Here is a 43,182-nt window from a genome sequence, read left to right as displayed (position 1 = left end):
CCTAAGCCAGCATCATCTTTGCTTGCTTGAGACGGTTAGCAACGCTACCGTCAATAACTTCTCCAGCTACTTGAACCTTGATGCCACCGAGAATTGCTGGGTCTATCTCGATGTTAAGACGAAGATCATTTCCGTAGTCACGAGCAAGAGACTTCTCGAGTGCTGCTTCCTGGGAATCGCTCAAGGCTTGGGCAACAGTAACTGTTGCAACCAGTCTTTCCGCGTAAGCGGCCAGCAACTTGCCAAACTGCTCCAAAACAACCGACAGGCGAACTTTGGCTGAACCGATGACTGCAAAGCGAATCAGCAAGCTAGCTTCCTTGCCAAACTTGCCTGAAATCAAAGCGTTCACCATGGTGAGTTTTTGCTCATCGCTTGCCTGCCTAGAAGCCAACGCAATTTGAAGCTGCTGGTCCGAGTCGACTACCTTGCGGAATTCAAACAACTCGGCTTCCAGGGCTTCAAGGGACTTGGATCTAGCGGCAATTGCAGCAACCGAGTGAACGGCTAACTGCTCCATGGCGTCTACTAAGTCAGATCCTTTAGACCAGCGCAGCGCGACGATCTTTCCCGCCAACTCAACTGCCTTGGCAGAAACGGAAGCTCCAAAAACCGCGCTCAGGGCATTTTTCTTACCCGCGATCTCAGCGGAAGGGTCCGAGAGAATGTTGCGCAGTTGTTTGGATCCAGACATGGCTGAACTGATCACGAAAATCTCTTCCGCGAATCGAAGGTCAGCGTCCACTAGTAACGGCGTAAGGATTTCCTTAGCCGCTTTTAGTGCTTGCCTGGTAGAACTCGACATGATGCTTACTTGCCTGCCTTTTCGGAATTTTCAAGATCTTGCAAGAAATCGTCAACAACCTTGGAGGCGGTTGCGCTGTCTTTCAAGCTCTGGCTTACAACCTTGGATGCCAAATCGATTGCCATTGTTCCCACTTCGGAGCGCAAGCTAATCAGGGCAGCTTGACGCTCTGCCTCGATTTGGGCCTTGGCGGTTTGAGTGATTCTGGCCGCCTCGGCTTGAGCTTGCTCTTTCAACTCGGCCAGAATCGCAGCGCCTTCGGCACGCGCTTCTTCGCGAATTGCGCTGGCTTCAGCGCGAGTGTTCTCTTGAGCCTTCGATAGTTCGTCGGTTTTTGCAGCAGCCTCAGATTGAGCCTTCTCTGCAGCAGCCAAACGTCCTTCGATAGCTTCAGTTCTTTCATTGAGTACCTTCTTGAAGCTAGGAAGAACCCTTAGCCAGAAGAAAGTAAGCATGATGGCAAAAACGACCGAAGACCAAAGAATGTCGTAGTCGGCAGGCAGAAGAGGGTTTTTAGTCTCTTCTTCCGCCGCTAAGACGATAATCCTTGAAATCATGGTTTAGTCCTTAACTTTTGCTTAAGCGAAGATGAATGGAGTTGCAAGACCGATAAGCGCTAGCGCTTCGGTAAATGCAATACCCAGCCACATTGTGACCTGTAGTTTTGACGCTAGTTCTGGCTGGCGTGCGGTTGCTTCGATGGTCTTAGATACAACTAGACCTACACCGATACCTGGGCCAATCGCTGCGAGGCCGTAGCCAACTACTGCAATGTTGCCGGATAGCTCGGCGATGTTTGTGATGTCCACTTGTTTTTCCCTTCCGTGGTTTATCCCTGACGGTTGTCAGATCCTTTAGTGCTCATCCGCCAGTGCCAACTGAATGTAAACAGTTGTTAGCAGGGTGAACACATAAGCCTGTAAGAAACTCACCAAAATCTCAAAAAGAGTAAAGGCGAATCCAAATATGAACGTTCCTACCCCGAAGAAGCCAAATAGGCCATCGGCGTAGAAAACAAAGAACTGGGTTGCGCTAAAGCAGAGAACCAACAAGAGGTGCCCTGCGAGCATGTTCATGGTTAGTCGAAGCGCCAGAGTAACCGGGCGAAGAATAAAGGTCGAAAGGATCTCAATTGGAACAACCATCACGTAAAGAGCTGGTGGCACACCCGCCGGAGCAACCGCACTCTTGAAATAACCAATTCCGTGCTTTTTGACTCCCGCATAGATAAAGGTCACATATGCAGCAACAGCAAGAACAATTGGGTAGCCAATTAGCGCATTGGAGGAAATGTTGAGCCCGGGGATAATTCCGGTGATATTCAAACCAAGAACCGTGAAGAAGATAGTTGTTAGAAGAGGTAAGAACCTGTCGCCGTCCACTTTTCCTAGCTGACCGTGAGCGATGCTGGTTCTAACAAAGTTCAGTGAGATTTCGCCCATTAGCTGAAACTTGGTTGGGACAAAAGACTGGTTTTTAGTGGCTTTATTGAACTGTCTAACCCAAAGCGAAAACAGAACGATTAGAAGCAAAACCACCAAAAGTCGAACCAAAATGATTCGGTTTATCGCAAATGGGGTGCCTTCGAAAAGAAGAATCTCAGGGTAGAACTCCATGATGGAGGGTCCCTTGTAATTGCCCGAGTCGTCGGTGACCGCAGCCTTGATAATCAGGCTCAGAGCGTTATCTAGCAGTGCGGTCTCCTGTTTCGGGGTGAACGAATTCACGGCGATTTACAGTGTCTCAGCGTCTAACACCGAGCCATTTATAAAAATTCTAGCAAGAAAAAAACTAGCCCTCGACCACGGGAATCCGGGCAGAAAGCACGGCAACAGTGTCAATTGCCAGCGATCCGAGGATGGCTGCTACCAGGGTAAAAAACAGCACTGGGCCGTTTATAAAATCGGCCCTAGCCAAAAAACCCACCACAAAAGCGAAGCCAATTAGCTTCACCAGCCAGCCGCCCATGACCGCCCCAAAAAAGCCTGCCAGAGAAAGCCTTCGACCGATAAGGATGCTAACCAGCGTCAAGCTAGTAAACACCAGCGCAAGGGATGCACCAATTAATGCACTTGGAACACCCTTCTGGGAGTCAACAAAATATCCGGCTACTGAACCCACCGTTGCGATCAAACCAATCAAAAGGGAGCCCTGGGCCAGGACCTTTACAAATAGTTGGTCAGCTGCTGTCATTTAGTTGCTCTCTTTCTAAGGGAATTTAGTACTGGCCAAATTGTGTACAGAAGGATAGGTATCGCAACTACCAATCCAATCAAGATTGCTTCCCGAGAAGGAATAAACAGTAGCGACAGTCCTCCAAAGGAAATGACCGCTGTCCAAAGGTAGAACACCAAGACAGAACCCACGTGGCTGTGACCTAGATCCTGCAGCTTGTGATGGATGTGACTCTTGTCGGCCTTGAAAAGAGACTCCCCCGCTCTAATCCTTCGAAGCACAGCGAGTACAAGATCAAGCAACGGAAGAATCAAAATGGCAAGCGGCAAGATAAGGGGTAAGAAAGCTGGTGCCAAGACTCTGTTTGAAACTGTCGCTGGGTCGATCTGGCCCGTGACAGCAAGAGCCGAGGTTGCCATCAGCAAGCCAAGTAGCATCGATCCGCTGTCACCCATGAAGATTTTGGCCCTATGCCAGTTAAGCGGCAAGAAGCCTAGAGAAACGCCCACCACAATAGCTGAGATTAGCGAAGCCAGGTTGAAGTAATTGGTTGGCGATGTTTGCTGGGTAATTAGGTATGTGTAAAGAAAGAATGCACTAGTTCCAATAAGCACAACACCCGCAACTAGGCCATCCAAACCGTCGATGAAGTTCACTGCGTTCATAATCAAGACTGTTATAAAAATAGTGATCACCATCGAAGCGCCATAGCTACCAATAACCAGACCGCCAATTGGCAGTGAGACGATTTGGACCCCCTGCCAAGCTAGGATTCCAGCTGCTATCACCTGGCCCGCTAATTTAAGGGTCCAGTCCAGGTCAAAAAAGTCATCTAAGACTCCAACAATCACAATTACGGTAGCGGCAGCAACAATGGCAATCAACCGCCCTGGCTCACTAAAAACTGAAGTGAACCAGGTCAACGAACCAGCTGCTAGCAGAGCAACAAGTAATCCTGCCAGCATTGCAATTCCACCGATTCGAGGAGTTGGGATGGTGTGTACATCGCGGTCTCGGATCTCAGGCATCGTCAAATGCTTACGACTCATCCGGATGGTGAAATAGGTTGCCGCAAAGGTAGTTATTGCCGCGATGGCAATAATGAATAAGTAAGCTCTCACTTGCTAAGCCTCAAGATGCTCCCCGAGAACTAGTTTTAGCTTGTCGACGCTAAGGGCACCTCGTCTAACTATCCGAGCTTTGCCTGTGGTTTTTAGCTCCCCGGAATCGTCCAGCGAATCCACGAGGTCAGTCATGTCCACGATTGTGGATGCCTCAGCTTTAGGGCTCGAACCACCATCCAAATAAACTTTCACCTTGGAACCAAGGTAGTTCTCAGCTTGCTGGCAAGTAATCGCAGCTGGTTCACCAGTTAGATTCGCGCTTGAAACAGCCAGTGGACCAGTTTCTTGAAGCAGTGCAAGAGCAATCTTGTGATCTGGCATTCGAAGTGCGACGGTCCCCTTGGTTTCACCAAGGTCCCAGGTAAGTGAAGGTTGCGCTTTCAAAATCATAGTTAGCGCTCCTGGCCAAAAAGTCTCTGCAAGTTTGTGGGCAAGAGATGGGATGTCTTGAGCCAGGCCATCTAGTGCGGCAGCATTTCCAATTAGAACCGGTGGTGGCGATTGTCTGTCGCGACCTTTAGCGGCGAGGAGGCTCTTTACACCTTCGTGGGAAAATGCGTCACAAGCCAAACCGTAAACGGTATCGGTTGGAACAACTACCAATTCTTTGCGGCCGATGGCAACTTTGGCCAATCTCATTCCAGTAAGAAGATCGGTGTCCAAGGAGCAGTCATAGATTCTCTCCATCACGATCCCTCCTTGAGCCCCCTAGGGCTTTAGCGCTGCAATCATTCGGTCTTTACCGGCTAGGTCAGCTCTGGTGATAATTTCTATCCAGCCCTCAGCCAATAATAGTTTACTGATCGCTCTGGACTGGCTGTCTGCGTGTTCCATAACCAGTAGGCCTCCTGGTTTCAATAGCTTCATGGCGCGGCCCAATATCTGCCTGACTACATCCAATCCATCCAATCCCCCGTACAGAGACATGCTTGGTTCATGAAGCTGAACTTCTAAGTCAATTGGAATTGCGTCATCTGGTATGTAGGGCGGATTCGAAATTACTAAATCGACCTGTCCATCTAAGTCTTGGAGTGAATCTACAAGATCTTCATTTCTTAGATTGCTCTCGGCCAGGCCATAGCTTGCGGCGTTATCGCGCAAATAAGAAAATGCCTCTCGTGACTTTTCAACTGCAAACACTGTTGACCCTGAAATTTCGGTAGCCAAGCTGATTGCGATAGCACCACTACCGGCGCAAAGATCAACAATTAGCGGGCTTGCTGAATTTGAAATCCTCTCCAGAGCAAATCCAACAACCTGTTCGGTCTCTGGACGCGGAGTGAAAACCCCTGGGCCAACTTTTAGCTCTAGGTGACGAAATGGCGCTGTGCCTGTGATGTGCTGCAGTGGCTGCCTGGCAACACGTCTGGCAAGTGCAGACTCAAAGTGCTCAATTGACTCTGCCGGGAATGGCTGACTTGTGGCAACCATAATCGCAAGCTCGGATCGGGAAATTCCAAGGCAGTAACAGGCGAGTAGTTCTGTATCAACTATTGCTGAAGTGACTCCAGCTTCTTTGAGCTTGCTGGAAGATTCGGATAGAAGTTCCGAAACTAGCAATTACTTCTCGCCTAGCGCTGCCAGCCTGGCTTCTTCATCAGTTTGGATTGCTGACTGCACAACCGGCTCCAGTGCTCCATCCATAACCTGGTCAAGGTTGTAGGACTTATATCCAGTCCTGTGATCTGCAATTCGGTTTTCTGGGAAGTTATATGTTCTGATTCTCTCGGAACGGTCAACTGTTCTAACCTGAGATTTCCTGGCAGCGGACTGTTCGGCGTCGATGGCTTCTTGCTGTGCGGCCAAAATTCTGGCTCGCAAAACTCGCATTGCAGCTTCACGGTTTTGTAGCTGAGACTTTTCGTTCTGCATCGAAACAACGATCCCGGTTGGAATGTGGGTTATTCGAACCGCAGAGTCTGTGGTGTTTACCGATTGCCCACCTGGACCTGAGGAGCGGAAAACATCCACTCGTATTTCGTTTTGACTGATTTCGACTTCTTCTGGCTCATCAACTTCTGGAAAAACCAGCACTCCCGCTGCTGAAGTATGAATTCGGCCTTGAGTTTCGGTTACCGGCACACGCTGCACTCGGTGCACGCCACCTTCGTATTTAAGGTGTGCCCAGACTCCCTCCGCGGGATCGTTCGAGTTTCCTTTGATGGCGATCTGAACATCCTTGTAGCCACCAAGATCTGACTCGGTCTTGTCCAAAATCTCTGTCTTCCAACCCTTGGCGTTGGAGTACTGGATGTACATGCGAAGTAGGTCTGCTGCGAATAGAGCTGATTCGGCTCCACCTTCGCCAGCCTTGATTTCCATGATCACATCGCGCCCATCGTCTGGATCTCGCGGAATTAGTAATCTACGCAGCTTCTCGTTAGCCTCAGTAACCTTAGCCTCAATAGCTGGAAGCTCGGCTGCGAAGGCTTCGTCTTCTTTAGCTAGGTCTTTTGTGGCAACCAAGTCCTCAGTTAGAGAAATCACCTGGTTGTAGGCGCTAACAATTGCGCTCACAACCGCGTAACGACGGTTGAGTTTTTTCGCCAAGGCAGGATTCTGATGCACAGACGCATCTGATAACTGTTCCTGCAGCGAGGCATGCTCAGCCAGCAGGGGCTGGACTGAATCGAGCATTATTCTCCGTCAGAACCTGTTGGAACTGGCATGGACTTTTGAACCTGCATTAGAAACTCCACGTTGCTCGAAGTTTCCTTCAGTCTGTTCAGAACAAGCTCAAGTGCCTGCTGCTGCTCTAGACCTGCAAGTGCACGACGAAGCTTCCAAATGATCTTGGTTTCGTCTGGGTTCATCAGCATCTCTTCGCGTCTGGTTCCAGAAGCGTTTAGATCTACCGCAGGGAAGATTCGCTTGTCGGCAAGTGCACGAGATAGACGAAGCTCCATGTTTCCAGTTCCCTTGAACTCTTCGAAGATAACCTCGTCCATCTTGGATCCGGTTTCAACCAGTGCTGTTGCAAGGATGGTTAGCGATCCGCCATCTTCAATGTTTCTAGCTGCACCAAAGAAACGCTTTGGTGGGTAAAGCGCTGACGAGTCAACACCACCAGAAAGGATTCGTCCAGATGCCGGAGCACTTAGGTTGTAAGCGCGACCCAAACGAGTAATTGAGTCAAGCAAAACTACAACATCGTGACCTAGCTCGACCAGTCTCTTGGCGCGCTCAATAGCAAGCTCTGCAACAGTGGTGTGATCTTCAGCAGGGCGATCGAAGGTCGAGGCGATAACCTCACCCTTTACTGTGCGCTGCATGTCGGTAACTTCTTCCGGTCTTTCATCAACCAAAACAACCATGAGGTGAACCTCTGGATTGTTGGTTGCGATCGCGTTAGCGATTGCCTGAAGGACCAAAGTCTTTCCAGCCTTTGGAGGAGAAACGATCAATCCACGCTGACCTTTACCAATTGGTGCAACTAGGTCAATGATTCGAGTCGAAAGCTTGTTGGCTTCTGTCTCAAGTCGCAATCTGGTCTGCGGGTAAAGCGGGGTTAGCTTGCCAAATTCAACTCGATCAGCAGAGGCGGCTTGGTCAAGTCCATTTACAGTGTCGATGCGAACTAAGGCATTGAACTTCTGACGACCCTGGCCTTCACCTTCGCGCGGCTGACGAATGGCGCCAACTACGGCGTCACCCTTGCGAAGTCCATACTTCTTCACTTGACCCAAAGACACGTAAACATCGTTTGGGCCGGGAAGGTAACCACTGGTTCTTACGAATGCGTAGTTATCCAAAACATCTAGGATTCCAGCAACGCTGATTAGAACGTCGTCTGGAGAGATTTCTGGTTCTGCCTCTTCGCGGTCGTTGTTGCCGCCGCGTCTTCCGCGATCGCGATCGCGGTACCGGTTGCGGTTTCTAGAGTTGCGTCCGCTGCCACGACGGTCATCGTCGAAGTCGCGGTTTCTTCTGCGGTCACCGGAGTCGGAACTTGATTCTTGGCTTGGGGTGTCGCTCGAAGCGGAAGAATCCCTTGCGGATCTTGACTCGCCTGAGTCTTGGTTGCCATCGGCTGGCTTTTCTGCCTTAGCCTTGGACTTTCTTGGTGCGCTATCGCTTCCTTCGGGTGCTGATGCTTCAGCCACTGCTCGACGGGATTTGCGTACCGGTTTAGCTTCTTGGATTTCATCCATTTATTGATTGCTCTTTCTTGAGTGTTTAGATAATCGGTTGTTATCTCGATTTATCTATCAACGCGATTTGATTGCGTTTTAGTGCAGTATTTTCTGCGGGGATTTCACCTAGCAATTTACCCTTAGAGGGTCCAATTACTTCTGGTGTATCTCCATGGTAGCACCTTTATTGTCGACGGCCAACAACAAAGCCTGCCATTGTGGGTGGGTTTTTTCGGCCAACTCTTTAGCCTTTAGCCTTTGAGCCGGGTCACTTGCCAGTACTAGAACAGAAGGTCCTGCTCCAGAAACCACAGCGGCGTGACCACCAGCTCGGAGGGTTTGAATTAGAGCATCGGTTTCAGGCATTGCGGTAGCCCTATAGCTTTGGTGCAACCTGTCTTCGGTAGCCGCAAAAAGTAGCTCTGGGGACTGCACCATGGCAGCTACCAGCAAAGCAGATCTGGAAACGTTGAAGACGGCGTCCCCGTGTGGCACCGACTCGGGCTGCAAGGATCTAGCCAAAGCGGTTGACATCTTGTTTGCCGAAACCAATACCAAAGGTGAAACTCCGCGGTGCACCGAGAGCTTCTTGGTGTGTGGTCCATTCTCGTCTTCCCAGGCAATACTTAGACCTCCAAATAAAGCGGGGGCAACGTTGTCTGGATGATTCTCAAATTCAGTTGCGATATCCAGCATGGTCTTATCGCTAATTGTTGCCACACCATCTAAAAGACCCTTGGCGGCCATGATTCCTGAAACTACCGCAGCACCACTGGAGCCCATGCCGGCACTGTGAGGAATGCGATTGACTGCCTTCAAAACTAGGCCAGGGGCTTTGTGACCTGCGCGCTTGAAGGTTTCTAGAATCGCCCGCACCACTAGGTGTGTGGCATCCATGGGTACCTGACCCTTGCCCTCTCCCTCGACTTCAATTGTGAGAGTTCCGGCTTTAGCGGCCGTTACCTCAAGGTGGTCGTAGTAGGCAAGCGCAATCCCAAGGGTGTCAAAGCCTGGACCTAAGTTGGCCGAAGTTGCCGGAACCCTAACTACAACGCGTTTTCCCTCAAAGTTGGTCATTGTTATGCCAGCCCCAATCTTTCTGCAACTTCAGCGGCATTGGTAGAAACTGCCTCCGGGGTGATTTCATTTCCGGCCTCATCTTTAAGCGCCCACATTGGATCTTTCAACCCATGGCCCGTCACCGTAACAACAATCAGGGCACCGGCAAAGCTTTCACCCTGTTGGGATGCCTTGTAGATTCCCGCAGCACCAGTGGCCGAAGAAGGTTCAACAAAAACTCCGGCTTCTTGAGATAAGAATCTGTGCATCCATAAAATCTCCGCATCGGACACCGCTCCAAACTTTCCGACCGAGCACTCCATCGCACTTAGAGCTAGATCCCAAGAAGCAGGATTGCCAATTCGGATTGCGGTAGCGATGGTGTCGGGGTTTTTGACAGGCCCACCGTGCACAAACGGTGCAGAACCTTCCGCCTGGTAGCCATACATTTTTGGAACCTGCTTGATGCGCCCGTCGTTAAACTCTTCCAAGTAACCCTTGAAATAAGCGGAGTAATTACCGGCGTTACCAACTGGCATGACGTGGTAATCGGGAGCTCTTCCCAGGGAATCAAACACCTCAAAGGCACCAGTCTTCTGACCTTCAATGCGATCCGGGTTCACCGAGTTGACCAAGTGCACAGGGTAGTTGTCTGACAAATCGCGCGCCAAAGTTAGGCAGTCATCAAAGTTTCCCTGCACCTGCAAGATCTGTGCCTTGTGCGCTACCGCCTGACTTAGCTTTCCAAGAGAGATCTTTCCTTGAGGAACCAGCACAACAGAAGAAATGCCGGCCGCTGCCGCATAGGCTGCAGCCGAGGCGGAGGTGTTACCAGTTGATGCACAAATAACGGCCTTGGCACCATGCCCTACAGCTTTGGAAACTGCCATGGTCATACCGCGGTCTTTGAAAGATCCGGTCGGGTTCATGCCTTCGTACTTGAGATAAACCTGATCAGCGCCAACTAGTTTCGCAAGTGCAGGAGTCTCGATTAGCGGAGTGCCGCCTTCGCCCAAGGTAATAATCGGAGTGGAGCTATCAACATCTAGCCTGTCGAAATACTCTATTATGACCCCGCGCCACTGATGAGCCATTACAAGCCTTCCATTCGAATCACAGATGCAACTTTCTGAACCGCATCGCTAGCTTTCAAATCTAAAACAACTGCAGCCAAAGCAGCCTCGCTAGCTAGGTGAGTTCCGATTTCTAGATGCGCAACGACACCGTCACCACTTTGTACCGACTGCTCAACTGCCTCAATAGAAACCCCATGCTTAGAAAAAGTGGTTGCGATTGTGGCTAGGACACCTGGCTGGTCAGATACTTCAAGCTGAAAAGAGTAACGAGTTTGAATTCTGCTGATTGGAAGAATTTCTAAATTAGCGTGGCTGGAGTTTCCTAATCCTGGACCTCCGGCTACGTGGCGCTTGGCGGCGGAAACAACATCACCCAACACGGCAGATGCAGTTTGTGTCCCGCCAGCACCAGATCCATAGAACATTAAGCTTCCGGCCGCTTCTGCTTCGACGAACACGGCGTTGTATGCACCGTTTACCGCGGCTAGCGGATGAGTCCTTGGGACAAGTGCTGGGTAAACCCGAACCGATATTCCTTCCGGACCCGTTGCATCAGCATCGATGAATTCGCAAATCGCCAGCAACTTGATGACAAAACCATCTCGCTTGGCAGCTTTCATCTGAGAAGAAGTAACTGCAAGAATTCCTTCGCGGTGAACTTGATCAAGAGGCACCTCGGTATGGAAAGCTAGGGTGGCCAAAATTGCTGCCTTCTGAGCTGCGTCAAAACCTTCAACATCGAGCGCTGGGTCGGCTTCTAAGTAACCAAGTTTGGTTGCCTCTGCCATCGCTTCTTCTAGAGAGATGCCGGTCTTATCCATGCGGTCGAGAATGTAGTTTGTTGAACCGTTAACAATTCCCATGATGCGCTTAACACGGTCACCGCCGAGGGACTCCCGAAGCGGACGAATAATCGGAATAGCGCCGGCCACAGCGGCTTCAAAGTAGAGCTGTGCACCAACTTGCTCAGCTAAGTTGAAAAGTTCTGTCCCGTGAGTCGCTAGCAACGACTTATTGGCCGTTACTACATCCGCACCAGAATTCAGCGCCAGCTTGATGTAAGCCTTCGCGGGGTCGATGCCGCCCATTACCTCGATGACAATATCCGCACCTAGTATCAAGCTCTCGGCATCGGTAGTAAGTAGATCTTTGGGAAAGCCTGCGCGCTTGGTGTTTAGGTCACGAACGGCAACACCGACTAGTTCCAGTTCTGCTCCCACCCTAGATTGAAGTTCATCTTTTTGCTCCAGTAATAGCCTGGCGACCTCGGCACCGACAGATCCGGCACCGAGTAAGGCGACTCGTATGGGGCGGTATTCGCTCACTGTGTTTTCCTAACCAAATACAAAACTACCCTGTCTATTGGGTTTGATACCCGGGGTCTCTAGAAAGCATGTCAGCTTCGGTCTCTGCTCGCATCAATAACTTAACTTTGCCTTCCGATACAGCAATCATTGCCGGCCGCGGTAGATAGTTGTAATTACTTGCCAACGAGTGGCAATAGGCGCCGGTTGCGGCAACAGCCAGCAAGTCGTTGGGGTTGATGTCCGCCGGAAGATAGCAATCTCTAACCACGATGTCGCCGCTCTCGCAGTGCTTTCCTACCACTCTCGATATAACCGGTTCAACTGCAGAAGATCGAGAAGCCAGCACTGCACTGTAATCAGCGCTGTAAAGACTGGGTCTTGCGTTATCGCTCATACCGCCGTCTATGCTGACGTACTTTCTATATCCACTTGACAGCTGAACGTCCTTGATGGTCCCAACGTTGTAAATAGTCACGCCTGCCGGGCCTGATATCACTCGCCCGGGCTCGAAACAAAGCACCGGTACCGCCACGCCTAACTCTTGACACTGCTTGGCTACCTCTGTAGATATCGAAGCAGCAAAAACTTCTATCTCTGGCGCCTGATCTGCTGAGGTGTAGTTGATCCCAAAGCCACCACCTAGATTTAGCTCCGGAACGCTTCCAGATTCCAGAAGCTGTTTATGCAGGGGCATTAGGCGTCTGACAGACTCGATGAAACCGTCGACGCTAAAAATCTGCGAACCGATGTGTGAATGAAGTCCAAGGAAATTCAAGTGCGAATGTGATCTAATCTTCGCCACCAGTTCGGGCACATCAGAAATAGCGATACCAAACTTTTGATCTTCTCTTGAGGTGGCTAGATACTCGTGCGTGTAAGCGTGAACACCAGAGTTGACCCGGATACGCACATTCTGGACTTTGTCTTGCGCGCCGGCAATTGATGCAATTCTTTCAATCTCGATCTCTGAGTCAATTACGATAGCTCCAACCTCAGCGGTCACGGCTTTACCTATTTCATAAAGAGATTTATTGTTTCCGTGCAATCCAATTCGGCTTGGATCAATTCCTCCAGCTAGCGCGAGAGCAAGCTCTCCCCCAGAGCAAACATCGATGTTTAAACCACTTGCTGCTACCCACCGAACTACCTCGGTTGTCAAAAGTGATTTGCTGGCGTAATAAACCTTCGCGCTAGTCTGAATTTTTTTGGCCTCGGAGTCAAAAGCGTTCTTGACTTGCCTAGCGCGTCTAAGAAAGTCGTCTTGATCAATCACCATCAAAGGTGTTCCATATTCGGCAACCAATTGGCCAACTGGTAACCCTCCGACTCGAATGTCTCCAGAGGCATCTCTTTTGAAACTCGCTGGCCAAATTTTGCCGTCAATGGCATTGGCGTCAGTTGGCAAAGATAGCCAGCTTGGCGCTAGATCTGTTTCGATCTTCTCCATCGCTACATCCTTTCGGGGGCTGAAACACCCAAAAGCCCAAGTCCGTTTCGTAACACAATTCCGGCAGCGTCGTTGAGCCACAATCTCGTGCGATGAATTGGCTCAACCGGATTCCCTGATTGCGGGATGACACGGCAGTTGTCGTACCAGCGGTGATAACTACCCGCTACCTCTTCTATGTATCTAGCTATACGGTGCGGCTCTCTAAACTGCGCGGCTTGAGCGGCAAGTCTAGGAAACTCACTGAGTTTGGCCAAAAGATCAGTTTCGGTCGCGTGATCTAACAAGCTTGGCTCAAACACCGAGTGATCCACTTGCATGCTCTTTGCATTAACCGCTACCTGCTGAGTTCTAGCGTGAGCGTATTGAACATAGAAAACCGGGTTATCGTTGGTCTTTTTCGAAAGCTGAGCCAAATCAATATCCAACTGCGAGTTAGAAGATGATCTCGCGAGCGCATACCTGGCGGCATCAACACCAACCGCCTCGACTAGGTCTTCCATGGTCACTACTGTTCCGGCGCGCTTGGACATTCTTACCGGTTCACCATCGCGCATCAGATTAACCATTTGACCGATCAGAATTTCTAGGTTCACACCTGGCTCGTCGCCAAACGCCGAGCACATAGCCATCATGCGCTGCACGTAACCGTGGTGATCAGCTCCGAGCATAATGATGCACCTGTCAAAACCACGCTCGCGCTTATCTAGGTAATAAGCCAAGTCACCGGCGATGTATGCAGCGTTGCCATCTGATTTTATGATCACCCGATCGCGATCGTCGCCAAATTCTGTTGAGCGCAGCCAAACGGCGCCATCTTGATCAAACACGTGACCTAATTCGCGCAACCTATTGATTGCCTTAGTTACCGCGTCAGATTCATGCAGTGAGTTTTCGTGGAAGTAAACATCGAAGTCCACTCCGAACTCATGCAGTGACTGTTTGATCTGCTCAAACATCAGCTCCACACCTACCGAGCGAAACTCTTCCTGAGCTTGATCATCTGGTAGCGAAAGGATGTCCTTGCTGCTTTTGGCGATGACTTGATTGGCTATCTCTTCTATATAAGCTCCGCCGTAGCCATCTTCTGGAGCGGGCAGTTTCTTAGCTCTAGCAATCAGTGATCTGGCAAAGCGATCAATCTGTTCGCCGTGGTCATTGAAGTAATACTCCCGGGTTACATCCGCCCCCTGAAACTCAAGCAGCCGCGCGAGCGAATCTCCGGCTGCTGCCCATCTGGTTCCGCCCATATGAATAGGTCCTGTTGGGTTCGCCGATACGAACTCGAGATTCATCTTTAGACCCTTGAGTGTTTTGCCCGCACCGTAGCTGGAGCCCGCCTCAACAATGGTTTTTGCCAATAAACCAGCACTTGCCAGATTCAAGCTGATGTTTATAAAGCCGGGGCCGGCAATTTCGACCTTGGATACTTCTTCTAGGGCCTGAATCTCTGGGGCCATTAGCTCGGCTAACACCCGAGGCGTTAGGCCAAAGACTGGGGCAAGCTGCATAGCCGCGTTAGTGGCCCAGTCGCCGTGCTCTCTATTTCTTGGCCTTTCAACAACAATCTCGGCTGGTATTTGCCCGCTTGGAAGCGTGCCAGCAGACTGCATCTTTTCCAAGATGTGCCCAATGGCTGCAGCCAGTTCTGCTGGGTTCAAGATTTGCCTCACACGGGATAGATTAAAAATTTAGAACAATCAGCAAGAATTTATTGCTTCAATACGGTAAATCTTACCGAGAAAGCCCCGTTTGAGGCCACGCTGTTAGGCTGGAAACGCATTGCCCCCATAGCTCAGGGGATAGAGCACCGCCCTCCGGAGGCGGGAGCGTAGGTTCGAATCCTACTGGGGGCGCAAATAGCTTGCTAGCTGTGACAGCGCCATGGAGCGATGACTAATTGAATTCTTAACTTCTGGCTCAAGTTCCGCCGAGGAAACTTCAAACCCCTCTGGAATAAAAATCGGATCGTAACCGAACCCGTTGGTACCGCTAGCCAATTCGGCAATGTGACCTGGCAGCACTCCCGTGAAACTAACCTCGCCTGATTCGCCGACCAAAGAAATGGTGCACACAAAACTTGCGGCCCGGTTCCCTGATGGCACATCTCGAAGCTGTGCCAGAACTAGATTGCGGTTTTTCGCGTCGTCCTTGTCCCCCGACCAACGAGCCGAAAAGATTCCAGGAGAACCACCCATAATCTCGACCGCAAGACCTGAGTCGTCGGCAATTGAGGTGATTCCGGTGTGCAAGTAAGCAGCTCTCGCCTTTATTAGCGAGTTCTCGAGAAAGGAGCTGCCGTCTTCAATGGGCTCTGGTCCCTCATAACCTAGAAGCTCCAACCCTGGAACCAAAGGCTCCAAAATAGCGGCTACTTCTTTGACTTTGTGAGCATTGTGGGTAGCTAAAACTAGCTTCAAAACTACGACCTTGCTGTTCTAAGTACTTCTTGCTGGATAGCAGTTAGCTCTTTGGTTCCCTTTAGGGCTAGATCCAACAGCGCATCAAGTTCCTCGCGGTCAAAAGGTGTCTTTTCGGCAGTTCCCTGAACTTCGACAAACTTTCCAGAACCTGTGACAACTACGTTCATGTCAGTTTCTGCTCTAACATCCTCGGTGTAAGCAAGGTCCAAAAATGGAACGGTATCAACAATGCCAACCGAGATGGCAGCGATGCTGTCGGAAATTGGCTGCTTCTTTGCTGAGATAAAGCTTTTTTCCTTACCCCACTCGATTGCATCTACCAGTGCGATGTAGGCACCTGTGATAGCTGCGGTTCTAGTTCCACCATCGGCTTGCAAAACATCACAGTCAATAACAATGGTGTTCTCCCCCAGATCCGAAAAGTTAACGACGCTTCTGAGTGCCCGGCCAATAAGCCTTGAGATTTCGTGAGTGCGACCACCCATTTTTCCCTTGACTGATTCGCGATCAGATCTATCGTGGGTGGCGCGCGGCAACATTGAATACTCAGCGGTGACCCAGCCTTCGCCCTTACCAACTTTCCACCTTGGAACACCGGGGGTAAAAGACGCGGTGCACAAAACTCTAGTTTCACCAAAGCTAATCAGCGCTGAGCCTTCAGCGTGAGAGGACCAGCCTCGCTCGACAGATACTTTTCTAAGCTCGTCGGGGGCGCGACCATCAATTCTTTTCAACTGCTGTTCCTATCTTTTTAGAGTTTCTGGACCTTGGAAACTTCTGGACCAAGGAATCTTTTTGCTAGCTTCTCAAAAGCTTCAACATCGCCGGTTGCTCTAAACGACAGAGTTGGTGATGTTTTATCTACTCGTAGTAGGTCGTTTTCCATGAGGACCTTGTAAACATCCTTTGCGGTTTCTTCAGCTGAAGAAACTAGTGTGACTTGATCGCCCATGACAAAAGACAGCGCTCCGGTAAGCAGTGGATAGTGGGTGCAACCCAAAACCAGGGTGTCGATGCCGCTTTCTTTTAGCGGCATCAGATAGTTCTTGGCGGCAGCAATGATTTCAGGCCCAGAAGTTACACCCGCCTCGACATACTCAACAAAGCTCGGGCAGGCAACGCTTTGTAATTCAATATCAACGGCAGCTGCGAAAGCATCTTCGTATGCTTTGGAATTTATGGTCGCGGTAGTACCAATCACGCCAACTTTGCCATTGGACGTTAAAGCAACCGCTCTTCGCACCGCAGGCTGGATCACCTCGACAACGGGAATTGATTTGCCTTTGGTGTAGCGCTCTCTGGCATCTCGCAAAACCGCAGCAGATGCTGAGTTACATGCAATAACTAAAACCTTTACGCCTTCGTCAACAAGCTTGTCCATAACCGCAAGAGCAAGTTCGCGGACCTCAGACAGTGGCCTAGGTCCATAGGGAGCGTTGGCGGTATCACCGACGTACAGAACTGACTCGTTTGGCAGCTGATCGATTATTGCTCTGGCAACAGTGAGCCCACCCAAGCCGGAGTCAAAAACTCCAATAGGCGCATTTTGTAGGGTGCTGGTCACGGTCTTCAGTCTATAACTTGGGGCAATTGCTATCAGGGCTAGGCTTAACGGTGTGCTTACCTCCACTGCATTACTAACCGACCGCTACGAGCTCACCATGCTCCAGGCGGCACTTCGCTCCGGCAAGGCTAATCGTCGCGGAATCTTCGAAGTGTTTTCTCGCAGCTTGGCTGGAGGCAGAAGATTCGGTGTCTTTGCAGGTAGTGGAAGATTGCTGGATCTGATCCAAGACTTTAGATTCGGTAGTTCGGAAATCGAGTGGCTGCTTTCCAACAAAGTAATCGATGATGAAACTGCCACTTGGTTAGCTAACTACAAGTTTTCGGGCAACATCTGGGGATACGCCGAAGGTGAAATTTACTTCCCCTACTCACCAGTCTTGGCTGTGGAGGGAACATTTGCCGAAGCGGTTGTTATAGAGACTTTGATCCTGTCTGTTCTGAACTACGACTCCGCGGTAGCAAGCGCAGCCTCAAGAATGGTGACCGCAGCCCAGTCGCGGCCGGTGTCAGAAATGGGTTCTAGAAGAACTGGCGAAAACTCAGCAGTTGCAGCCGCAAGAGCCGCCTACATTGCAGGCTTTAGTGCAACCTCAAATCTTGAAGCTGGTAGAAGTTTTGGAATCCCCACGATGGGAACGGCCTCGCACGCATTTACGCTGCTGCACGAGAGCGAACAGCAAGCCTTCGAAGCTCAACTGAAAGCCTTCGGTACCGAAACCACTTTCTTGGTTGACACGTACAACATCGAGTCTGGAATCAAAAATGCCATTAGCGTTGCCGGTCCAACACTTGGCGGAGTAAGAATTGACTCCGGGGATCTACCGATTGAGGTTGCAAAAGCGCGTTTGCTCCTAGACCAATTAGGCGCCACCGAAACCAAGATCACAGTTACTAATGATCTGAATGAATACGCGATAGCCTCCTTAGCATCTGCCCCAGTAGATAGCTATGGAGTTGGAACATCAGTTGTTACTGGATCTGGAGTTGCGGCCGCTGGATTTGTCTACAAGATGGTCGCCTACCAAAACGAATCCGGAGACTGGCACACGGTTTCCAAGCAGTCGGCAAAAAAATCAAACCTGGGCGGAAGAAAGTTTGCCATTCGAAGGCACTCGGAAGACTCGATTGCAACCACCGAAGTTATTGGAACCGGCACAGCGCCGGAGGCAAAAGCTGGCGATCGCAATTTGCTAGTTCAGCTCGTGACCGATGGAGTGCCTGACAACAAGTACCGAGGATCTAAGGGAGTTGAGTTGGCACGTTTGCATCACGCGAAAGTAAAGTCAGATCTTACCGCAAGTGCGCTTCGCCTTACCAAAGGCGAGCCTGCTATCCAGACTCTTTTTGTTTAGTCCTTGCCCTCATCGCCTGGCTTTAGCTTGGAGTGAATTTCCTTGCACTTTGGGCAAACGGGGAAGCTTTGTGGGTCACGGCCTGGAACCCACACCTTGCCGCAGAGCGCCACTACGGGAGTTCCCATAACTGCCGACTCAACAATCTTTTCTTTCTTCACGTAGTGCGAGAATCTCTCGTGGTCCCCAGGTTCAAAGAGTTTTGGCTCAACTAGCGTGTCAGTTCCGTAATTAGAATCAGAATTTTTTTGTTCGCTCATGGTTACCCCTTTTTAGAACTGATTGATTCCGCTACAGCACAACATCAAAGGTCAGTCTCTCACCATCGCGCAATATTTCTATCTTCACTTCGGTGCCAGCTTTTTGCTGTCGGACTGCCGAAGTTAGCTCACTTGCGCTACTGATTGTCTTCCCGTTTAGTTTTACAACGATGTCATCTGGCCTTAGGCCAATACCCTCGGCTGCTCCACCCGGGGTCACCTCAATAATTAGCGCTCCGACTGGAAACGCAGAGCCGTTGTCTGAAGACATAGCGTCAGAGATGAGAACTCCCAGGACCCCGAAAGTTGACTCACCGGTTTCAATAATGTCCTTGGCGATTCTGTCTGCAATATTCGATGGGATAGCAAAACCAACACCAATGCTGCCGCCTTCTGCCGCTCCACTGGCCCTCGCAATTGCAACATTGATTCCAATAAGCTCGCCACGAATATTTACCAAAGCGCCGCCTGAGTTTCCAGGGTTGATAGCTGCATCAGTTTGAATTACTCCAAGGCTTACCGGAGGAAGCGAACTACCCGTCCAAAACTCAAGCCCGGTTTCATCAGGGTTCTCAGATGAGGCAACTTGAATAGTTCTATTCAAGGCCGAAACAATTCCTCTGGTCACCGTGGCCTCAAGGCCAAGTGGAGCTCCAATGGCAACTACTTGATCCCCAACGTTAATTTTCGAAGAGTCAGCAAACACCATAGGTATTAGCGGTTTGGTGGTTTCAATTTTGATAACCGCTAGATCGTTGGTTGGATCTGTTCCAATGATCCGCGCGGGAAACACCTCGCGCTCATTTGTGCGCACAGATAGCTCAACGTTTGCCGTAGTTCCCCCCACGGTAACCACGTGGGCATTGGTGAGAATGTAACCATCACTAGTTAGCACAACTCCTGAGCCATTACCTCCTGAGTTTGCGGTGGAAACTCGAATGGTAACTACCGACGGAGACGCCGCGGAGGATGCAGCGGTGACCCAGTTAACGTCTTCAAGGTTATTGACAACAATTGCTGGTGGCCTGGTGAGGTAGTTCTGCGCCAAAACTCCCGCTCCTGCACCGATGGAGGCACCCATCAAGACTCCCAAAAGTATTGCTGATGTGGCAGTGAAGAATGTGAGTCTTTTTTCCTTGGTCTTTTTTTGCTTAAGTTTCTTAGGCGTGAGAACAACCGGTGGATCAAATAGGAACTGGCTGTTATAACTATTTTTTCTACCGAGACCCTTTGGGTCTTGCGGTTGGATGCTCATGTTGTAGGCCTTTCGTCTGCCTTTATCATGGCAAAAAAGTCTGAGGTTATGCAGGGAGTTAGCTGAAGCTTTACCTTGCTATAAGACTATTCCAAATGCCCAATTGCGCTAGAGCCTAGGGGATGCATCCCCAGCTTTTGGGGTTTGCGCTGCACTCCCCGCCAACTAGTAACAGCTTTGGTGGTTTTGCTGGCACCGCAGGTACCTTGACTGAAACATCAAGGTCTAAAACATTACTCAAAACTGAAATCTGGCCCGCTACCGACTGCCAGGTAGTTTCACCGACTAGTCGATAGCTCACAAAATAGTTCGCGATTGCCCAGGCTTGATACTTTCCGGTTTGTTCAAAGCTTCGATTTATGTCTACTCCCTGGATCCGAGTTCCATCGCTAAATTGCCAGCCGAGCCAAGCTGGTGAAAACTGAACCTCGGCTTGTCTACCAAGAATCAGTTGGGATCCATAGTGAAGCGACGGGTTTGAACCAAAAGTAGCCATGTCACCAGCCGTTAGCTGCGGACCTGGATACACATTTGCCGAAAGCGGATTTGGTGTGAAAGAAACCGCGGCGCTGCTATAGCTTGTCGCTGCAGGAGTGATAGTTACTGGCGCTGTCGGCTTTGAGGCTACTGGTTTGCTTGGCGCGCAAACCGATTTGATCCAACGCTCTGCAGCGTCTGGGGACTTTGGCATTTGCTTACGCTGAGCAGCCGTTGGGCAAACTGGCTTCGCAACCGGGCTGATTGTTATGCCGGTAGCAGGTTTTGGTGCGTTTGGAGTTGCTGCTGCCGGTGTGGTTACCTGAACCCCAACACAAACTGTCACCGACCCGGAGTGCATCGCTGACCCGTGAGAAACTCCAGAGTTTCCAGCTCCACCAGTGGAGCACGCAAGCGCAGCGGGAGCTTCAGCAAACACTATAGCGGAGGTAATTAGCAAACTTGAAAAGGCAACAGCAAGGTTTGAGGGGATCGACATAACGAAACGATAAGAAGATTCATTTTCTAGCGCAGAACTTATGCACAACAAAAAACCCCACCCGAATGGGTGGGGTTTTCTAATTGGTTGCGGGGGCAGGATTTGAACCTACGACCTCCGGGTTATGAGCCCGGCGAGCTACCGAACTGCTCCACCCCGCGGCGAAGTTTCAATCTACCACTTTTGAACAGTTGCTGCCAGTGGACTACGGAGTTGCCGCGAGCGCTGCCTCAATAGCTTCCCGAAGCTTTTCCTCTGCTAATCCATATGCGCTCCAGTCACCAGCTGCCATCGCGGCATCTTTTTCCTGGATGGCCTCAAGTGCTTGCTGCAAAGCTTCAGCTAACGCCTCTGATCCAGTTGCTGGAGCTTCCGGATCAGTAGGTTCGGCGTCTGGATCTGCAGGATCAGTTGGTGCTATCTCGTCTGGAATTCCTGAAGAACCAAATAGAGCCGTTAGTGCTTCATCAAGGGTGTCTTCGAACGCAATTTGATCACCGAAAGCAACCAGAATCTTTTGCAGTAGCGGGTAGCTAGTTTCACCAGTGGACTGGATGTAAACCGGCTGCACGTAAAGTAGTCCTCCACCAACTGGAAGCGTTAGCAAGTTTCCGTTAAGAACTCTGGTTGATCCCTGTCTCAAAATGTTCAGTAGCTGAGACACCTCAGAGTCAGCGCTGAAGTTGTTTTGCACCTGACCAGGTCCTGGAACAATCGTGCTCTTTGGAAGAGTTAGCAACCGAAGCGTTCCATAGTCGGCGGACTTCTGGCCAGCCGTAGTGCCGGCATCTGAATTGGCGACAAGGTAACCGGTCAGTACGTTTCTCGAAGCTTCACCGGTGGAGCGAGGAATAAAGGTCGAATAAATCGAGAAGTCAGGTGAATCAGTACCTGGCACCTGCATGGTGAGATAGTAAGGAGGCTGCAAGGTTCCAACACCTGATCCACCCACTGGATCATTTGGTGTCATCCAAGCATCCTGCTGAGAGTAGAACGCTCCAGCATCTTCAACGTGGTAACTTCCCAGTATCGAACGCTGAACTTTGAATAGATCAGCCGGATAACGCACGTGAGAAAGTAGCTCTCCCGACATCTCGCTCATTGGTTGAATGATTCCTGGGAACACTTTCTTCCAGGTCTGCAGAATTGGATCTTGCTCATCCCACTCGTACAAGGTCACTTCGCCGTCATAGGCGTTAACTGTGGCCTTAACAGAGTTTCTGATGTAGTTGACCTCGCCTCTTAGCAGCACGCTCGGTGAGTTGGCATCTGCGATTGCCTGAGCTAGGTTTTCGGATCTGGAGTATGGATAGTTGTTTGAGGTTGTGTAACCATCAACAATCCACAGAACCTGGCCGTCGATGATCGCAGGATATGGATCTGAGTCCAACTCAAGGAATGGAGCAACGGCTGCCACACGTTCCCGCGGATTGCGGTTATAAAGAATCTGAGATTCAGAATTTATGGCGTCAGATAACAAGATCTGTTCGCTCTGGAACTTCAGCGCATAAGCAAGGCGCGGAATGATTCCAGAAATCATTGGGCCACCAGATCCTGAGAAGGTGTTGTAGGTCTGGTCGTTCTCACCTTCGCCGGCTGGGAAATCTAGCTCTAGAGGTTCTGCACCAGATGGTGCTCCAACAATCGAATACGTTGGGGAACTTTCTCCAAAGTAAACCCTCGGTTCGTAATCCCCTAGTTCTCCAACCGATGGGATACCGGATTGCATGAATACTGGCTTTCCGTCTGGGGTGCGCTGGTTTCCGTAAGCGGCAACAACACCAAATCCGTGGGTGTAAACAACCACGTTGTTGTACCAAGACTGCGAGTCTCCAAGACCAGCCTGGTTCAATTCACGAACTGCTAAAACAGTGTCCTGAACTTTTCCATCAATTTCGTAGCGACCAACATCTAGCTGGTTTGGGAAGTTGTAGTACTGACGGAACTGCTCAAGTTGTCTAAATGAAGAGCTAACAAGAGCCGGGTCCAAAATTCGAATAGAAGCAGTTGTTTCGGCATCCTCGCGTAAGGCACCTGCCTCAGCGTCAACAACAGCGTTGTATTCGACACGCTCTACGGTGTCGATACCAAAGGCTTTAGATGTGGCATCCAGGTTTCTTTGAATGTATGGCGACTCCAAGACTCGCTCATTTGGAACTACCTGGAAAGTCTGGACTGCCCAAGGAAATAATCCTCCAAGAATAAGTGAGCTAACAACCATCAATCCGGTAGCAACAACCGGTAAGCGCCACTTGCCAACAAAAGCAGCTACCAAGAATAAGAGGGCAACAACAATAGAAATAAGAGCCAAGATCTGTAATCCAGGGATTGCGGCATTTACATCGGAGTAGCTTGCTCCGGTAAACAAACCGGCAGAGCTAGTCAGTGTTGAGTACTGATCTAACCAAAGGGATGCCCCTTGGGTCAGTAAGTATAGAAAAGCCGAGATGCCAATTTGAATGCGAGCTGCTTTAGAAACTAGAGTCTCACGACCATTGAATTTGATGCTTCCGTAAATGATGTTAACCCCGGCAGCTAGTAGCAGCGCAATAAGGAAAGCAGCAGAAAGGAATCCGACTAGGCCGATATAAAAAGGCAGCTCAAAGATGTAGAAAGAAATGTCCATACCAAACTGTGGATCAGTTTCACCAAATGGGGTGCGGTTTAGATAAGAAAGAACAACCCCCCAGCTTGGAGCTACGGACAAACCGGCAATTGTTCCAAGAGCCAGTGGAACACCAATCATGACCGCTTTTCTAAGCTGATCAATTAGCTGGCGATACTGCTCAAAAGGAGATCTCTCGTCTGCAAACTTGATATAAACCGGTCTAAACCTAAAAGCGAGCCAGAGACCTAATCCGGTTATAAGAGTGAAAGCTAGAGCTGAAACCGTAAACAGCGCTCCCTGAGCAAATATTTGGGTGCTTAGCACGCTCAAGAAGCCAAGGTGATCAAACCACAACACGTCGGTGTATAAACCAGCAACGCTCAGCAGAATCGCACCAATTACAACAACTATTCCAATAGCAATTGTCGACGGGGAAAGAGTCGGTCTTGGAATGCCTTGGTTAGCAGTTTGGGTCATGATTCTCCTGTTTTCCTAGTTCGTGCAACTTGGTAAAGATTCCAATTGCTCGTTGGCCGAAAGCTTTTCTAAAGCGTCGAGCGCTTGCTGTAGTGTCTCTATTTTAACTACCCTCAGGCCATCGGGGACGTTTCCTACGATTTCTTCGCAATTAGCCGCCGGGGCCAAAAACACCGTTGCTCCAGAGCGTGAGGCCCCATAGAGCTTCTGCACGACTCCACCAATTGGGCCCACTTCGCCAGATTGAGAGATCGTTCCGGTTCCCGCAACGTGCAAGCCGCCGGTTAGATCTCCGGGAGTAAGCCTGTCAATGATTCCAAGAGCGAACATCATTCCTCCGGATGGACCGCCGACATCTCCCAGCTGGAGATTTACCTCTATCGGAAAGTCATACTTGTATCCCACCAAAATTCCTAGTCTAAAGTTTCCCTCGGCGTCTTTGACTGGAGACACTTCTTTTATGACCTCCCGTCCGTTCCTGTCAACCACAACTGACAGTGGTGCTACTTCGTCCCAGCTGGTAACTAATTCTTTGAGTTGCTCGATGTCTAAGATTGCTTCAGAATTTAGTGACAATACAAAATCCCCTGCCACAAGCTTTCCACTTGCTGCCGCATCCGCCACAACCTCGGCGATGTATACCTGCCTTGGTGTTTCATAGCCGAGGTAATTTAGCGCTGCAGCGATAGCTTCTTGCTGAGAAACTTCCATCATCGCACTGGACTCTGACCGAACTTCCTCCGTAGTGCGATCGTCGGGATAAAGTAGCTCAACTGGAACTACCTTCTGGGACTGATCGGCCCACGCGAGCGCAATTTCAATCCAACTTGGAGTGTTCTCGGGTCTTCCAACTATGCTCACGGTCAAAATCTCGAGCATTCCCTCGGACTCGTAACTTTCAGCGCCCGAAATTTGAATTACCGGCTCATCTGCAACTTCGCCCAAAACGTCGTAGGTTGGGCCAGCTCTTTCAATGAGGTAGGGAGTTGGAAGCACAGCTAAAACCAAAAAACCGACAGCAAATGTAACCGCTGCGAAGAACCCGACAGCGCGCTTAGCCTGCACACTAGCTTTTGAACTAGTTCTATCCCTCTGGAAAAAAGTCATGCCCGCCTTGATTTGTAAGCCTGACAATTAGCCTAAGTGAGGGTAATAGCGAACTTGCCCCAATATCCCACGCTCTCGGCGAACACCCAGAAACCAAAGCAATAGTTCAGGCAGATTAGGGATTTAGAGGAAGTAGCCTTGAATCAGATAGAAGATAGGTAGTCAATTGAACGAGAACCGGCCAGAGCCCGAAGACTTTGAGGCCATGCTGCGCAAGTTTCTATCCGGTGCGCCACTTGACCCAGAGCAACTCGCCAAGGCTGCAGGCTTACCACTTGACCCAAAGGCGCTTCAGGAGATGCTTACCCAGATCGGCGCCGCAATCGCTCCAGGCAACCAAACAGAAGGCGTGAACTGGAATCTAGTTCAAACTCAGGCAAGGAAAATTTCCGCCAAGAACACTGTCGCAGTTCCAGAGTCAGTTGGAAGGTCGATTAATACCGCAACTGCAACGGGAAACTTGTGGCTGGATGAAGCTACCGATCTAGGTCCAATCTCAATCGAGCCAAAACTTCTTTCAAGAGAATTGTGGGTAGCTGACTCAATCGGCTTGTTCAAAGACCTGGCAACTCCGGTTGCAGAACGCATGGCGGTAGCTCTAACCGAAAACTTCCAAGAGAATTTGCCAGAGGAGTTTGCTGGCATGCTCTCCCAAGCAAGTGGCATCATGAAATCAGCTGGTTCAGTCATGTTTGCCATGCAACTGGGAGAAGCGCTAGGAAAGCTATCAGAGGAAGTGCTTAGCGGTGGCGACATCGGCTTACCGATCTTCCAAGAAGCAAGACCTGCCTTTGTCGCCCAAAACTTAGCTAACTTTGTCAATTCCCTCGAAGAAGAAGCTGACCAGGTCTATATCTACCTGGCGGTTCGAGAACTTGCCCATTCCAGATTGTTCAAGCACAGCAAGTGGCTCCGCGGATACATCGTGAACCTAATCACTTCTTATGCCAGTGAAATCACAATCGATAATTCCAAAATTGTTGAGCTCTCCGAAGGATTCGACCCCGCCGAGGTAGGCAACATTCAAAAAGCTCTCGAATCCGGTGCGCTTATTGCTCCAAGAACAGAATCACAAACTAGAGCTCTGGAAAGAATTGAAACGGTGCTCGCTCTTATCGAGGGTTGGGTGGATTGCGTCACTCAAGCAGCAACCAAGCGGCTTCCAAGATCTCTGGCTATTGCGGAAACAATGAGACGCAAGCGTGCATCCATCGGTCCTGCCGAGCGAACTTTCTTGACACTAATTGGATTAGAACTAAGGCCAAGAAAAATACGCGAGGCATCTTTGATGTGGCAGCAGGTGACCGATGCAGCTGGTTTGGAAAAAAGAGATTCGATTTGGTCTCACCCGGATCTGATTCCTACCGAGCAGGACATTCAAGACCCAGCTAAGTTGATTGAGCGAACTCTGAAGCAAAACCCTGAAGACGAAATTGACGCGGCCCTGAGGGACTTACTGGGCTAAGCCTGCTTGCAGCACGGCTACGAATCTTGAGGGTGAGCGCTCTCTACCTTTATCTTGATCGACAAAAGAAAGTCTCAGTTGGGCCTTGGCCCTAGTAATCCCAACATAAAGAAGTCTTTTCTCTTCTTGAATTGCGGCGTCTGTCTTGGCGTAGGTGATTGGCAAGTAACCCTCGTTTAGGCCAATTATGTAAACCATTGGCCACTCCAATCCCTTGGCTGCGTGAATGGTAGACAGGGTAACTGCTTCCTGGGTTGGCTCATGTTGCGAGTGAGCGCGATCGGCTAACTCGAGAGCAAAATCCTTGATGCCTGCTCCTTCTGGAAGCTCATCGACCATATACAAAAGTGCATTGAGTGCTTCCCACTTGCTGGCAACTGAGCCTTGTTGCGTTGGTCTTTGCTGTTGCCAACCAAGGGATCGAACAATGTCGCTAACAGCGTGATCAAGAGGTTTGCCAGAAGGCGAAAGCGACTCTGCTCTAATGAGCTGAACAGCGGTGCGTATCTCCGGCCTGGCAAAAAACCGCTCTCCTCCTCGAAGCTGATAAGAAATACCTAAATCATCAAGCGCTCGTTCTAATTCTTCAGACTGGCTGTTGATTCGATACAACACCGCTATGTCACTTTTAGAAACCCCGGCTTGAATCGATTCAGCGATGGATTTTGCAACTGCTTTGGCTTGTGAGCTGGTGGAGTCAAAGCTTTGAATTGTTGGCGTTGTCCCAGCGCCACCGGCGGCCTCAAGGTCTCCACCCATTGCAGAGTCACTGGTTAATCGATTAGCAAAGGCGACAATTTGTTTACTGGATCGATAATTTGTTATTAGATCCACAACAGTGGATCCTGGAAAGCGATCTTGGAAACTGCGCAGGAATTCACTGCTGGCGCCAGTGAAAGAGTAGATGGTCTGGTTCGGATCCCCCACAACACACAGCTCTGCGTGCGAGCCAAGCCACTGATCCAGTAGGGCGTGCTGCAGAGGGGAAATGTCCTGATACTCATCAACTGTGAAGAAGCGATACTGACTCTGAACATGAGAAAGCGCTCGAGGTTCTGCTTTTAGCAGTCCCAGTGTCAAAATCAAAACGTCTTCCCAATCCAGACGCTGCATGCGAATCTTTTCTTGTTCGTACGCTTGCTGAATCTCAAGATTCTTTGCGAAGCTAAGACCTGCTACCTGTGCCCTTGTGTCGGCGAGTAATGCGTACTCATCCATCGAAAGCATCGAGTACTTACGCCACTCAATCTCGCTTGCTAAGTCCCGTAGCGCTGCTGCATCCAGGTTGATAGACATTGCCTTGGAGACCTGGCCAATCAGTTTGGCTTTGGAATCCAAGATCGAAGGTGCTGGCACTCCTACTAGCTGTGGCCAAAAGAATTCCAATTGAGCAAGAGCTGCGGCGTGAAAAGTTCTAACGGAAACAGCGCCAACGCCCAGTTGCCGAAGCCTCGCTCGTAACTCCCCCGCTGCGCGATTTGTGTAAGTGAGAGCGAGAACTCGATTAGCGGCAAAATGCCCTGTTGCAATTCCATAGGCAATGCGGTGAGTAATGGTTCTGGTTTTTCCGGTTCCCGCACCGGCCAAGATAACTGTTGGGCCAACTAGCGACTGAGCGGCAACTTTTTGATTCTGATCTAGTCCTTCTAGAATCTGCTGCGCGCTACTGTTCGCCATTTTTCGTTTCCTCAGCCGCGGAATCAATTGCAGAGCCATACCAAAGTTCAATAAGTGCTCTCGAGATGGTTGAATCACTTGGTAGCAACAGTGATTTCGCCTCCGCTGCAATCTCCGCCCTGGAGAACCAACGCAACTTCACTATTTCTTCACCATCTGGCAAGAACACAATGCTTGAGTCGGCTTTGGCTGTGAAGCCAAGCATTAGTGACTGCGGAAACGGCCAGCTCTGTGAATAGAGATATTCGACGTCGAATACATCCAACCCACACTCTTCTTTCATCTCTCGAACTACTGCAGCCTCGAGCGACTCCCCCGCCTCGACAAAGCCCGCGAGAATCGACCAGCGATTTTGTTCCCAGGTACCTTGAGAACCAAGCAGGATGCGATCTTCTTGGTCGGTAATTGCAACAATGATCGCCGGGTCGGTGCGCGGAAAGATTTCGTTATTGTCCTTGAAGCACCGTCTTACCCAGCCGCCCTGCTCGATCACCGTTGGAGTTCCACACTTTGGACAGTGTTGATTTTTCTCGTGCCAGTTGGCAACAGCCAGTGACTGGGTGAATAGACCCGCATCTCTATCGGAAAGCTCTGAGCCCAATGCCCGCAGGCTCTGCCAAAGTGCTGGATCGGGCTCAATTGACATCGCTGAGTTGTCATTAACTACTGCCAGCACAATCGCCGATCCTTTTGCTTCTAGCGGAGTTTCGATTGTTGTCTTACCCAAATAGACCCGAAGGTTTGCAGCGGGAACTTTTTCAACCGGTAGCAAATAAAGTTCTGGGCTAGAAAGGCCCTTGCGAACCAGAGCCTTGCCCTCATGTAGAACCAGAACCCGAGTGGATTGCATACTCCAGAGCTCATCGAAAAGCTCAGGTTTGGAGCGAGATAAGTAGTCTCTATCGAGCTCCCAGCGAGCAAGGGGTGGAAGCTTAATTTCGGTCACTTTATCCTCGCGTGGCGATACTGAATAGATTGGGCAATGTTGTCTAACCTAAATTTATGGCTAGATCACCCTTGATTTTAGCGGCACTGGCTAAAGACGCAGTTCCGCAGTTTGACTTCGCACAGGTAAAGCACCTAGACGCTGGACAATCAGGTGCTTTTGACGCAGCTCTGCTAACCGCCAAGAGCGGGGAGCACTTCGTTGTTCGTATGGCAAACAGCCCAACCGCCGGAACAGAACTTGAAGCAGAGATTAGAGCCCTCAAGTGTTTCTCCTCCCTGGTGCGCCTAAACCTTCCTTTTCAGATTGGCCAGCTCATCGGAGATACCCAAGACTCAGATGGCCAGCGCGCTCTAGTTTTTGATTTTGTCTACGGAAACTCCATTGAACTTTCTCGTGTGGAGCCAGTGAGTCAACTAACTACAAGCATTGCTTTCGCTATCGCGGCAATTCACAACTTGCCTCACGAGCTGGTGCAAAAATCTGGATTCCCAGAACTTGACCCAAACCAAAACCTGAAATACCGCATTATGGAGCTGGACCGCGCTGCCCAGACAGGTAAGGTTCCGCCAATTCTGCTGCAGCGCTGGGAAACTGCTTTGGAAGATTCCAGCATGTTCCGCTACCAGCCAACCGTGGTGCACGGAGCAATCAATGGCCACAGCGTTTTAGAACTAGATGGGAAAGTTTCTGGTGTTCTGCACTGGAGCGGACTGAGAATTTCTGATCCAGCAGAGGACTTGGCTTGGGTTCTGGGTGGAGCAACTAGCGAACTTGCCAAGAATCTAGTTGCTAGATACTTCGAAGCTAGGCCTGGTGCCGATGTAAACCTTTGGTCGAGAGCTTTGTTGTATAGCGAACTAGAACTTGCCAGATGGTTGCTGCATGGCTACTCACAGGGAAGCCAAGAGATTATTGAAGACGCTGTGGGAATGCTTTTGGTATTGACCGAAGAAGTTGAATCAGGAAAAGCCGAGCGCATTGCCGCTGCTCCCCTGGCTACTGAGATTGCTCAGCAACGACGTGCCGAAGAGGCAACTTCGAACCCAATCAAGAACGACGAGCTTTTCTAAACAAAGAGCTCTCCCCAAAGCTTCATAAGCTCTTCGGGTCCAGGAACAACTTCTGGTCTGAGTTCGGTGTTTTCAGACACAAAGTAGAAGCAAACATCAATTTGATCAACCGGCACATTTCGAAGCTTTGAGTAAGCAAAGCGATACAGAGCCAACTGCAAGATCATTTCCTGCTCCTGCTCGGTGGTTTCTGGCGGGCTACCGGTTTTCCAGTCCACTATTTCGTAGCGCTCCCCCACTTTGAACACCGCATCCAGTTTGCAAACAAATGTGTTGACTCCGTGGGTCAAGTTGATTTCAAGCTCAATTTCCGAATCTTTGAAGTTTGCGAATCTGGAACTCTTGAATGTCTCTGCCAATTCAGTAACTGTGGGAGAAGTTACCTGGTCAATCTCGGATACTAAGAAATCCTCTACCCAAGAGTGAAACAGTGTTCCAGTTCGGGTGGCGCGGTAAGGCTTTGACGGAGTTGGTCGCAAGTGTTTAGCTGCCATGGCGTCAACATCTTTCACAAACTCTTTGAACCTGGATGCAGGAATTCGAACCGGAAGATCAACAACCGCTAAACGAGCAAGGCGGTCATCTTGCTCCTTTAGAAGTAAATCAATTTCTTCTTGAACACTGCTTTGCCTTGAATCACTGCCTGAATCCGCTAACTGATTACTTGCTTGCGTTACTTGCTTAGCTGCATCCTTCAAAACCGAAGCGTATTGCTCGCCGACTGGATCCAGTGGCCAGCTGGCAGTTTTTGGTTCCAAGTTAAGAGGATTTTCCTGGCTGTTGATCTCCGGAAACTCAAAGCCCTCTCCTGCTAATTGCTCAAGGAAGCGAGAAGGTTTTCTCGATCCTGCGTTGCCTGGTTTCCAGTAAGAACCAGTAAGGAGCAAGGCTTGCTTAGTTCTGGTTATTGCAACATAAATTAATCGATACTCTTCTCTGAGTTGGTGCTCTTTGTTGTCGGCACGAAACTGATCCTTAGCTGCTTTTATCTCCGCCTGGGTTCTAGCTGCCTCATAAGCGAAAACCGGAAGCGAACTAGCGTCACCTCGAAGCGGATACGGCAACTCGGCACCAGAAAGCCATCCAGAAACAGATCTTGGCTTGCTCGGAAAATCATCTTCCACAAGATTCGGCACCGCAACAAAGTCCCATTCAAGTCCCTTTGCGGCGTGCACCGTGAGCACCTGCACTACACCCGCTGCCGGGTTGGACTTTGGCAATTCAAATCGCTCTTTCTTGGATGCGTAATCCAGCCAGTTCAAGAAACCTGCTAACTGCGAAGCGGCACTGGATGCGCTAAAGCCCGCAACTGTTTCATAGAACGACTCAAGCTGGGCCATTGGGTTTTTGAGCCTTGGATTGGCTCGAAGTTCAATATCTAGCCAGAGCTCCTCGGCAACCACTCGAACAAAATCTGCCAAAGGCAGTGCTGTCGCCGACCGCAAGTTTCTAAACAAGGTGGCCGCGTCACGGAGTCTCGTTAAAGACTCAGGCGAAAACTCCAAAAGTAATTCCAGGCTCTGACTAGTCACCTCGTCCAGGGCCTCAACAATGGTGAGCTCCTGGCGGAAGACGCCCTCTTGCCTTGGTCCAGATAGTTTTCTTGCCATAACAAACAGGCGATCGATGTCCTTTGGACCAATGCGCCACCTTGCGCCGGTGAGTAGCCTGATTAGCTCGCTACCGGCATCAACGCGTTGGACAACTTTCAAAGCAGAAACTAGGTCAACAATTTCTGGGAGTTCGAGTAAGCCACCAAGACCCACAACCTCAACCTCAATACCGTTTGACTGCAGCGTCTCAACGAATAGGGCCATAGCTGAGCGCTTGCGCATCAAAACCGCACAGCTTGACCCCTGTTCTAGCGCAGGCTTGAACCAATCGGCCAATTGCTGAGCCTCTTGCTCGATGGTTTCCAAAAAGCGAACCTGAACTTCACCGTCCAGAGCATCCGGCATCGGCTCAAGTTTCACTGGCAGCACTCTCTGATCCAAAGGTTTGGGGAGTTCGAAGCTTGCCTGGTTGGCTAGTGGCAAAGAAATCTCATTGGCTTTTTCCAAAACCTGAATCGGGTTTCGCCAGCTGGTTTTCAAGCTAAAGTTTCGGGAAGTTCCAAAGTCGCTAGCAAATTCGTCAAGGTTTGATGCACTTGCCCCGCGCCAACCATAGATGGACTGGTTTGGATCTCCAACAGCAAACACCGATCTTTCTGCAAATAGGGTTGATAGCAACCTGGTTTGCAAAACGGAAGTGTCTTGATACTCATCTAGCATTACCTGAGTAAAGCTCTCGCGAAGATTAGTTGCTGCCTCGGGGAACTCAGTAACTGACCTCAAGGCAAGAGCCACCTGATCTGAGTAATCAACCATGGAGCGCAGTTTCTTTTCCTTCTGGAAGATCTCGGCTAGTTCGGCTACCAGTGGTGCCGGCTTTAGCTCCTCAACGATTGTTTCAACATAGGCAAATCTGGAGCCAACCTCCTCGCCGACTTTTTTGGGAAGTCTTGCGATGTGATCAACGGATCGAGCGATTTCACTTTGCAGGTTAGCTGCCGTTTGCCCGTTGTCATTTAGCGCCCTTGCCAACTCGATCACTTTTTCAACCAGAGCATCGATGTTTAGCTCCAGATCGCTTAGGGTCCCAGAAACATCAGACCCAAAGCGAACGCAAACCTCTCTGGCCAAACGGAAAGCGGTTGCTTCGCTAATGAGCGTGGCATCTGATTCGTAACCCAGAGCCAATGCGTTATCGCGAAACACCTGGTTTGCGAAAGCGTTGTAGGTCGAAATAGTAGGTGCCTGGAAATCAAACTCCAGACCCTCTGGCCAGAAGGCGGAGTCGCGCAGCTTCAGTAACGACTCGTAGATTCTTTTTGATAGCTCGGTCGCTGCCTTTTTGGTAAAGGTAAGACCAAGTATCTGCTCGGGTCTTGCAAAACCATTAGCAACTAGCCAAAGTACCCGAACTGCAAGTAGCTCGGTCTTGCCACTTCCTGCCCCTGCAACCACCAGGCTTGGTGAATCTAAGGCAGCTTGTTCGATAGCTTCAATTTTTTCTCGAGAGAGCTCACTATCCTTTATTACCTTGAAAATTTCTGCTGCTGAGAATTTAGCCAACATAGGACACCGCCCTCGTTAGATGCAGTTTGCAGCTTCCGTATTCACGTTCTGATTCGCAGTGGTTAGAAAGCTCAGCGACAAATACTTGCCTTGCCATCCCCTCAGTTGTTTCTAAAAGCAGCTTCTTGAATCCAGCAGAGGTATCTTCGCTCATGGCAGGCTGTGATCGCTCGGTGTATTTGTCGCCGCCAACGATTAGTAACTTTGCTCCCGCAAGCTGTTCTTGAGCTATCTTTCCAATATCCTCAAAGCCACCTTCTAAAAGTGCCATTTGATACAAGGCAAGCTGAGGATTTGTTGCAGTGTCCGCGTCCGTTGGTGCTGAGCTACCTGTTTTTAGATCAACAATCATGATGGAGCCGTTTTCGAAACTCTCGATTCGGTCTACTTGGCCCTGGACCCTTACGTGATCAAACTCGAAGCGGAAGTTTTGTTCTTTCGCCAAAACAATCGAGCCCTGGTCTTCGAATTGCTTTAGGTAGCTGGCTAGGTTTGCAAGCATCTTTGCAGCTCTTCGTTTTCCAAGATCTTCTAACCAGTCGGCTTCGAATTCGAGGCTGTGCCAACGCGAGTCGGTAAGTTTTTGTAGTTCTGCCAAATCAGAAGATGAGCTAACTTCCAAAACTTCGTGAACCAGTGTTCCAAGAGATGCCGAGAAGGAATCTGACCTGCCACCATGATTTTGCAAGAACCAGTGCAGCGGGCACTTGAGATAACTTTCTAGCTGAGATGGACGGACAGTAACCAGCTCACTTGTTAGATCAGTTAGTGGCTCTTCCGTTGAAATTGGGAGTAATCCATACCAATTGGATGGATCGCTGCCTGGAACATTGGCTGCAGCTAAGCGGGCGAGCCCCATCGCGAGCTCTGAATTCTCACCAGTGCCACTTGCTAATTCACGACGCATGTCCCCCGCCAAAGAGCGCAGGGTGAAAGATCTTGGGATCTTGCTCTCGGGTTCTGGGATGCTGCCATTTACCAGGGCAAGAAATTGCGAGATCTGCTCTTCTTCCTGATCGGTTGCAGTGACCAAGACTCTAGATCTCGCGGCACCAAGAGCTTTATTGAACATGCGAAGCTCACCCGATAGCTCCGATTTGGTGAGCTCCGAGGTGTTATCGATCTCACCGGTAGCTAAAGCGCCTAGCGCCTGGGCGCCCAACAGGGATGACCTCGGCTTTAGATTCGGCCAGACTCCCTCGATGAGTCCCGGCAACAAAACAGTGTCAAAAGATCTACCTATCAATCCAGAAGGCGTAAGCAACGAAACGTATTCGCCAGAAAGATTATTTAGCGCCAAGCTGTCTTCTGGAATTTCACGAGCTAACTGATCCAAAACAAAATCAATGGCTCTACTCTCGGGGTTACGCTCTGTGAACCTAGCGGCAGCTGCAAATAGCGCCAATACTGAATCAAGATTCTTTCCAGCCTGCATGGCCAGCTCTGACACGCCACGAGATGCAACTACCCAGCGATCCATCAAGGCTGTCCCAGAGATTAGATTCCATAGAACTGCTTCTGTTGTTGCCTCTGGTTCCTGAGCTAGCAGCCTTGTTTGACCAATGAGGCGAATTAACTGCTCTGCTTTGCGAGCCTCTTGAGATCTAACCAAGGCAATTACTGCCGGTTCACTCATTGCAGAAAGCAGCAGTTCGTCGGCGGTTGCTTCAGAGTCTTGATGGGCCCTTCGAAGTGAACGCTTTAGTCGAAGTAGCGAAAGCGCATCAAGCCCACAGACTTCTGAGGTCAGCAGACGCTCTGCTTGGGCAAGGTCCACGGGCTCATCAGATAAACAAACTGCCGCAAGCTGCAGCAGTTCACCCGCGGCGTGATCGGCTTTCAAAGCCGAAGCACTTCCTGTTACTCGAACCGGCACCGAATGAGAGCTAAGCACCAGTGCTAAAGCGTCAAGCTCGGGCCGACTTCTTGCAACCACAGCCATGTTCGACCAGGCCACGCCATCGAATAGATGCCTTCTTCTTAGTGCCCCCGCCAGGTAAGCAAGTTCGTCGGTTCGAGAGCGAAATACTTTTGCGACCAAGCCATCGCCTGAAGCCTGCTCCCCACTGGAAACAGTTAGACCTTTTCTTTGCCTTCCAGCCCGAGCCACCTCTATTTGAGAACTGACTTTGGCAAGCGCAAGAGAAATCTCTGGCGGTCTGATCGGGTGGCTGGCCTGCAAGTAAATAGTCTCCGGATGTACGGATTTCGAGATTGCAATCCGCTCTGCAAGTAGGGTCATAGATTTTGGATTAGCCACCCTAAAACTAAGTGTTGCAACATCGGGGTCTCCAAAAAAGCTAGCCCCCGCTCCATGTTTTGTCAGGGCAGAAATAAACTCGCCTGCTGCTGGAGTTAGCTCTTGGGCATCATCAATCAGTAAAGTTTTGATTGCAATAATCGAGTCTGGGAGCTCTTTCGAAGTTTCAACAACCGATGCAGCCTCCCTGAGCAAAGACGCAGAGTCATACTTTTGTGATTTGCTTGAGTTTTGTAAGTTTAGGTACTGCTGGTAGCAGATACTTGCAGATTGCCACTGCGAAACATTTTGTTCCTGGGCTAACTCAGAGAGTCTCTCGGGTGTAATCCCGTGCTCGATGGCAACAGCGATCAGATCTCTAAGTTCGGTTCTAAATCCAGTAAGTGATCGAACCGTATTGTCTAATTGCTTTGGCCAAATTTCAGGGTCTTGATTTTTGAGAATTTCTTGCAGCATGGCATCTTGTTCGCTACCACTTAGCAATGTTGGAGTTGGGGCATTTAGTTTGCGGGCCCTATCGACAAGTACCGAGAAGGCCAAGCTGGTAAGAGTCTTGGCAATTGGGCCAGCGGTTGCACCTTGTAATTCGAGAGCTAACTGATCGCGATATAGGTTTGCGCTGTCCCTCGTTTGAGCAATCACAACAATTTGCTCTGGCTTGGCGCCCTTATCAACTAGATGCAGAAAGCGAGCTTTCAGGCAGCTTGTTTTGCCAGAGCCCGGAGAGCCAATGACCGTGACTATCGCTTCGGCGGGTAAGTTGACAGCTTGGAGCTGAGAGCTATTGAGCGAAAGCTGCCTGACCGAGTCAATGCGCGAAAGTGGCACAAATTTCGGTTGGGTCATGTCAATCAAGATACCCGAGCCTTCTGACAATAGATGTCTAGCCCACAGTTTTCCTGCCGTAATCTAGTAGTAGAAAGGTTGGTCATGGACATCAAAATCGGCATCAAAAACTCATCTCGCGAACTCAGCTTCGAAACTTCTGCTAGCGCCAAGGAGTTGGAGGCAACTGTTTCGACCGCGATGGAGTCCGAGGCCAAGCTAATCAGCTTGACTGATTCCAAGGGCAACGTGTTTTTAATCCCAACCAAGTCAATTACTTACCTCGAGCTTGGTGCGGAGGAATCTAGAAGGGTCGGGTTCATCGCCTAATGGAGTTTCTATTCATTGTTTTCTACGCAGCTGTTTTGGCCCTGGTGGCACCAGCTGTCAACATAAATTCGGATCGCTATGGCTCTTTTGTTCCAACCGCGATTTCCCTAGCAACTGGTTCTTTCCTGTGGATACTTCTTACCGTCCTGGGCTTTGGTTATACCGATGGCTGGATCTGGTCCATCGTTATGCTCAGCATGCCAGCAGCCATGTATTTTGGCTCGAAACTCTTAGCCTCAAAAAGAAAAAAGAAAGATGAGCTAGCGCTACTAGGCGGCAAGGCCGATTGAATCCATTCTCAGCGAGTGAGCTGCAATCATCTCGCTGATAAGTGGTTCTATCTTTGAGTAAGACTCCAGATTTACTTTTCTTTCTTGCTCAGCGCTTAGAGAAGCTGCCTTATCAATTCCGGCAAGCTTTCGATTATCGAAAGCAGCCCTAACTTCCAGCAGTACATCTCCCATTAGGCGCCTGCCCCAAAGGGCCAGCCTTGAGTCGAGCTCGGGGTTGGCTTTCATGCCCTCGGTTATCACTCTCTGAGCAAATTTCTCGAAAGTCTTATCCGAAAGGGCTTTTTCAACCGACTCTCTAAGTTCCTTGTTTAGACCCACAGCCAGCCGTTTATAGAAATCGTCCAACAAACCAGACACCAGGTAGATCTTAATGATTGCTTCATACCAGTCCACCCCTGAGGTTCTGGAGTGGAAAGTGTCGATTCGCTCGGTGAATGGATCCATCGAGTCAGTTACGTCAACACCCAAACCGGAGAGCTTTTTGGAAATCGCGCGGTACTTTTCAAAACTCTTGGCAGCTGCTTCGCTGAGTTCTGCTTTGTATTGAGTAGTTGGAGCGTATTTGAGCTCATTGGTAAGAATTTCAAAATTAGAGAGCAGCAAATACGCAAGCTGACCTAGGTAGGCCTTTGGCTCTGGCGTGTATGGCTTGAGATTGATTTTGGTCTTGTTTCTAGCAGATCGCTCTTCGCGATCAGGCAAAACAAGCTTGCCAACTTTTTTACGTAAGGATCTCAACCACTCAAACACCTTTCAAGCATAAACGGGATAGCACCTTGCCAAGTAGAGTAAGAAGAGCATATATAGGAGTAATTTGACTTTCAAAGACTTAGGTATCGATCCAGATATCTACCAGGCCCTCGAGGGCCGAGGAATCACCAGCCCCTTTCCAATCCAGGAGCAGGCCATACCGCTTGCCCTCACCGGTCAGGACATTATTGGCCAAGCCAAAACTGGAACTGGAAAGACCCTGGGCTTTGGCCTACCTCTTATTCAATCCCTTGGGCTTGATCCAGAAAAAGGCGCCAAAGCACTGGTAGTTGTTCCAACCAGAGAATTAGCTATTCAGGTTGCAGAAGATCTAAAGCACGCTTGCTCCAATCGCTCAACTACCGTGGCAGCAATCTATGGAGGAAAAGCGTACGAGGGTCAAATTGCAGAAATCGATGCCGGAGCGCAGATCATTGTTGGAACTCCTGGTCGTCTAATTGACCTATCAAAACAAAAAAAGCTTGATCTAAAACACATCCAGTTCATGGTGTTAGACGAAGCAGACGAAATGTTAGACCTTGGCTTCCTACCAGATGTTGAGAAGCTCTTTGCTTACACACCAGAGTCTCGTCAGACCATGCTATTTTCAGCCACCATGCCAGGCGCGATTGTCTCGCTTGCAAGGCGCTACCAAAACAAGCCCGTACACATCAGGGTCAACGACCCTGATGAGGGTTTAACCAAAGCCGACATCAAGCAGTTCGTCTACCGAGCGCACTCGCTAGACAAGGACGAGGTTGTTGGAAGAATTCTGCAGGCCGAAGGCCGTGGCAAGACTGTGATCTTCTGCCGCACCAAGCGCCAAGCTGCCAAGTTAGCCGATGAGCTAATTGATAGAGGCTTTAACGCAAGCGCTTTGCACGGTGACATGTCTCAAGAAGCCAGAGAGAAATCGATGGCCAATTTCCGCTCTGGTAAAAAAGACATTCTGGTTGCTACCGAGGTTGCTGCCCGTGGTATCGACGTTGACGATGTGACACACGTTATTAACTACTCAGTTCCAGAAGACGAAAAGGCTTACCTACACCGCGTTGGAAGAACCGGTCGCGCGGGTCGCCTTGGTATTGCAGTCACATTCGTGGACTGGGAAGACCTAGCGCGCTGGACCCATATCGACAAAGAGCTAAAGTTTGGTCAGCCAGATCCAACAGAAACTTACTCAAGCTCCGAGCACCTGTTTACCGACATGAACATTCCTGCAGGCACCAAGGGAAGAATTAGAGCCAGCACCAAGGTCGAAGTCCCAAAGTCTTCAAGGCCTCAGGGTCAAAAAAGCTCCAGGCCAGCAAGAGGATCTGACTCTAGACCAGAACGTTCTGGAGAAAAAAAGACTGACCGTCCTTCGGGAACTGCGAATAGAACACGTAACCGCACCCGCGGTGGCAATAGCTAAAGCGAAGCTTTAGTTCCAGTTCCAAGCTTCACAATTCGATCCAACATTTCCCCGCTGGTTGTGTTTTCACCCAACTGATTCGGCTTTCCAGCAACGCCGTGATAATCACTCGAACCAGTGACAACAAGATCATGTTTGGTAGCCAAGCCCAGTAGCCAAGACCTAGCCGCTTCTGGAACATCGCGGTGATAAACCTCAATTCCTGATAAACCCCTCTGAATCATTTCCTCGAAATGATCTAGTGGCAGATCTTCTGGGCTAGTGTCTGGGCCGACACCTTTTAGAGGGTGAGCAATTACTGACACTCCCCCGGCTTTCCCAATTAGATCAATTGCCTCCACGGTGGAAACAGCTGAGTGTGAAACATAAAAAGGTCCATCGGTAGACAAGTAATACTCAAACGCTTCGCTTCGATCAGAAACTTTTTTCATGGTAACCAAGGTGTCCGCGATAGCGGGCCTGCCAATAGTTGCACCTTTATCAAGGTGATCTAGAACCATCTCCCAGGTGATGGGCATTTCCTTCGAGAGCTTGTCAACAATCGCTCGCGCCCTTGCCTCTCGGGTGGCAACGGTGTCTCCAAGAACTAAAGCGAGTGCTTCGTGGTTTGGATCCGGAAGGTATGCAAGTAGGTGAACGCTAATTCGGATTGTGCGGCCAAATCTTTCGATATCGGAAACACTTGTTACTTCGATTCCGGGAACAAAGCCCAGTCCTATTTCTTGGGCTTTGGATCTAGCTTCATCCCAGCCCGAGACGGTGTCGTGATCGGTTAGTGCCAAGACGCTGATGCCGGCTTTAGCGGCGTTGGTCACTAGCTGGCTAGGAGTATCGAGTCCATCGGATCTAGTGGAGTGAGTGTGGAGGTCTATTTTGACCATTGAAATCCCTGTTCTGTTAGCTCAACACTACCCAACGCCCAAGACACTAATGAAATGACACAATAGGTAGATGCTTAGCGATAAAAAAGAGGGCACTGGAACAAACCGTTCTAGAACCCCAAACAGCAAAGAGTTTCTTGATTACATTTCAAGTGGTTGGCAAGAAAGCTCCGAAAAAACTGTGTCTCCAACTCCCGCAGCTGACTTTGCTAAAACTAGGCGCGACCAGGTCGCGGCTGAGTTTCCGGGGCAGCTGATTTTGATTGAAGCTGGTGCACCTAAGACCAGATCAAACGACACCGAGTATCGCTATCGACCACATGCAGCCTTTGCTCACCTAACTGGCTGGGGTTCCCAAACCGTTCCGGACTCAGTTTTGGTTATAGACAGTGAGCAGTCAAACCAGATTCTGTTTCTGCGTCCAACAGCAGGGAAAGATTCCGATGAGTTCTTTGCAAACCCCGCCATAGGTGAATTCTGGGTAGGCGCCAGACCAACACTTGAAGATGTCTCCGCGCTTTTAAAAATCGATACCCGCGACCTAAGTGAACTAGGTGATTACCTAGAAGATAAAAAGTCCATAACCCTTGAAGACAGTGAGCTAGCTCAGTTTGTTTCTGAGCTCAGGCTTGTCAAAGACTCCTATGAGATCGATCAAATGCGTCAAGCAGTTGCAAGCTCAATTCGAGGTTTCGAAGACATCGTGAAGGTATTGCCCAGGGCAGCAAAAAACCCGCGCGGCGAAAGAATAATTGAAACAGCATTTTTTGCTAGGGCCAGGCTCGAAGGCAACGACCTAGGCTACGAAACCATTGCAGCTGCTGGAAAAAATGCCTGCATCTTGCACTGGATCACTAACCACGGTCCAGTAAACAGTGGCGAGCTAGTTTTGGTTGATGCTGGAGTGGAAATGGACTCGTTTTACACAGCCGACATAACCCGCACCTTGCCAATCAATGGCAAATACTCCGATGCTCAGCTAGAGATTTACCAAGCGGTACTAGAAGCTGCCGATGCAGCTTTTGCGGTGGCTAAGCCAGGAATAAAGTTCCGCGAGATCCACGAAGCGGCCATGAAGGTGATTGCAAACAAAGTAGCAAACTGGGGAATACTGCCAGTTTCCGCAGAGGAGTCACTAGAAGCTGACAAGCAATTCCACAGACGCTGGATGGTCCACGGCACAAGCCACCACCTAGGTCTTGATGTTCACGACTGCGCTCAGGCAAGAAAAGAAATGTATCTGGATGCTGAGCTTAAAGAAGGAATGATTTTCACCATTGAGCCAGGTTTGTATTTTCACGAGAACGACCTGCTAGCTCCGGAGCGCTTCCGTGGGATCGGGATTCGAATTGAAGACGACGTGTTGGTTACCAAAGACGGTGTTGAGAATCTTTCAGCGAAGCTACCAAGAACCCCAGCCAAGATCGAATCCTGGATGGCTAGTCTTAGTTAACTTTTAGAGGCAGGCTTTTTTGTCGCAGGCTTTTTGGTAGCTGTCGAAGTAGCGGTCTTTATTGCCTTCTTGGCGTCGGCTAATTGACCGGTTGGAACAATCACGTCATACTTTTTAGCGATAACGGCTTGGGCGGAAATAAAGCTTCTCTTGTTCTTGGTGAGGCTAAAGCGAATCACATTTAGCAGCATTCCAACTCCAGCACCGATAACTATTCCTGCGCTTAGGTTTGTTACCACTACCTGCTCTGTTGTGCTGGTGGCACCAAATAGCAATCCAAAAAATAGTCCAATCCAAGAACCGGTAACAGCACCTGAGAGTGCGACTCTTCCAAAGCCAAGTTTGCCCTTTAGGGTTTCAACCGTTTTTAGGTCGGAACCAATTATTGAAATTAATCTTGCTGGGAAACCGTTTTCTACCAGCTGCTCAACTACCTTTACCGCTTCGAGGTAGTTTTTGAACTGGCCAACAACTTCGCCTTCGGGAAGGGTTGATGGTGTATTTTTCTGGCTCATGTTCCTATTCTCTCATGCCTGTCCGTAGAGTTAAGGGGTGTCCGAGGCCCTGATCCATCAAGCTCTTTCAAAAGTAATTGACCCTGAGCTTCGCATACCCCTGACCGAACTCGATATGGTCGGAAAAGTTAGCTTCCAAGCTGGCACCGCAGAAGTTGAAATAAAGCTCACCATCACTGGCTGCCCAGCAGCTAGACGCATCGAACAAGAAACCCATGACGCGGTGGCAGCTATTCCGGGGGTAACAAAAGTCAATGTCACCCTGACGGTCATGACCCCCGAAGAGCGTGACGCGCTAAAGAAAAAACTTCGTGGCGGCAAACCCATGCGTCACAACCCCTTTGATAAAGACACCCTGACGAACATCTTCCTAATTGGCTCCGGCAAAGGTGGCGTGGGTAAATCAACGTTGACCGCCAATCTGGCTGTTGCCCTTGCGAGCCAAGGTCAAAAAGTCGGCCTTATCGACGCCGACATCTTTGGCTTTTCTATCCCGGGCCAACTAGGCATAACCGAGAAGCCAACCAGGGTTGATGAGTTGATTCTGCCCCCAGTTGCATTTGGTGTGAAGGTGATCTCGATTGGCATGTTCGTTGAAGATAACAAGCCGGTTGCTTGGCGAGGACCCATGCTTCACCGCGCAATCGAACAGTTTTTGAGTGACGTCTTCTGGGGAGATCTGGATGTGCTGCTAGTAGACCTGCCTCCTGGAACAGGTGATGTTGCAATTAGCCTTGGGCAACTACTTCCAAGCGCCAAAACAGTTGTTATAACAACACCGCAGCTTTCTGCCAGCGAGGTTGCCGAAAGATCAGGAGCCGTCGGCTTACAAACCGGCCAAGCCATATTTGGCGTCATTGAAAACATGAGCTACCTAGAACAAGATGGCAAGAGAATCGAGCTCTTTGGCAAGGGTGGCGGCGAGCTAGTTGCTAAGTCCTTGAGTGAGCTTTCTGGAGTCAACGTTCCCTTGATTGGTCAAGTGCCGATTTCGGTAGCTCTTAGAGAAGGATCTGACGCAGGAAAACCAC

General features: G+C 49.9%; 37 protein-coding genes, 2 tRNA genes and 1 pseudogene. 9 read left to right on the top strand and 31 right to left on the bottom strand.

Going from position 1 to position 43,182, the window contains the following annotated elements; translation table 11 throughout:
- Nucleotide 1: 1 nt before the first annotated feature.
- The 15 genes and pseudogenes from AC9UFE_RS04500 to argS all read right to left on the bottom strand — a co-directional run bounded on the left by AC9UFE_RS04500 (nucleotide 2) and on the right by argS (nucleotide 14,787).
- Nucleotides 2–805: a F0F1 ATP synthase subunit delta gene (locus AC9UFE_RS04500; RefSeq protein ID WP_509546056.1), complete on the bottom strand. Its 804-nt coding sequence runs from the start codon at nucleotides 803–805 to the stop codon at nucleotides 2–4.
- A 5-nt stretch (nucleotides 806–810) separates the two neighbouring features.
- Nucleotides 811–1,362 carry a F0F1 ATP synthase subunit B gene (locus AC9UFE_RS04495; RefSeq protein ID WP_509546053.1) on the bottom strand — a complete coding sequence of 184 codons (552 nt, stop codon included), beginning with the start codon at nucleotides 1,360–1,362 and terminating at the stop codon, nucleotides 811–813.
- Between the two features lie 21 nt (nucleotides 1,363–1,383).
- Nucleotides 1,384–1,614 (bottom strand): ATP synthase F0 subunit C, encoded by a 231-nt coding sequence (atpE, locus tag AC9UFE_RS04490; protein ID WP_509523516.1) that lies wholly within the window; start codon nucleotides 1,612–1,614, stop codon nucleotides 1,384–1,386.
- Nucleotides 1,615–1,659: 45 nt separating this feature from the next.
- Nucleotides 1,660–2,484, bottom strand: coding sequence for a F0F1 ATP synthase subunit A (gene atpB / locus AC9UFE_RS04485; protein ID WP_509546064.1), 825 nt, complete (start codon nucleotides 2,482–2,484; stop codon nucleotides 1,660–1,662).
- A 112-nt stretch (nucleotides 2,485–2,596) separates the two neighbouring features.
- The gene (locus AC9UFE_RS04480) at nucleotides 2,597–2,998 is read right to left on the bottom strand and encodes a Cg1360 family ATP-synthase-associated protein (protein ID WP_509546051.1); all 402 of its coding nucleotides are present in this window, start codon (nucleotides 2,996–2,998) and stop codon (nucleotides 2,597–2,599) included.
- Nucleotides 2,995–4,101, bottom strand: coding sequence for an MraY family glycosyltransferase (locus tag AC9UFE_RS04475; protein ID WP_509546048.1), 1,107 nt, complete (start codon nucleotides 4,099–4,101; stop codon nucleotides 2,995–2,997). Before AC9UFE_RS04475 ends, AC9UFE_RS04480 begins: the two co-directional genes overlap by 4 nt.
- Before the next feature lie 3 nt (nucleotides 4,102–4,104).
- Nucleotides 4,105–4,791 carry an L-threonylcarbamoyladenylate synthase gene (locus AC9UFE_RS04470; RefSeq protein WP_509546061.1) on the bottom strand — a complete coding sequence of 229 codons (687 nt, stop codon included), beginning with the start codon at nucleotides 4,789–4,791 and terminating at the stop codon, nucleotides 4,105–4,107.
- A gap of 21 nt (nucleotides 4,792–4,812) precedes the next feature.
- Nucleotides 4,813–5,664: a peptide chain release factor N(5)-glutamine methyltransferase gene (gene prmC / locus AC9UFE_RS04465; RefSeq protein WP_509546045.1), complete on the bottom strand. Its 852-nt coding sequence runs from the start codon at nucleotides 5,662–5,664 to the stop codon at nucleotides 4,813–4,815.
- Nucleotides 5,665–6,741 carry a peptide chain release factor 1 gene (gene prfA / locus AC9UFE_RS04460; RefSeq protein WP_509546042.1) on the bottom strand — a complete coding sequence of 359 codons (1,077 nt, stop codon included), beginning with the start codon at nucleotides 6,739–6,741 and terminating at the stop codon, nucleotides 5,665–5,667.
- A pseudogene (gene rho, locus AC9UFE_RS04455) lies at nucleotides 6,741–7,976 on the bottom strand (transcription termination factor Rho); the annotation flags it as partial. The pseudogene rho and the gene prfA, both read right to left, overlap by 1 nt.
- A 414-nt stretch (nucleotides 7,977–8,390) precedes the next feature.
- Complete coding sequence (gene thrB, locus AC9UFE_RS04450; protein WP_509546039.1) at nucleotides 8,391–9,314, bottom strand: homoserine kinase; 924 nt, start codon at nucleotides 9,312–9,314, stop codon at nucleotides 8,391–8,393.
- A gap of 2 nt (nucleotides 9,315–9,316) precedes the next feature.
- A complete protein-coding gene (gene thrC / locus AC9UFE_RS04445; RefSeq protein WP_509546037.1) occupies nucleotides 9,317–10,390 on the bottom strand; it encodes a threonine synthase in 1,074 nt (357 codons plus the stop codon).
- The gene (locus AC9UFE_RS04440) at nucleotides 10,390–11,697 is read right to left on the bottom strand and encodes a homoserine dehydrogenase (protein WP_509546034.1); all 1,308 of its coding nucleotides are present in this window, start codon (nucleotides 11,695–11,697) and stop codon (nucleotides 10,390–10,392) included. Before AC9UFE_RS04440 ends, thrC begins: the two co-directional genes overlap by 1 nt.
- 34 nt (nucleotides 11,698–11,731) lie before the next feature.
- Entirely contained in the window at nucleotides 11,732–13,126 is a 1,395-nt protein-coding gene (gene lysA / locus AC9UFE_RS04435; protein WP_509546031.1) for a diaminopimelate decarboxylase, read from the bottom strand.
- A gap of 2 nt (nucleotides 13,127–13,128) precedes the next feature.
- A complete protein-coding gene (argS, locus tag AC9UFE_RS04430) occupies nucleotides 13,129–14,787 on the bottom strand; it encodes an arginine--tRNA ligase (RefSeq protein WP_509546028.1) in 1,659 nt (552 codons plus the stop codon).
- 123 nt (nucleotides 14,788–14,910) lie between these two features.
- On the opposite strand from argS, the gene AC9UFE_RS04425 reads away from it, so the two are divergent.
- Nucleotides 14,911–14,982, top strand: a tRNA-Arg gene (locus AC9UFE_RS04425).
- On the opposite strand, the gene rdgB is transcribed toward AC9UFE_RS04425, so the two are convergent.
- The 3 genes from rdgB to murI are packed head-to-tail and all read right to left on the bottom strand — an operon-like array spanning nucleotide 14,971 to nucleotide 17,146.
- Nucleotides 14,971–15,546, bottom strand: coding sequence for an RdgB/HAM1 family non-canonical purine NTP pyrophosphatase (rdgB, locus tag AC9UFE_RS04420; protein ID WP_509546025.1), 576 nt, complete (start codon nucleotides 15,544–15,546; stop codon nucleotides 14,971–14,973). The genes AC9UFE_RS04425 and rdgB overlap by 12 nt on opposite strands.
- A 2-nt stretch (nucleotides 15,547–15,548) precedes the next feature.
- The gene (gene rph, locus AC9UFE_RS04415; protein WP_509546023.1) at nucleotides 15,549–16,283 is read right to left on the bottom strand and encodes a ribonuclease PH; all 735 of its coding nucleotides are present in this window, start codon (nucleotides 16,281–16,283) and stop codon (nucleotides 15,549–15,551) included.
- 17 nt (nucleotides 16,284–16,300) lie between these two features.
- Nucleotides 16,301–17,146 (bottom strand): glutamate racemase, encoded by an 846-nt coding sequence (murI, locus tag AC9UFE_RS04410; RefSeq protein ID WP_509546059.1) that lies wholly within the window; start codon nucleotides 17,144–17,146, stop codon nucleotides 16,301–16,303.
- 19 nt (nucleotides 17,147–17,165) lie between these two features.
- Between murI and AC9UFE_RS04405 the strand changes: the two genes are divergently transcribed.
- On the top strand, nucleotides 17,166–18,467 hold the full coding sequence (locus AC9UFE_RS04405) for a nicotinate phosphoribosyltransferase (RefSeq protein WP_509546020.1): 1,302 nt from the start codon (nucleotides 17,166–17,168) through the stop codon (nucleotides 18,465–18,467).
- On the opposite strand, the gene AC9UFE_RS04400 is transcribed toward AC9UFE_RS04405, so the two are convergent.
- The 6 genes from AC9UFE_RS04400 to AC9UFE_RS04375 all read right to left on the bottom strand — a co-directional run bounded on the left by AC9UFE_RS04400 (nucleotide 18,464) and on the right by AC9UFE_RS04375 (nucleotide 25,150).
- On the bottom strand, nucleotides 18,464–18,727 hold the full coding sequence (locus tag AC9UFE_RS04400) for a DUF3039 domain-containing protein (RefSeq protein WP_509546017.1): 264 nt from the start codon (nucleotides 18,725–18,727) through the stop codon (nucleotides 18,464–18,466). The two genes, AC9UFE_RS04405 and AC9UFE_RS04400, sit on opposite strands and share 4 nt — an antisense overlap.
- A 31-nt stretch (nucleotides 18,728–18,758) precedes the next feature.
- Complete coding sequence (locus AC9UFE_RS04395) at nucleotides 18,759–19,982, bottom strand: S1C family serine protease (RefSeq protein WP_509546014.1); 1,224 nt, start codon at nucleotides 19,980–19,982, stop codon at nucleotides 18,759–18,761.
- 115 nt (nucleotides 19,983–20,097) lie between these two features.
- Nucleotides 20,098–21,006 (bottom strand): hypothetical protein, encoded by a 909-nt coding sequence (locus AC9UFE_RS04390; RefSeq protein WP_509546011.1) that lies wholly within the window; start codon nucleotides 21,004–21,006, stop codon nucleotides 20,098–20,100.
- Nucleotides 21,007–21,042: 36 nt separating this feature from the next.
- Nucleotides 21,043–21,119, bottom strand: a tRNA-Met gene (locus AC9UFE_RS04385).
- A gap of 44 nt (nucleotides 21,120–21,163) precedes the next feature.
- Complete coding sequence (locus AC9UFE_RS04380; RefSeq protein WP_509546008.1) at nucleotides 21,164–24,043, bottom strand: UPF0182 family membrane protein; 2,880 nt, start codon at nucleotides 24,041–24,043, stop codon at nucleotides 21,164–21,166.
- A 15-nt stretch (nucleotides 24,044–24,058) separates the two neighbouring features.
- Nucleotides 24,059–25,150 (bottom strand): YlbL family protein, encoded by a 1,092-nt coding sequence (locus AC9UFE_RS04375; RefSeq protein WP_509546005.1) that lies wholly within the window; start codon nucleotides 25,148–25,150, stop codon nucleotides 24,059–24,061.
- A 166-nt stretch (nucleotides 25,151–25,316) separates the two neighbouring features.
- Here AC9UFE_RS04375 and AC9UFE_RS04370 point away from each other — a divergent pair, with 166 nt between their 5' ends.
- A complete protein-coding gene (locus AC9UFE_RS04370; RefSeq protein WP_509546003.1) occupies nucleotides 25,317–26,615 on the top strand; it encodes a zinc-dependent metalloprotease in 1,299 nt (432 codons plus the stop codon).
- Here the strand turns inward: AC9UFE_RS04370 and AC9UFE_RS04365 are convergent.
- Together AC9UFE_RS04365 and nudC are read right to left on the bottom strand one after the other, a co-directional pair.
- Nucleotides 26,604–28,292 carry an ATP-dependent helicase gene (locus AC9UFE_RS04365; protein ID WP_509546000.1) on the bottom strand — a complete coding sequence of 563 codons (1,689 nt, stop codon included), beginning with the start codon at nucleotides 28,290–28,292 and terminating at the stop codon, nucleotides 26,604–26,606. The two genes, AC9UFE_RS04370 and AC9UFE_RS04365, sit on opposite strands and share 12 nt — an antisense overlap.
- The gene (nudC, locus tag AC9UFE_RS04360; protein ID WP_509545998.1) at nucleotides 28,279–29,238 is read right to left on the bottom strand and encodes an NAD(+) diphosphatase; all 960 of its coding nucleotides are present in this window, start codon (nucleotides 29,236–29,238) and stop codon (nucleotides 28,279–28,281) included. The genes AC9UFE_RS04365 and nudC overlap by 14 nt, the downstream gene beginning before the upstream one ends.
- A 56-nt stretch (nucleotides 29,239–29,294) precedes the next feature.
- Between nudC and AC9UFE_RS04355 the strand changes: the two genes are divergently transcribed.
- A complete protein-coding gene (locus AC9UFE_RS04355; RefSeq protein WP_509545996.1) occupies nucleotides 29,295–30,311 on the top strand; it encodes a phosphotransferase in 1,017 nt (338 codons plus the stop codon).
- Here AC9UFE_RS04355 and AC9UFE_RS04350 read toward each other — a convergent pair.
- On the bottom strand, nucleotides 30,308–33,430 hold the full coding sequence (locus AC9UFE_RS04350) for an ATP-dependent helicase (RefSeq protein WP_509545994.1): 3,123 nt from the start codon (nucleotides 33,428–33,430) through the stop codon (nucleotides 30,308–30,310). The two genes, AC9UFE_RS04355 and AC9UFE_RS04350, sit on opposite strands and share 4 nt — an antisense overlap.
- Nucleotides 33,420–36,566, bottom strand: coding sequence for a PD-(D/E)XK nuclease family protein (locus tag AC9UFE_RS04345; protein ID WP_509545992.1), 3,147 nt, complete (start codon nucleotides 36,564–36,566; stop codon nucleotides 33,420–33,422). Before AC9UFE_RS04345 ends, AC9UFE_RS04350 begins: the two co-directional genes overlap by 11 nt.
- A gap of 54 nt (nucleotides 36,567–36,620) precedes the next feature.
- On the opposite strand from AC9UFE_RS04345, the gene AC9UFE_RS04340 reads away from it, so the two are divergent.
- The gene (locus AC9UFE_RS04340; RefSeq protein ID WP_509545990.1) at nucleotides 36,621–36,845 is read left to right on the top strand and encodes a DUF3107 domain-containing protein; all 225 of its coding nucleotides are present in this window, start codon (nucleotides 36,621–36,623) and stop codon (nucleotides 36,843–36,845) included.
- The gene (locus tag AC9UFE_RS04335; protein WP_509545988.1) at nucleotides 36,845–37,135 is read left to right on the top strand and encodes a hypothetical protein; all 291 of its coding nucleotides are present in this window, start codon (nucleotides 36,845–36,847) and stop codon (nucleotides 37,133–37,135) included. The genes AC9UFE_RS04340 and AC9UFE_RS04335 overlap by 1 nt, the downstream gene beginning before the upstream one ends.
- Here AC9UFE_RS04335 and AC9UFE_RS04330 read toward each other — a convergent pair.
- Nucleotides 37,115–37,876 carry a ferritin-like fold-containing protein gene (locus AC9UFE_RS04330; protein ID WP_509545986.1) on the bottom strand — a complete coding sequence of 254 codons (762 nt, stop codon included), beginning with the start codon at nucleotides 37,874–37,876 and terminating at the stop codon, nucleotides 37,115–37,117. The genes AC9UFE_RS04335 and AC9UFE_RS04330 overlap by 21 nt on opposite strands.
- A gap of 76 nt (nucleotides 37,877–37,952) precedes the next feature.
- On the opposite strand from AC9UFE_RS04330, the gene AC9UFE_RS04325 reads away from it, so the two are divergent.
- The gene (locus AC9UFE_RS04325; RefSeq protein ID WP_509545984.1) at nucleotides 37,953–39,302 is read left to right on the top strand and encodes a DEAD/DEAH box helicase; all 1,350 of its coding nucleotides are present in this window, start codon (nucleotides 37,953–37,955) and stop codon (nucleotides 39,300–39,302) included.
- Here the strand turns inward: AC9UFE_RS04325 and AC9UFE_RS04320 are convergent.
- On the bottom strand, nucleotides 39,299–40,183 hold the full coding sequence (locus AC9UFE_RS04320) for a PHP domain-containing protein (RefSeq protein WP_509545982.1): 885 nt from the start codon (nucleotides 40,181–40,183) through the stop codon (nucleotides 39,299–39,301). The two genes, AC9UFE_RS04325 and AC9UFE_RS04320, sit on opposite strands and share 4 nt — an antisense overlap.
- Nucleotides 40,184–40,253: 70 nt before the next feature.
- On the opposite strand from AC9UFE_RS04320, the gene AC9UFE_RS04315 reads away from it, so the two are divergent.
- The gene (locus tag AC9UFE_RS04315) at nucleotides 40,254–41,636 is read left to right on the top strand and encodes an aminopeptidase P family protein (RefSeq protein ID WP_509545980.1); all 1,383 of its coding nucleotides are present in this window, start codon (nucleotides 40,254–40,256) and stop codon (nucleotides 41,634–41,636) included.
- Here the strand turns inward: AC9UFE_RS04315 and AC9UFE_RS04310 are convergent.
- Nucleotides 41,633–42,151, bottom strand: a complete 519-nt coding sequence (locus AC9UFE_RS04310) for a YflT domain-containing protein (RefSeq protein WP_509545978.1) — start codon at nucleotides 42,149–42,151, stop codon at nucleotides 41,633–41,635. The genes AC9UFE_RS04315 and AC9UFE_RS04310 overlap by 4 nt on opposite strands.
- 37 nt (nucleotides 42,152–42,188) lie before the next feature.
- Between AC9UFE_RS04310 and AC9UFE_RS04305 the strand changes: the two genes are divergently transcribed.
- A partial coding sequence (locus AC9UFE_RS04305) for a P-loop NTPase (RefSeq protein ID WP_509545976.1) occupies nucleotides 42,189–43,182 on the top strand: 994 nt, incomplete at its 3' end.

This window comes from Rhodoluna sp. (assembly GCF_044239955.1).
Taxonomy (GTDB): Bacteria; Actinomycetota; Actinomycetes; order Actinomycetales; family Microbacteriaceae; genus Rhodoluna.
This window is presented reverse-complemented; position numbering and strand designations above follow the sequence as displayed.

What these genes read in the sequence shown, in the direction of transcription:
- AC9UFE_RS04500 (WP_509546056.1), bottom strand. Translation starts at nt 805, where the DNA reads ATGTCGAGTTCTACCAGGCAAGCACTAAAAGCGGCTAAGGAAATCCTT.
- AC9UFE_RS04495 (WP_509546053.1), bottom strand. Translation starts at nt 1,362, where the DNA reads ATGATTTCAAGGATTATCGTCTTAGCGGCGGAAGAAGAGACTAAAAAC.
- AC9UFE_RS04480 (WP_509546051.1), bottom strand. Translation starts at nt 2,998, where the DNA reads ATGACAGCAGCTGACCAACTATTTGTAAAGGTCCTGGCCCAGGGCTCC.
- AC9UFE_RS04470 (WP_509546061.1), bottom strand. Translation starts at nt 4,791, where the DNA reads ATGGAGAGAATCTATGACTGCTCCTTGGACACCGATCTTCTTACTGGA.
- prfA (WP_509546042.1), bottom strand. Translation starts at nt 6,741, where the DNA reads ATGCTCGATTCAGTCCAGCCCCTGCTGGCTGAGCATGCCTCGCTGCAG.
- thrB (WP_509546039.1), bottom strand. Translation starts at nt 9,314, where the DNA reads ATGACCAACTTTGAGGGAAAACGCGTTGTAGTTAGGGTTCCGGCAACT.
- thrC (WP_509546037.1), bottom strand. Translation starts at nt 10,390, where the DNA reads ATGGCTCATCAGTGGCGCGGGGTCATAATAGAGTATTTCGACAGGCTA.
- lysA (WP_509546031.1), bottom strand. Translation starts at nt 13,126, where the DNA reads ATGGAGAAGATCGAAACAGATCTAGCGCCAAGCTGGCTATCTTTGCCA.
- AC9UFE_RS04400 (WP_509546017.1), bottom strand. Translation starts at nt 18,727, where the DNA reads ATGAGCGAACAAAAAAATTCTGATTCTAATTACGGAACTGACACGCTA.
- AC9UFE_RS04395 (WP_509546014.1), bottom strand. Translation starts at nt 19,982, where the DNA reads ATGAGCATCCAACCGCAAGACCCAAAGGGTCTCGGTAGAAAAAATAGT.
- AC9UFE_RS04380 (WP_509546008.1), bottom strand. Translation starts at nt 24,043, where the DNA reads ATGACCCAAACTGCTAACCAAGGCATTCCAAGACCGACTCTTTCCCCG.
- AC9UFE_RS04375 (WP_509546005.1), bottom strand. Translation starts at nt 25,150, where the DNA reads ATGACTTTTTTCCAGAGGGATAGAACTAGTTCAAAAGCTAGTGTGCAG.
- AC9UFE_RS04365 (WP_509546000.1), bottom strand. Translation starts at nt 28,292, where the DNA reads ATGGCGAACAGTAGCGCGCAGCAGATTCTAGAAGGACTAGATCAGAAT.
- AC9UFE_RS04355 (WP_509545996.1), top strand. Translation starts at nt 29,295, where the DNA reads ATGGCTAGATCACCCTTGATTTTAGCGGCACTGGCTAAAGACGCAGTT.
- AC9UFE_RS04350 (WP_509545994.1), bottom strand. Translation starts at nt 33,430, where the DNA reads ATGTTGGCTAAATTCTCAGCAGCAGAAATTTTCAAGGTAATAAAGGAT.
- AC9UFE_RS04340 (WP_509545990.1), top strand. Translation starts at nt 36,621, where the DNA reads ATGGACATCAAAATCGGCATCAAAAACTCATCTCGCGAACTCAGCTTC.
- AC9UFE_RS04335 (WP_509545988.1), top strand. Translation starts at nt 36,845, where the DNA reads ATGGAGTTTCTATTCATTGTTTTCTACGCAGCTGTTTTGGCCCTGGTG.
- AC9UFE_RS04320 (WP_509545982.1), bottom strand. Translation starts at nt 40,183, where the DNA reads ATGGTCAAAATAGACCTCCACACTCACTCCACTAGATCCGATGGACTC.
- AC9UFE_RS04315 (WP_509545980.1), top strand. Translation starts at nt 40,254, where the DNA reads ATGCTTAGCGATAAAAAAGAGGGCACTGGAACAAACCGTTCTAGAACC.
- AC9UFE_RS04310 (WP_509545978.1), bottom strand. Translation starts at nt 42,151, where the DNA reads ATGAGCCAGAAAAATACACCATCAACCCTTCCCGAAGGCGAAGTTGTT.